Here is a 43308-nt window from a genome sequence, read left to right on the forward strand (position 1 = left end):
AATGCATATAGAATGGAGGCTCTTCAGGCAAAAGGTGGAGCTTTAGAGGGGCGTAAGTTTGAACAAATTTGGTCATCCAAACAAGAGAATGCATTTGGAGAAACAGGTGGAACCATCCGTAACCTTTCTATTACATATTTAAAAGAGGTAAAGAATGGTGTATACACGCCAAAAGTTATGCATAATTGGAAAATTACTGGTGTAGATACACATTCTGCAGAGCATAAGGCTGTAGTAGATCTTGTAAATAAAGGGATTTTAGAAATCCCCAAAACAGAAGATGGAAAATATACAAATATAGCGTCTATAAATACTAAAGATTCAATTACAAAAGAAGAGATTGTAGCACTCTCTCAAAAAGCTAATATTAATCCGAATCAGTTTAATCATGGAAAAACAAAAGGTGAATTTTACAAAAAACTTAATAGGGTTATTAAAAAAATATAAGAAAAATGGTTCAGGTGCAAAAAATCTATCAAACTTAGACATACTATTACTCTACAAAGGTTTGTGATCGGTATGGAAATAAAACATTTGTTTAAGTGGAAGCATTATAAGCCTGACATTATTTTGTTAACAGGGAGATGGTACAGTATAAGTTATATGAAACGTATGGAAATATAGAGAATCATCGATAAAAAAATTCCCCGTATCTGTTTAATGATCCGGGGAATTTTTTATTTGAATTATCATTGGTTAATTTCATACTGTGTATTTTTATAATCTATCATATAAAATACAGGTTTTTAATCACATTTTATAACACTGTTGGAATATGTGCGAATTGTCATCGGAAGCTGCATATTTTAAATCTACATGAAGATGTTGCAAAATTAGAGAAAAAGCTGGCGCGATATAAGTAAGAAGACGAGATATAGAGAGTATATGTACTAAATAAGATGTGAAAGAAGTGACGATTCATGAAGAAAAAAGTATCGGTTGTTGGAGCGGTCATTTTTAATGAGAAGAATGAAATACTATGTGCATTACGTTCTCCTGCAATGTCATTACCGAACTATTGGGAATTTCCAGGTGGAAAAATTAATGAAGGGGAAATGCCGCAAGATGCATTGATACGTGAGATCAAAGAAGAACTAGGATGTTTAATTACTGTTGGTGAAAAAATAGAAGAAGTGGATCATGAGTATGAGAATATTATAGTTCATCTTGCTACTTATAAGGCATACATAGAGTCCGGTATACCTAAAGCGCTTGAGCATGCCGAGTTGATATGGGTTCATTTTAATAATTTATTGGAGTTAAAGTGGGCCCCGGCGGATCTTCCAACCGTAGGAGTTTTATGTTTGAAGTTTAAAAATTAAGGTCTGAAATAAGAAATAATGAGACAGATTTTTATAAGTTATAAACTGTTTTAAAAGTAGTTGTATGACTCCGGTGGCTCGGGCTCATGATCTCTACCCTGTCAAGGGAACTTCCCAGTGGACTGTAGAGATTTGGGATCAGTAAAACTTATATGTATCAAGGCTCTCAAGTTATTATCCTCATAGAGAACCACTTCAGTTAGAGTTTCTTACGGAAAATACTAAAGGAGTTATATTCATTGATCAAGTACGTTTTGCTACGACCTCCACAGTTTTAACTTTTGAGTTAACGTTCTCAGGTGAAGCAGTCGTGCCTGTGCCACTCCAGGTGGAAACGATAGTTGACAACATCAGGTGGTATTAATAGGGAAAACTTGGGAATAAATAGAATAACTATTTATGAAAACTAAGAGGAGGAATATAAAATGTTTAAGTGGTTTAAGAAGTGGGTTAACGGGCACGATAATCTAGATCAGGCTGCTATTGAGTTTTATATCGGTGACGATAGAGTCGTTCTCATAGGTGCTGATGCAATGAACTTTGTAGCTAACTTTAATAAGAAATACCAAACTCTATATGTTGAAAATAAATTAACTGGAACGAATATACGATTTAGGGTGTCTCATGTGGGTACCTACAAGAGAACAACTTATAAAGTAGCAATTGGGAGGTAGGAAAATAATGGATATTATGGAGATAGTAATGAACAAGTGATTTGCTGGCTCGGTCGCCTTGTTAGTTGTAACTATAGGGAGTTGGTTCTTCCTGTGGAGCGATGTACCTAAAAAGAAGTGAGGCATCCAGCTCAGGGGGAACGATAAAGTTTTACTCGATTGGTTACAACTACAGAGGTAGGACTGTTAAAGAATCCTACTAACTAGCAAAACCCCACCTCGATGGACTCACTTTTCAGCAATAATCATACAGACTCATATCTATATAGCCTCTTTCCTCAGCAAACAAAAAAGGAGTAGCCGACTAGTTAGCTGTCTCCTCACGTTCTTTAATTGCTCTGTACAATGTAGCTCTGCTTATTTGTGTGACCTCAGCGATCTTGTTCATAGTCATCTTGTTAGGTTCTCTATTGTCGTACAGCTCAAGAGCGTGTACCAAGCTAGCATTCTTTGAAGGGTTCTGTTGCAAAGTTTTTAAAACTAAGCTAAACTTTTGCAAAACAGATTGAGGAGAATCATAAGTGGGATATTTTAAAGGAAAGCAATTTAAACAAGATATTATTTTGGTAGCCGTTGGCTACTATTGTCGTTTTTCTTTAAGCTATCGTGATGTCTCTGAAATTTTGAAAGAACGTGGTATTTCAGTTCATCCAACAACTATTATGCGCTGGGTTCATGAATATGGCCACCTGATTTATCAAATTTGGAAGAAGAAAAATAAAAGAGTACAACTATCTTGGAAATTGGATGGGACCTATATAAAAGTCAAAGGAGAATGGCGTTACCTGTATCGTGCAATTGATAAAGAAGGGTACACATTGGATATTCAACTTCGTAAAAAACGGGATCATCAGGCTGCATATGCCTTTATGAAAAGGTTAGTGAAAAAGTTTGGAGAACCAACGGTTCTAACAACAGACAAAGCGCCGGCATTACTTTGTGCATTCAAAAAATTAAAGGAACAAGGCTTTTATAAACATACAACTCATTGTACAATCAAGCATTTGAATAATCTTATAGAACAGGACCATAGACATGTAAAACGCCGCTTTGCCAAATCTGCAGGATTTCAAAGTCTTCGCTATGCTTCGCGCACCTTGAAAGGAATCGAAACGATTCATGCTATATATAAACGAAAACGAAGTTTGCAGCCAAACTTCGTTTTTTCAACGTACAATGAATTACAGCAATTACTCGCAATTGCATAAGATTCAGCTGTACTCACCCTAACTTTCTATCTATTAAAAAACTTCGCAACAGAACCGTTCAAGGTAATTTGTATTTAATTTGTGACAACTTTTATAAATTAATTTTAACTATCTTATGAATTAGGACAAATTATTATAAGTCATGGTTATTACTTAACATTTTGTTTTACTTGATCTTTTAATTCATTAAGGGTCTTACCGCTAATATTGTCAGTAATAGTTTCATGTATTTCATTTTTCAATACAATTGTTTTTCCTGCAATTTGTGCCTTGGAAGACATCTTACTTTCATTAATAGTTTCTATGTTTGTTTGAAGGTCAGCTTTGTTATTTTCATCAAAAGTAATTGCGAATGGTTCAATTGCTCCATAGTAGTTTCCAAATAATTGATCCTTCTTCAAAAACATCATATATTTTTTATTAACTTTAGGTTCGATATATAAAGGATCCTTATTTTGAACCTCTTTAGTATTTATCTTAGTAGCCTTTTTTGTAACTGTGCCATCTGGTGCAACAACTGCATTAGAATCTTCAAGCTTAACTGTTTCAGCAAAACGATGATTGATTTTTATTTGTTTATTTTCATTCACACCTTTAATTGTTTCGGAAATATTGAAATTATATAGATGTCCTTCAACATAGTTTTCTTTGTCCTCTTCCGATGGATTACGTGGATTACGTGCCATATTCCACTTAGAGTCAAGACCTCCATATTCACCAATTACAACTAGATCGGCTTCATTAATCATTTGATTTAAATCACTTGTAGCAGGGAAATCTTTACTGAGAATGACAGTTTCAGCATTCTTATCTTCGCCAGCAACATTGGAGAAGTGACTATTATATGCTGAATATCCTCCGAAACCAATCACTGCAGCTAAGGGAATTGCAATTACTAAATTTTTTGCTTTTTTATTTAACATTAAGAAATCATCTCCTTTTTCTGTTAATAGATTGCATTCACACCATTTTTATCGTCAGTTTGAGGGACATGCATAGTAGTACGATTACGATTGCTGTTCATAATTGAAGTGCCACTGTTGTGACCTATTCCTATTGCATGACCAAACTCATGTACTCCTGTACTTTTAGCAACATTAGATTTTGTAATATTTGTATTCCCTGCATTAATATCACCAGCGAATTTCGTTACTTTTTTAGTGGATGTATTATAAGTTGTGTTCATTCTTCCGTAATAAGTAGAGGAACTTTCAAACCAAGAGTTTAATTTGTTCACAGAAGAAGAAGAGACTGTAAAGTTAATACGAGAAGCAGTGTACCAGGCTGAATCTGCAGCTTGCCAACCGGATTTAATGATACTGGAGCCATCGTCTAATCTGTCTCCCCACTTATATGTCGCTGATTTTGAAGGTAGCTTCCATCCTTCTTTTACATAAGCTTCTGAAACTCCAACGCTGGAAAAGACAAGCACACTACCTAATAAAAATGCAGTAATCCCTTTTCTAAAATTCATATTATCCCTCCAAAGATTATTTTTAACAAGAGAATTATAGCATCATTATCTTGTTTTGAATTAATATTTTTTAAAAATTCGGAATATTTATATTGAGAAAATGGTATAAAATATCTTTTAAGGAGACGTTATTATAATGTATAAACATAAAGTAATAAAATGGAGTCTATGTTTATTAATATTTACTTTTTTAATTATTATTGGTAAAACAATTTGGTCAAATACAGACATAGCAGAAGTGTCTAATGTTTCATCGAATTCTGAAACTATAGTATTAAGTAAGACATTCAAAACTACAAATCATTTAAGTGAAATGGTAGAAGAAGCAGATGTAATTGTACTAGGTAAATATGACGGTTTACACTCTAAATGGAATATGGCAAACAATTCATCATATGAGATTCAAGATGAAGATGTCGAAGGCCATCTGTTTAATTTTCATGTTAAAGAAATTTTAAAAGGGGACTCTGTAGAGAATAAAATTTTAATAAATCATAGATACTCAGAAAGCCTCGTATTAGAGGAAAGTAATGAAGTTATTGATGACAATGGAATAATTCTGAAAGGTGCTACGAAAGTGTTTACAAAAAAAGTGAAAAACAAAGATCCATTGTATATAAAACCTAAATCTGGTGACACATATATAGTTTTTTTAAAAGAGAATAGTAAACTTGGACATTTTTATCCAGCTTTAGAACCTTTTATGATTCAGTTTGATTTAAGGGATATTGCACAACTAAAAAGCAATTTAATAGATTGGGATAAAAATAAATATAAATATAAATTTGAGGTAAAGGTTAATGAGAAAACTTTTTATATTGAAAATGAAATAGATTCAACCATCAAAGATAATATTAGTGGAAAAACATTAAAAGAAATTAAGAATTTTGTAAAGAAAACTTCAAAAATGAAATAACATTATGACATACTATATTTCTATATACAATTGAGGATATGATTCTAACACCTTTCTGGTGTATTTAAATGAGGAAAATATAAAGGTTTATAAATCTGTGTAGTTATAGCATTTTAAATAATGATATAAGATTTATACCTACAAGAACTTTGAATTTTCTGTTTACAGCATTAGGTCTTAATCCTATCACTAAAAGCGGACTAAGTCCTGAAAGGGGATGCTCCTAGCAAAAAAATCTATAATTTTAAAATGCTTTAAGCGTCAAGAAGGTTTAATTTAATTATGTAGTAGTGCAGCTTAAAAGATTGGGTAATGGTTATGATATAATAAAATTCAAATATAATAAGGGGGGATAAATTAAATGATTTTTCAAAGCATGATTACAGCTATTATAGAAAAATTACAAGAGACTGTGAATCCCTATTGGATAATTGTATTTGGATCCACAGCAGAGAACAGAGAACGGGAAGATAGTGATATTGATATAGCTTATTTAAGTGACATAAAATTAGGGAATTATGAACGTTTTTTATTAGCACAGGAGTTAGCTAACATTGTTCATAGAGATGTTGATTTAGTTGATTTATCCGAAGCTTCTACAGTTTTTCAAGCTCAGATTATACATACAGGAAAGACAATATTTTGTTCTGATGAAGAACGGAAAATCATTTTTGAAATGAAAACTTTAAAAATGTATACAAAATTGAATGAGGAACGCAAGATAGTGTTCGATGATATAAAGAAAAGAGGTTCTATATATGAAGAATGAGGTTATTTTAAATAAAATTTCTACAATAGAGCGCTGTATAAAAAGAATCCAAGATGTATATGGAAATGAACCTAAAAATTTGGAGGATTACACAAAGCAAGATTCAATAATATTGAATATACAAAGAGCTTGTGAAGCGAGTATTGATTTAGCAATGCATATTGTTGCTGGGAAAAAATTAGGACTACCCCAATCTAGTCGAGAGGCTTTTGATTTATTGGTTACAGCAGGATTACTTAGCGCAGAGCTAGCAAATAAGTTAAAGGCGATGGTGGGATTTCGAAATATTGCTGTTCATGATTATCAAAGTGTAAATTTAGATATTGTTCGTCAAATTATTGAAAAACATTTAACTGATTTTAAACTATTTACGAAAGAAGTTATGGGGATATTGGAATTTTAAATGAAAGAACAGAATAATAGAGCTAAGAAAGTGAGCAATCCTGAGAGCCACGAATTAGCTATTGATAGTAATGTTAAGAAAACGCCATATACAATTTTATACCTTACAATTTCAAAACCAAAAAGCAATGAAACTTATATGTAGAATAAAAAAGGGACCTATTTAGTAGGTCTCCTTTTTTATCTCGGAAGATATTAAATAAAAACCAGTCTCCATTCTTCACAGATAAAAACACTAAAACAATATGGTTTTAAAATATTAATAAAGTTCATTAAGGGTGGTTTTTGCTCATCCCCTCGAAAAGGGGGAATAAGAAAAAAGCAAGCTTCCCTTTTAAGAAGATTTGCTTTTTTCTAAGCTATATTCATATTCTTTGACTCTTCTACATTTGCTATGGTAAGCGCTTTTATAAATACAACATATTTATTGATTAACAAAAATATAAAACCCTTTTTCCCATCGATCTTTGAGCCATTGCAATTCTTCTTTCATATTGGGAACGTATTCGTTTGTTCGTTCCATCAATTTATAGGTTTCCACTAGTTCCAAACATCGACTTGGACTAGTAAGAGAATGTATAAAGAGCATATCACGTTTTGTTACCGATCCAAAAGAGATCCCTTCACGGCTCACCGATAATAACTCTTGAATTTCCTCTTGATTCATATTTGTTTTCTTTAGGTAATTATTCATATCGATGAATGTAGTTTAGCTCCATTTCATATTGTCATAATCATTTTCTTGTAGGAGCATTTCACGATAGGACTCCATATCATGTATGAGGAAGTTACGAATCGCGTCTATAGAAAATTGCATGTACCAAACTTCCTTTACTGTATAGGGTATGTGTGAGTTTTGAGGTTCCTTTAAAAAAAGTATTTTCCTAATATGTAGGGAAATACTTTTTTACTTTACCATATATTTAAGTTCTTAGCTGATTTTAAAACCTGGTAATTTTGAAGGGAGAATCTTCATCGCTTCTCCTGTTTTTGGATTATGACCGTTACGCTCTGCAAGTTCCTGGACTTCGGATGTCCTCAAAAACCAAGTAACTGTACTTTTTCTCCTTGTTGTAAACATTTTGCGATTTGGTACAATCCTATTTGTATCGCTGAAAAAGCATCTTTTGAGTTAAGTTTGTTTCTTGTTTAATGAGTTCCATTTTTTCATTCTTCATACATATATATTCAACAAGATTTCAGTAATCATTATAACGTGTTTGCTATATATAAAACTAGTTTCTTGCATTAGCATATTTATACTAGAGAAAGTTATGCTGTCTCCAAAAAAATCAGAGAATGATTTATATCTGATGTACTGACAGGCGTGTTGTTTTTTGGGTATATCTTCAATGTTCTTAATATAGCTACTTTACTTGTTTTATTAATAATTAGTATTTTGAAATTCAAGGATGATATTAATGTATATTTGCGTAAGTGAATAGTTTTCTGTTGAGTTTATAATAGGTGAAAAAAACGATCAATAGTTGGGGTACGGAAAGGATTCGAATTTACATTCTTTCTCAATACATATTATGGATAAATAAAGTAAAATATGGGTTGGGGTTATGTCTCATGTTGTGTTAATCCTAACAATAACTAAGGGTACATAATATGCTTTCATACCTTTGAATAATTTTGTTGTAGAAGGGATGGAGATTTAACTGGCTCAAATTGTTGGTATTAATAGATACCTTTGTACTGGGGCTTTAATCTATATGCGTGAGGGCCTTTCCCTAAGTCTTGTCAGGAAGTAAGGAACAGTATGCAAACACTTATACAATATGAATAGAGGAGAGGAATGCCATATGAAAATACGTAGTCAAATTACATGTGCAAGACTGGCCCTTTTAATAGCTGGAAGTTCCCTGTTATATACAACACCAACCTCAATTGTAAAAGCAGAGCCCACTCAAAATGTATCTAGTTCGTTACAAACAAATACTCAACGAGATCATACTTCCGTCAAGCAAGCAATGCGGGATACATTGCACCTTGGATACCCGGGGATACTTGCTAAAACTTCTGAGGGTGGAAAAACGTGGGGGTATGCCGCTGGAATAGCGGATCTGAGAACCAAGAAACCAATGAAAACAGATTTTCGCTTTCGCATTGGGAGTGTGACGAAGACGTTCACCGCAACAGTTGTACTTCAATTAGTTGGAGAGAATCGCCTGAAGCTAGACGACTACATCGAAAAATGGTTACCTGGTGTCATTCAAGGAAATGGATATGATGGTAACAAGATTACTATCCGGCACATATTGAACCATACAAGTGGTATCGCTGAATACTCAAGGTCAAAAGACGCTGATTTTACGGATACAAAAAAATCGTATACGGCTGAAGAGTTAGTGAAGATGGGGGTTTCTCTGCCCCCAGACTTTGCTCCAGGAAAGGGCTGGTCTTATTCAAACACAGGATACGTATTACTGGGTATCCTTATTGAAAAAGTAACTGGAAACAGCTATGCGGAAGAGGTTGAAAATCGAATTATTGAACCTCTTGAATTGTCGAATACATTCCTACCAGGCAACTCAAGTGTTATTCCAGGCACTAACCATGCCCGTGGATATGTCCAACCAGACGGAGCAAGTGAGCTAAAAGACGTTACTTATTATAACCCAAGTGCAGGTAGCTCTGCTGGAGATATGATTTCTACTGCTGACGACTTAAACAAATTCTTCTCTTACTTGCTCGGTGGCAAATTACTGAAAGAACAGCAACTAAAACAAATGCTTACTACAGTTCCTACAGGAAAAGAAGGAATCGATGGATATGGTCTTGGAATCTATGAAACTAAGCTTCCAAGCGGTGTCTCGATATGGGGACACTCAGGTGGCATTCTAGGGTTTACAACTCTAGTTGGAGGTAAACTTGGAGGCAAGCATACGTTGGTCGTCAATTGGAATAGTTTGGGTAGAACTGGCAGTCCTAATCCTTTTAAAAATATTTTACTTGCTGAATTTAGCAAGTAGGAAAAAAGGAAAAATTTATCATAGTTTTCATAGTTGAAAATATACTTTTCTGGTTCAAAAGCCCCAACTTATTTTCAAGAAAAATTTGGGGCTTTTTTTGTTTTGGTGGCGTTTATTCTCCTTAAGTTGATGGATGTGGAGTAGCACCACATTACTATCAAGCTAAGGTTTTAATATATCTCCTAAATGAAAATTTTCTTTTTCTACAGGTAGTTACTTTGAGAAGGTAGCTTATTTTTTCGTTTTGAGGGTGTTTATTTTTCTTAAGCTAATGGATATGAAGTATCCGCCCTAAGTTAAATAAATTTTGACTTAACAACAAGTGATTTTAACAACGTTAGGAGTGTTCCATGTTGCACAATGTCATTTGTGTTGTATTGCAAGAAGAAAAATTACATTAGAAAAGAGCCAGAATTCATCCTGTTAAGGCTAAATCGACTCTTAATATTTAAAAGGATGGAAAAAAGAAACACAGAAGTAAAAAACCTCTGTGTTTCTTTTTGATTAATATATTTACTGAACTTTCCGGTACAGATGCTCCTTCTATCCTATTATAAAAGCGATTTTGAAAGTAAGTAATTTGTAAGAAATGGGTAAGAAAAAAGAAATTTTCATTGTGTATGATAAAAATATAAAGAGTCGTGAAAGGCGAACAGATATGACTTATATATGAAAAACAGACCAGTAACAAGACTGTTTCAAGGAAAAGAAGTAATTTATGTGGTTAACATATATGTGGAAAAAGAGGGAGTTACCCAGGACAGAATGGCGTTTGTAAAAATAATAATTATGAAGATGATTACGAATTCAATGTTGACTTTTTTTCATTGGTGGAGATGGTAGCTGTGTGGTTAATACGAAATAGCAAGAAACCACCTATACAATATGAATAGAGGAGAGAAATGCCCTATGAAAACACGTAGTCAAATTACATGTGCAAGTCTTGCCCTTTTAATAGCTGGAAGTTCCCTGTTATACACAACGCCAACTTTAATTGTAAAAGCAGAACCTACTCAAAGTGTATCTAGTTCGGTACAAACAAATACTCAACGAGATCGTAATTCTGTCAAGCAAGCAGTGCGGGATACATTGCAACTTGGATTCCCAGGGATACTTGCTAAAACTTCTGAGGGTGGAAAAACACGGAGTTATGCCGCTGGGGTAGCGAATCTGAGCAGCAAGAAACCCATGAAAACAGATTTTCGCTTTCGCATTGGTAGCGTGACGAAGACGTTCACGGCAACAGTTGTACTTCAATTAGCCGAAGAGAACCGCTTGAATCTAGACGACTCTATTGAAAAATGGTTGCCTGGTGTCATTCAAGGGAACGGGTATGATGATAAACAGATTACTATCCGGCAATTATTGAACCACACAAGTGGTATCGCTGAATACACAAGGTCAAAAAGTTTTGATCTTATGGATACTAAAAAATCGTATAGGGCTGAAGAATTAGTAAAGATGGGGATTTCGATGCCCCCAGATTTTGCTCCAGGAAAGAGCTGGTCTTATTCAAATACAGGATACGTATTACTTGGGATCCTTATTGAAACAGTAACCGGGAACAGCTATGCGGAAGAGATTGAAAATCGAATTATTGAACCGCTTGAATTATCGAATACATTCTTACCTGGCAATTCAAGCGTGATTCCAGGAACCAAGCATGCCCGTGGATATATCCAACTAGACGGAGCAAGTGAGCCAAAAGATGTTACTTATTATAACCCCAGTATGGGGGGCTCGGCTGGAGATATGATTTCTACTGCTGATGATTTAAACAAATTCTTCTCTTACTTACTTGGGGGTAAATTACTAAAAGAACAGCAACTAAAACAGATGCTTACAACAGTTCCAACAGGAGAAGCTGCACTTGGCAGATATGGTCTTGGAATCTATGAAACTAAGCTTCCAAACGGTGTCTCAATATGGGGACACGGAGGTAGCATTCCAGGGTTTGTTACTTTTGCTGGAGGCACACTTGGAGGCAAGCATACATTAGCTGTCAATTTGAACAGCCTTAATGCTGAGAGTCCTGATCCTTTTAAAAATATTTTACTTGCTGAATTTAGCAAGTAGGCCAAAAGGAAGAACGGATAAATTTTATCATATTTTCATAGTTAAACAAATAAATGATGAAATTGATTACTTATCTAAGGAGGCAATTCCCTCATGAAAAATAAACTAACTGGTGTATTAGCCGCTACATTAGCGCTAACTATGATTCTACCAACAGGGGCGAAAGCATTTTCTGACGGTAAGACTACAGTTGTATCTAACGCAGAAGTAGCTAGCCAAGAACTGAAGAAGATTGCAGCAGAAAAGGCTGCGCTACTCACGAAGTCCCATGGGACGACTAGCGTGCAGTATGCGCTAATTGATAATGGCAAGCTTACTTTGTCGGGGCAGGCTGGAAAGAACGATATCGAAGGGGAACAGCCGCTAACCAAAGATACTCTATACGGGATTGGTTCAGTCAGTAAAATGTATGCAACAGCGGCTGTAATGAAATTGGTCGACGAAGGAAAAGTCGATTTGGATGCTCCTGTGGTCAACTATGTTCCTGATTTTAAGATGAAAGATGGGCGGTACAAACGCATTACCCCGCGTATGTTGTTGAATCACTCCTCCGGCTTGCAAGGTTCCACGTTAAGTAATGCATTTTTATTTAACGATAATGATACCTATTCCCATGATTTCTTGTTGCAGCAATTGTCCAACCAGAGCCTGAAAGCAGACCCTGGCGCGTTCTCGGTATACTGCAACGATGGCTTTACGCTGGCCGAAATTTTGGTGGAAAGAGTCAGCGGTATGAGCTTTACCGAATTTCTACATCAACGGTTTACAGAACCCTTAAAGATGAATCATACAAAAACGCCACAGGACAAATGGAGAGACGAAAAGCGGGCTGGACTTTATTTTCCGGCGTACCAAGGGCAGCTTCCAATTGAATCGGTGAATGTGATTGGTACGGGAGGGGTCTCTTCCACAGCAGAAGATATGGTACGATTCTCACAATTATTTATGGGACAGGGAAAAGGGATCCTCTCTGATAAGGTAGTCAAGGCGATGGAGCAAGAGGAATATAAAAAAGGAATGTGGCCGGGGGATGGAGATAATAGTTTTAACTATGGTCTTGGCTGGGATAGCGTGAAACTATACCCATTCAGTGAATATGGGATAAAAGGCTTGGCTAAGGGCGGCGACACGGCACTGCAACATGCTATACTGGTCGTGCTACCAGAACAGAAAATAGCAGCGGCTGTGTTGTCATCCGGTGGACGAAGCTCTACAAATCAACTGCTGGTAACAGAATTGCTGCTCGCCGTGCTTAAAGAGAAGGGTACAATTAAGAACATCAAGCCGAACAAATCTTTTGGCAAGCCGGTCAAGGTCAAGATGCCTCAAGACGTGGCAAAGAAAGCGGGCTTTTATGGCAATAGCGAAACTCATTTCAAAATTGAAATTACGAAGAATGGAGAACTGTTCTTACCATCTAATCGAGAAGAAAAATATGTATATACTGCGGATGGAAGCTTTATTAATGAGAAGGGAACTTCTAAGCTCAACTTTGTCACCGAGAAGAATGGAAGAACTTATTTGAGGGAGAGCACATATAAATCGACACCAGAATTATGGCAAAGTGCGATGACTCACTATTTAGCCGAGAAACTAGAAGACAATGTGCTATCAAAGAAAACCGCTGCCGTATGGGCGAAGCGGGAAGGTGTCAAGTTCTATCTCGTGAATGAGAAATTTAGTTCTATTGAATATCTCGTACAACCGAAACTTATTACCACACAAATTACCCGTAAGGAAGGCCTGGCGGGCTATTGGGAGGGCAGAAAAATTACAGGTCCGAACACCGCGACGCATCAGCTCCAGATCCCCGTGATGAATGGCCGTGATACGACGGAAACGCATTTCTATACAGAAGGCGGCAATGAATATATGGAAATGGCCGGGTTGTTATACGTAAGTGGAACCAACGTAAAACCACTTGATGCTAGCCAATCAACCAAAGTTACGCTGCAAGCAAATGGGCATGCGAAATGGTTTACGATCCCGCAAGCGGCAGCAGGAAAAATGATGACCGTGACATTGCCATCGAAGGGTGCGTTCGCGGTGTATGATGAGAATGGAGTATGTGTCAACTTTACCATCGTGAGCGGCAATAACAAAGTAAAACTGCCGAAGAATGGAACGGTTGTAATTGCTGGGGCACCGAACTCAGAATTTGCAATTACGTTGAACTAGCTACAATTCTAGATGGGCTTCAACAAAACCAGTACGACATAGGAACGGTGTTTTGCTGGTTTTGTTTGTATTTACGTATTATCTTTAAGAAGAGAATTTCAACGAATAATATCACGCTCAAACTCTGCAAAAACAGCTATCGTACTAATTCAGGGCAATCATCATTTGCTCCATTAATCTTCTTGATGTAAATACGTTCGCAGCCGGTATTATGATGTACAAGCCCTATACGATACAGGAATTATCCGAGGTGTTTAAGCTACTAAGTTTACGCCATATGACACACTCACACGTCAACAGGCTGCACTTATGTTAGAACGAACTCTAGAATATCTAGGTGTAGAAAAAGAGTCAAATATAGGGTCCTACCACATCGCCATCAAGCTAAGAAAAGCAAATACCCCAAAACAAAAAAATGTACATTTTTTTGTTTTGGGGCCTTATAAAATTCTTAAATTGATGGCCATACCCTCCAAGGTGCCATTTATTTCACTTATACTTTGCTAAAAATTCTGTTATACGACGATATACATATATTTCATTTTCTTTTTTTGAAAATCCATGTCCTTCATCGTCTAGTACTAGGTATTCTACATCTACTTCTTTTTCTTGCAGCGCTCGAAAAATTTGATCCGATTCTGTCTTTACAACTCGTGGATCATTTGCCCCCTGAATTATAAGGAGTGGTTTATTCATTTGATTTAAATATGTAATTGGTGAATCATTTATAAGCTTATCTTTATCATTCTTAATATCACCTATTAAATTAACTGCAAGCGGTTTCCAATTTTCAGGCATAGATTCGATAAAACTAAATAAATTGCTAGGCCCAAAAATATCAATGGCTGCACGGAAATACTCTGAATGACGCCCATAGAGCAATAAGGCCATATACCCTCCATAACTACCACCCATAACAAATAATTTATCAGGAGTTGATATACCCTGTTCAAATAACCATTCTATTCCTGCTACACAATCTAAGCGTGGGGCTTCTCCCCAATCACCTTCAATCATTTTTGTAAATGTTGAACCATATCTTGTACTTCCTCTAAAGTTTGGTGCAAAAATATTATATCCCTGCCTTAATAAATATTGAAATAATGCCCCGAAATCTTTCGTCTCAGCACTTTGTGGACCACCATGAGGCCAGAATATTGTATATCCGTTTTGCACTTCTCCTTTCGCCCGGAATAATAATGCTTCTATGTTTAATCCATCAAAGGAGGCATATGTTATAACATCCGGTTCAACAAAAGAAGATTCAGATAAACCAATAACATAGTTTTTTGTTAATGCTGACCATTCTGTATCTCCATTTTTCTTGTAATAGATGTTTGCTGTTTTCGTCGCACTTTCACCTAATAGATATAAATTTTCAGATTTGGTAATTTCTATTTGACGTATCGTATCTACCGGAGAATTTAATAGAATTAATTCCTTTGTATCCCATACAAATTTATATAACCTATCTGTAACACCTTTCGACGAAACAATGTAGCCATTTTTTGTTTCAGTATGCCATTTTATATCGGATATATCTTCCTTCTCTATTTTACAGATTGGTTTGAATTCCTGTTTATTTAAATCAAAAGAAGCTACATAAGAAAACTCTTCTTCATAATTCGTAACAAAAATCACTGTATTTTCATCAATATAACAAATGGACTCTATGGTATGTTCTTTCTCACTGGAAGGTACTATACAAATGAGTTCTTCTCCCTTTTTCACATATCCTACATTATATGTATTACTATATGACTTTAAAACAATGTAACTTGATTCATTCGGACTCACTGCCCCCACATATGTAGGTGTCTCCACACCAGTTAACAGAAGCGTATCTTCTTTTGTACGTATATTATAACAACGTGAGTTGAAGAACCTTGGGTTATCTTTACTTGTGACATAGTATAATCGTTCCCCATCCTCTGTTAAATGCACATAATAATCCTTTTCTGTCTCTCCTGCTGGAATCAATTCAAGCAATCCGCCACCCTCTGGTTTTAATGCATAAATATGATAATTTTCATCGCCATCTTTATCAAATCCAGCTAAAATAAATCTATTTAAAGAATCCACTTTAATAAAATTACTTGCTTGATTACAATATGTTAACGGATACGGGGATAAGTTTGGTAAATCCATCGCCCATAAATTAGAATGCCCATTTAAGTTTGTACTAAAAATTAACCTTCCTTCATCTTCACTGACTGTAAACTTACCCATACTATATGATCTAAAAAATTGTTCGGCATCTTCTCTAGGAAATTGAATCATCTTTCTTCCTCCATTCTATTTAATATCTAAAAATTCAGAACACCACATATATAAAGATTCTATATTTCCCTACTTATCCCTTTTTTGTTTTATTTAGATTTACTTCTACCTTCTAATTCCCTTATTAACATTACAAGTAGAGAGGTGAAAATTTCGTTCTGGAGGTACTTTAAAATCTTAGCTTGATGGACATAGGGTAGCACCACATCGCTATCAACCTAAGCTTCTTAATTACCCCCATAATGAAAATTCTATATCTTTGCCAATTGTATTTCTCTACACCTGGAGGACAAGTTTTATTATCATTATGACAAGTTAACTTGTCGTAATGATAATAAAACTGTACAATAAATATATAATTAATAAGGGGTGGTTACAAATCATGCAAAAAGAAGAGATATTAAGAAAATACAAAAAAATGGGGAGAGATGAACGTAAAGAACTTATAGAATTAGATTCATCTAGTTACGGTTTAATAGCTGTACTTGTTTTAGTCCTATTTTTTGGTTCTTGGAAATTGATGCATGGTATTAAAAGTTACGAATTAATTTCAATTTTTTCTGGTTATATAGCTAGTACAAGTTTTTATAAGTTTAAAAAGTTGAAAGAACAAAAATTTCTTATTGCAAGCATTTTAGCAATAATGAGTACAATTGCAAGTGCCATAGTTTTCTTTCTGGAGGGATGATAATTGAAAGATGAATTAGTACTGCAAAATCGTTTGAAAGTAGCAAGAGCTGAGAAAAAAATATCACAGGGAGAATTAGCTGAAATGGTAGGAGTATCTAGGCAAACAATTAGTTCTATTGAAACAGGACAATTTTGTCCAACTGCAAAGTTAGCATTAGTACTCTGTATAGCGCTAGATAAAAAATTTGAAGAATTATTTTATTTTATTTTTGATTAATTGGTGGAGATCAAAACAAATCTCTTTCAATCTAGTTTTTTATTATCCATAAAACAAAAAATACGCTATCCTTGCTGTATCATCATAGGAAAGGGTGGCGTTTTTATATGTCTATTTCTGTATCTGATGAATTACAACTATTTGCTCAAGAAATTCAAAACCTCTTATCTCAAGATTTCTTAAGAAATCTTGCTAGAGATGTTGGCTTTGTACAACGAACCAGTAAGTACCAAGCAAAAGATTTAGTAGCTCTATGTGTATGGATGAGTCAAAATGTTGCTAAAACCTCTTTAACTCAGTTATGTAGCTGTTTAGAAGTATCAACAGAGGTTCTCATCAGTCCTGAAGGACTGAATCAACGATTTAATGCCACAGCCGTGCGATTTCTACACCAAGTGTTAGCTGAACTTCTCAGCCAAAAGTTATCTTCAACCAAGCTGCTCTCTTCTCCTTACACTTCTAATTTCAAGCGTATTCGTATCCTAGATTCAACTGCATTTCAACTTCCCGATGTATTTTCATCTGTTTATCCAGGTGCAGGAGGGTGCAGTCATACAGCGGGGGTGAAGATTCAGCTTGAGTATGACCTATTAAGTGGACAGTTCCTACATATTCATACAGGTCCAGGTAAACAACATGATCGAACCTATGGTTCTCTGTGTGTCCCAACTGTGACAGCGAATGACTTATGTATCCGTGATTTAGGTTATTTTCACTTGAAAGATCTTCAGCATATACAAAATGAAAAGGCTTACTATATCTCTCGTATTAAATCAAATACACGTATTTATCAAAAAAATCCCAGCCCTAATTATTTTCAAGATGGAAGAATCAAGAAAGGTACAGAGTATATCCAGATAGATATGGAGGTTTTAATGAACTCACTTCAACCGGGACAAACATGCGAAATACCTGACGCTTATGTAGGAATGATTGATAAAGTACCAACTCGTGTGATTGTTCATCGGCTAACAAAAGAACAACAACAAAAACGATTACAAGATCAAACTGTGAGAGAAAAAAAGAAAGGAATGAAGTATTCTTCTCGTAGTAAACGACTCAGTGGTATCAATGTATATATGACAAACACGCCGACAGATATTGTCCCGATGGGACAAGTACATGATTGGTACTCTTTGCGTTGGCAAATTGAAATTTTATTTAAAACGTGGAAATCATTCTTTCAAATTCATCAGTGTAAAAAGATAAAATCAGAAAGATGGGAGTGCCATTTGTATGGACAATTGATTGCCATTCTACTCTGTTCTTCTATCATGTTTCAAATGCGACAATTACTTCTTATAAAAAAGAAACGAGAACTGAGTGAGTATAAGGCCATATATATGATTAAAGATTATTTTCTACTTCTTTTCCAAGCTATACAGAAAGACACCCAAGAGCTATCAAAGATTCTACTTCGCCTGTTCAATCTCCTACATCAAAACGGGCGAAAATCTCACAGATATGAGAAGAAAACAGTCTTCGATATTTTAGGTGTCGTTTACAATTGTACCATGTCTGATAATCAAGCGGCTTAATTCAAAAAATGAAACCCGTTAGGGTTTATTTCGTATGCGAATCTTTCAATCACCTACACTTTCCCTTTAGAAAAAAGAAATAACCTCTACTATAATTGACGTTGTATAAGCTTAGCTTGATAGCGATGGGGTCCTACCACATCGCTATCAAGCTAAAATTTTATAGTACCCCCAGAACGAAATTTTGTACTAAATTGTAACAAAATTTCGTTCTGGGGTATTTGCATTTCTTAGCTTGATGGAGATGTGAAAAGGTATAGTTTTCGTACTTTCATATACAATCATGTCACTTAAGTAATGTGAGCGTCGCTGCTATTACATTGTCGACAAATGAACGTTGGGGGCGAGATTTCATCATAACCGTTAGACCGATTAACGCTACAATCAGTGCCTGTGCCAAAGACTTTGCATCCGTGTTGACTTCCAGCTCACCTGATTCGATTCCTCGTTCGATCGTCTCCTGAAAAATGACAGCGAGGTACATTTGATGTTCTCTGGTCAAAATTTCAAATCTCTCATCATGAGGTGCTAATTCAACCATTGTATTGATACAAAAACAACCTTTACTAAGATCCCCCGCATATTCTTCATTGACGACATCGGCAAAGAAAATAGAAAATGACTCTTTTACAGAGGAGTGACTTTGAAGCCTATTTCGTATATCAGATGCCCGAGACATTGTATATCTACGAAGTGCGGCTTCAAACAATTCTTTCTTATCTCCAAAAGCCGAATAAATACTAGGGCGTTGAATGCCCATTCTAGAAGTAAGATCACTTAATGAGGTAGCCTCATATCCCTTCTCCCAAAATAACTGCATTGCTGCATCTAAAACTTGATCCTCATCAAATTCACGAGTTCTTGCCATTAAGAATTCTCCTTCTCAAACTTTGATTTTATTAATTGTTTTAGGATAGGTGTGTAGGTAATTACAATTATTTTTCATTACCAAACAGTATGTAATTATTATATAATTAGCCATTATTTATGTCAAATCAAGCTCCATTCATTTAATGTAACATAAACTTTAGTGCAAAAATCGTTGACATCAAGAATGAGACTAAGTTATATTTACCAGTAATCATATTGTACTGAACGGTATGTTATGATTGAAGATCTAATGTGATTGGAGGTTAAGGTATGTTTAAAACAGAGACAGATATAGAAGATGATCCACTCTACACTAAGATAAGTCATAAATCTTCCATAACAAAACCTAATTTGAATCAACAGCCATCCATGTCTCACGCTTTGGCATTATTGTTTGCGACTGCCTGTGGAATGTCTGTTGCCAATATTTACTTTGCACAGCCGTTGCTTGATCAACTATCTAATGAGTTTAGTATTAACCATTCCATTATTGGTGTTGTTATTACCGTTACACAAATTTTTTATGGAGTGGGCTTACTGCTACTCGTACCGCTTGGAGATTTGCTAAACCAGCGATGTCTAATTGTCGGTCAGATGCTATTATCTACAACAGCTCTGGTTATAGTTGGTACTGCTTCCTCCAGCATGGTACTTTTCGCAGGTATGGCTTTGGTGGGTCTGCTTGCAGTTGTGACACAGACTCTCGTGGCGTTTGCAGCGACCATCGCTTCCCCTACAGAAAGAGGACGTGTCGTTGGAATTGTAACAAGTGGGATAGTTATTGGCATACTTCTCGCACGCACTTTTGCTGGTATATTAACAGATGTTGCGGGATGGCGTTCTGTATATCTATTTTCTGCTGCGCTCATGCTTTTGATGGTTTTTATGTTTATAAAGATGTTGCCCAATGTTAAGCGCGAGGTAAAATCGCTATCCTACCCTGAGTTGATTAGATCGGTGCTTACTTTATTTATTCAAGAACGAACATTACGTGTTCGCTCCGTTCTAGCCATGCTGATTTTTGCTGATTTCAGCATTTTGTGGACTTCACTAGTACTGCCACTTAGTACACCGCCAATTGCTCTATCTCATAGTGCAATTGGCGCATTCGGTCTTGTAGGTGTGGCTGGAGCCTTAGCTGCGGCACGGGCAGGGAAATGGGCTGATCAAGGTTACGGACAACGAACGACAGGTATTGCTTTAGCTCTATTATTGATTTCATGGTTGTTCATCAGTTATATAGAGCAGTCATTAATCGCATTAGTGATAGGGATAGTTCTACTTGATTTGGCCGTACAGGCAATACATGTCACGAATCAAACCATGATCCTTCCATTGCATACAGAAGCACGGAGTCGACTTACTGCTGGATATATGGTGTTTTATTCTATCGGCAGTGCTGGTGGTTCAATTGCTTCGACTCAAATATACGCACACTTTGGCTGGGGAGGGGTTTCCTTACTCGGAGCCTCTGTCAGTGCTTTCGCTCTTCTTTTTTGGGCTATGACCAGACGAGTTAAGATTTCATGAAATAAACGTGTGTTAGCCAATATGAGAAACACGTTACTACTATAAAGGAAATGATTAATTTTTTTGACTTAAAATCTAATTGGACTAGGAGAGATGACAAATGGAAATAGGGATTACGTCTTTTGTAGAAACGAAACCAGATGTACATAGTGGTGAAGTGATAAGTCACGCACAGCGATTGCGTGAAGTTGTTGAAGAAATCGTTCTTGCTGATCAAGTAGGACTTGATGTGTTTGGTGTTGGTGAGCACCATAGGAAGGATTATGCAGCATCCTCTCCAGCGATGGTTCTATCAGCGGCGGCACCACAAACGAAAAAGATACGGCTTGCGAGTGCAGTAACCGTGCTTTCTTCAGCTGATCCTGTGCGTGTTTTTCAGGATTTCTCTACACTGGATGGCATTTCAAATGGACGTGCAGAGATTATGGCGGGGCGTGGTTCCTTTATCGAATCTTTTCCACTGTTTGGTTATGAATTGAAGGACTATGATGAACTGTTTGAAGAACATTTGGACCTACTGCTCAAAATACGTCAGTCCGAAAAAGTGACTTGGGAAGGCAGACATCGACCGGCAATCAATAATTTAGGTGTGTATCCAAGACCTGTTCAACAACCTTTACCGATATGGGTTGGTAGCGGTGGGAATCAGGAATCTGCTATCCGTGCCGGCTTTCTGGGATTACCACTTATGCTGGCGATTATTGGTGGTAGCCCAATGCACTTTGCACGAATTGTACAACTATATAAGAAAGCGGCGGCTCACGCTGGTCATGATGTATCAAAACTTCAGGTGGGGTCTCATTCGATTGGATTTGTTGGAGAGAATACGGAATTGGCAGCAAATACATTTTTCCCTTCCACTCAGGCAGGCATGAATAAACTTGGTAAAGAGCGGGGTTGGCCTTATTATGATCGTTCCAGCTTTGATGCTGCACGAAGTTTTGAAGGGGCATTGTATGTTGGTGATCCAGATACAGTCGCCGAAAAAATCATCCATCTTCGTAAGCATGTAGGGATTACACGCTTTATGATGTATGTACCATTAAGTACCATGCCACATGATCAAGTCATGCGTGCCATAGAATTGCTTGGAACAGAAGTTGCCCCTCGTGTAAGAGAGGAAATTGCCAAATGGGAAGCTGAAGGAGAACAGGAGACACATCTATTCCGTTAATTATTCCATAAGGATTGCATCAAGTCTCATTATTTAACTGGAGGAATTTATATGAAAATTGACAGTCGAGTATTACCAGAATTAAAACAGGCTTTCTCACAATTTCCAGGCTTTCAATTAGAGGGGGATTTAGAGGCGAGTCGAAGTCTCTTGTCGAATCCACATTTGGAAAAATCAGAGCTTGTACACATGACCAAGCGAATGATTCCTGGCGCTGCTGGCGAGATGTTAGTTAAAATTTACGAACCCGTTGAGAACAATCTTGATAAACTTCCAGCTATGCTGTGGATTCACGGTGGTGGATACGTAATGGGCCACCCTGATATGGACGATGTTTTGTGTGAACGCTTTGTTCAGACTGCTGAATGCGTTGTTGTGTCTGTCGATTATCGACTTGCGCCCGAACATCCTTATCCAGCGGCTATTGAAGATTGTTATGCAGGATTGGTTTGGATGACAAATGAGGCAGACTCGCTTGGAATTGATGTGAATCGAGTTGCGATCGCCGGTGCAAGTGGAGGCGGTGGACTAACAGCAGCGCTTGCGTTAATGGCTCGTGATAAAGGAGGTCCATCTATTATTTTTCAGATGCCGCTGTATCCGATGCTTGATAGCCACAACATAACACCATCAAGCTATGAGATTATAGAAGACAACGCAACATGGAATAGATCAAACAATTTAACGGCTTGGAATATGTACTTGGGAAAGAAGAACGATACTAACGAACCATCTCCCTATGCCGTACCTTCGAGAGCAGACAACTTAGTAGGACTACCGCCAACTTATACATGTGTAGGTCAACTCGATTTATTCCGAGATGAAATCATTGATTATGTAACACGACTTGCACAAGCAGGAGTAGATGTTGAATTTCATCTCTATCCCGGCTGCTTCCATTGCTTTGAAGTACTTGTGCCTGAAGCCGAAGTGAGTCAGCGTGCCAGTCAGAATTATTTTGATGCGATGGCACGGGCGCTTCATCCATAACTTATCTTAGTTCAGTCATCGGGGTGTTCAACTGAAGGCATGAGTGATAGCTCTAAATTTATTCAATGAAGAATTATTGAAACATATTTCTCCATTTATATTTAAAAAAAGAAAATAAAAAGGAGAACAGCTGCGTAGACTGCTCTCCTAAGGAGCGGAAGTGCTGAACATTTTCAATGACAATTATTCAAGCATTCCGTTAATAGTATGTGCATATATTTGCAGTTCATACAAGAAGGTAGCTAAAAAATAGCTACCTTGCCTCAGGGGAAATTCAAGAAAATTAGAGATTCATTATGGATACAGATTGGCTGTTACCAATCTATTCGTATTATCGGAAAGGATTCTATAAATTATTCATAAGTTAAAATCTTACTTCATTATAGGGTCAGTGGCTGGCAAAATAAAAAGAGCACTTTTGTAAAGTGCTCTTTTTAAGATGTGCATTAGGAATTGAAAGAGGCACCATTGACAATTTAAAAGGAGATATTTCTATACAAACATATGGAGGTGCAATGGAAAGGAGACGATAAAAAGAAAAAGAGCAGTTAGAATAAACTAACTGCTCAGCTCCAGGAGAATTGAAGACTTGGTTATTTATAGTTTTGACGGAACTTCGGGGTATTATTCAATAGTAGATGTAAAGAAAACATTATTAGAAAAGATCAAAAGGTATACGTACCTTTTGAAGTGTTAGAATACTCCTGAAGAAATAAATAATTCTAATTATAAAGGCAGTTAATATTAATTCGTTTTTGGCATAGGTTTTGATCATTATAAATCCAATTTTTCTAGTTTTGGGACGTTTCATTTACAGAAGATAGATAATAACATAATTTTCTCAATAAGGAATTTACTATTTTTAATATATTTTTTTGACAATTAATGGTATATCTGTATTAAGGGGACCTTTTCGGTTGATTAGGGAGAAAGATTATAAAAATGATATGGGAGGAACAAAAAATGTCATTGAAAAAGAAATTAGGTGTTGGAGTGGTTTCAGCCGCTCTGGGTTTATCTTTAATTGGTGGGGGAACATATGCATATTTTAGCAATCAAGTGGTGACAAATAATTCATTTGCTGCAGGTACATTGGATTTAGCTATGCAGCCAACTACTTCACTTAACTTAGAAAATTTAAAACCTGGGGACAAAATATTAAAGAAATTCAATTTAAAAAATAGTGGTACATTAGATATTAAAGATATCATGATGAAAATAGACTATACTGTAAACGATTTAAAGCAAAATAACACTACAGAAGATTTAGGTAAACATATTAAAGTACAATTTCTTTGGGATTGGGATCCTGCAAAAAGCCCTGTATACGAGACAACTCTTGCAGAACTAAAATCACAAAGCCCAGAGATTGCCTCCAAAAAAGTATTTCATTCTAAGTGGACTGAAACAGGAGGATTAAAACCTGGGAAAATGGATTGGTTTTGGATAAAGTTTATATTTGAAGACAACGGAACAGATCAAAACGTGTTCCAAGGGGATAGTATTACGCTAAAAATGGAGTTCCAAGCCAATCAAAAAGATGGACAAGAAAGATAAATGTAAGAGCATAATACTGGTAAAAAGTAAAACTGAGCTTATGCCTTTTAATAATTTAAAAGAATGATTACTACATATCTATACCAAAAGCCATTGATATCAGCATTTGCACATGATATTAATGGCTTTTGTAAGTTTAACATTTTGAATGTTTTGTAAAACTAACATTTAATTTATAAATAGAAGAAAAAAATAGCCAAAAGTCGTAGAGCGTTTAAGAGAGTAAATAACGACTCTCTTTTTTTTGCTTTTGTATTTTTATAGGTATCCATATACATTGAATAAGGAAATCCCCACGCTGCAATCAAGCTAAGAAAAGCATAAATCCTCAAATAGTAAAAGTAATGCTTTGAAAAAAACTATGTACTAGAACTGGTACTCTGTCGGTAAGTCATGAAAGAGGTACTTATATTATTTGTATTGTAAATTATCTTGAATTTTTTGTTCCATATTTACTAGTGATGTTTTTAGGGAATTACTAAGCTTTTTAACAAATTTAAGAACAAGAAGCCAGTTTTTAATAATAGAATTCTAAAAGCGTTAGGGTAGAAATTTATTGTTTTTGTTAAAAAAGAATTGACTTCCACTATAGTTGTAACTAATATGGTTACGTAAGGTTGTAATTGAATTGGTTACAACTAATATCTGCTTAAAACAAAAATATGATTTATATATTTAATTAAGGATGATGGTCCACACGTTGCCCCCCGGTGTAGAAAGTTACTAATGCATTCAAATTAATGCATAATCCCAACTTTAGTATTTTCTGATACGGGGCAATAATGTGCAACGTAATCTTTTGTTAAAAACCTTGGTTAATCTTTCTTTGGAAATATTAGTTTTTGGGGAATATAGTAAGGTATCCCAAAAAGAACAAGGTATAAAAAGATGTACTTATATAAACCAAAAAGTTAGCTGAGCTAGATAATAAAAATAAAGGTAGGAGATTTAAATGGAGACAAAACAAGATAACCTTATTTACGTATGGGACGCATATTGCGGATGGTGCTATGGCTTTTCAGAAAGTATTAAAGGATTTTACAAAAACCACACTGAAGTGCCGATAACAGTTTTATGTGGAGGATTATTTTTAGATGATTTACCAATAAAAAATTTCTCATATATAGAAGAGGGGAATAAAAGAATTAATCAACTTACAGGTGCAGAATTTGGTCCTTCATATCAAAAATTGGTGGAAGAAGGGACTTTTAAAATGAATTCGAAAGATGCTGCAATTGGCTTTTCAGCTTTACGCTCATCAGCACCAGACCGTTTGTTAGAATTCACTTCGGCTATGCAAAAAGCGTTTTATTATGAGGGCCAAAGTCTGAGTGATCCTGAAACATATCGTAAGATTGCAATCGAGCATGGTTTGGACCCTGAACAAGTACTAGAACGTTTAAACGCTCAAGAAACAATAATAGATGTCCAAAACGATTTCAATAAAGTGCGACAGCTTGGTGTTAATAGTTATCCTTCATTACTTTTACAAAAGGATAATCAAATAATTCCTATTGGTGGCGGGGTAATGACGCCGGATAAAATCGAAGCACGTTTTAAAAATTTATATTAAAAAATTTTAAGTTAAAGTATATAGCATTTAACGTTTTAAAAAAGGCTAGAAGTGGATGGACTTAAACCTTTTTATAACAGTCATAGTTTCAACTTATTTTTAAAAAGAGTCCAATTTTAATTTTTCTATTGACTATAGTAGCAAACATGTTAGCTTACGCCAACCGACATTCATCTCTCGCCTATTTGCTGGTGCTATCACACTTTCAGGTAAATTGAAGAGGGAGCTTCTGTCGGAACAAGATAAAAATATGTTAACTAGTAAATAACTTTAACAAAAGGAGAATAACATTCTATGTTTAAAACAATCGATACAAATCAAAAAGATGTGAAATTGACGGTGTTTAGTTCGGACGAAAAAAGTTTTATGGTCACTGCAACCTTAGTTGAGAAAGCGGGACATGCATTTTTAATAAACTCAAAATTTACTCAATCTGATTCGAAAGAAATTGTTGAGTATCTGAAAAAAAACGACTTATCTTTAGATAAAATCTTTATTATTCATGGGGATCCTGATTACTACTTTGGATTAGAAAGTATTAAGGCTGCTTACCCAGAAGCTATAGCGTATGCTACAGAGTCTACTGTTGAACATATTGTTCATTCTGTCTTAGGTAAATTAAAAGTTTGGAAAGGTGCCCTAGGAGAAAACGCACCAAGCAACGTAGTATTACCTCAAGTGTTTAAAGAAAAAACGATTGATTTTCAGGGGTTAACATTTGAACTAGTAGGCTTAGATCATTACAGAACTAGCTTATTTAATAAAGAGCTAAAAGTATTAATTGGTGGTATTGATGTATTTAATGAAATACATGTATTCTTAGCGGATACTAGCTCAAAAGCAGCAATGGAGGCATGGATTGAGAACTTGAAAGTGTTACAGGCTTTAAATGCTGACGTAATTGTACCGAGCCATGGATCAATTGAAAAATCATTAGATAATCAAGCGATTACTGCAACTATGGATTATTTAAGAACTGCAATTCAAGCTTCTGAGGAAAGTAAAACTTCAAAAGATTTTGTAGCAAAACTTGATGCAGCATATCCAGGCTATGCAAATAAAGGTGTATTAGAATTAAGTGCAAAAGTTGTAACAAAAGAAATGCCATGGGGTTAATGCTATGAATAAATATCAAAAACTATTACATGAAACGTATGTGTTAACTGGCGAGGGGAAAATGGATGCTTTCAAAACGTATTTAAGTGAAAATGTATCTTGGACAGAAGCTGCTGGGTTTCAATATGCAGGTACTTATATAGGTCCAGATGAAGTAGTGAAAAACGTACATGAACGCCTTGGCATGGAATGGGATAACTATAGCGCTAAAGATGAAATTTATGCATTTAATAATAATACTGTTATCGTTTATGGAAAATACAATGGAACATATAAAGTAACAGGGAAATCATTTGTAGCAGATTTTTGTCATCTTTATGAGTTTGATGAGAACGATAAGGTTAAGAATTTTATTCAAATTGTGGACAGTGCAACTGTTAATGAGGTATTAAGTTAGGGTTACTAGTTTCTAACATGCCTCGTACAAGGAGTATTGTTAGGATAAATGGGTTTTCCTAACAATATCTCTTACATCACATTCTGGGAAAGATTTTTCCTTTATTAAGCGTGTTAACGAAGATGAATTATAAAATTAGAAGAAGTAGGTATATATGAAAGTAGAGAAAAATTTAATAGTAATAATTATTTCTGTGTTTATTTTAGGAATTGTGTCGACTTTGATATTTCAAGCTTCAACTGGTAATACCAAAGGCCATTCAATAAAGAGTGAGAATGCTGCATCGGTATCGAAAGATAATGTGACAGAAAAAGAAAAGAATAAAAAGATGGTAGCTGATTTCTATAATGAAGTTTTTAACAAACATAATATCGATATTATCCCTAAATATGTAAGTGAAGATTATAAGCAACATAATCCTTTTGTTGCTGATGGACGAAAAGCCTTCATGGATTTCTTTAAGGAGGACTTTGTAAAAAATCCAAATTCCTATGCAGAGATTAAACGTGTAGTAGCTGAAGGAGATACAGTTGCCCTTCATGTACATTCTCGTACTAATTCTCAAGATAAGGGAGTTGCTATAGTCGATATTTTTCGTATAAAGGATGGAAAGATTGTTGAACATTGGGATGTAATTCAAGAGATTCCAAATGAGGCAGCTAATAATAATACGATGTTTTAGGTAGAAGATATCTCTAATAATTGTTTAATTGTTAGAGATATATAGAATCTTGAAATTTAGACAAGTTATGTTTTAAGATGAGTAAAAATAAAGGGATGTCATAGATATGTTACTAGGACATCCCTTTTTGTTTTAACAAGATTTAATAAAATATGATGTATAGGGTACTTATTGTATGTATTTTTTATCATTTTAGCCAAGAAGACTCCTTCCTCAAGGAGCGTGAAGGGTCACAACCCAGTGAGTATGTGGGAGATGAATTGGCTAAAATGATAAAAAACGATTGTCATTAAATCACTTCATGATTAATGACAATCGTTTATATCTTGAAAAGCTATTCAGTTATTTGAAATATAGTTTCATCAGGTTTAGAGAATCCATACAATTTCCTTGCGAACTTTAAAATACCTTCTTCGCTCTCTGTTAAAGTTTTAATATCGTTTTCATAATAACGTCCTATGATTTCTAATTCAGACAATCTTTTCTTTTCTTTATTTAGTGTAATTTGTTTTTCTTGAATCATTTGTTCTTGCTTATAAATGGAGATTTGAATGGAAATAACCATAGGTAGCATAAAAGCAAGTGCTAATAAAAGGCGACGTCTTAGCTTTTTATTCGTTTGTGGATTCTTGTTAGGATTAATTTGTATTTTTGAGATTGATTGTTGTGGTAGTGAATTTGGGATACTCCCCATTTTAATGCCTCCATTACCTATGTATAGAATTTAAACTGCTTAAAAGTATTATATATGCTAAATAGATAATTTTGAACTTATTTGTGTAAAGAGAAGTTTTATGAAATTTAAATAAAATCCTTATTTAGTTGCAATCCAGCTTAATAAGCCAATCCTATTTGATATATACATTAGATTCCTCCCTTGAAAAAGTATAGTTCTATTATAGATGGTTCTATTATAGATGGTTACATTATTGAAAGTGAAAAATTGTAAGTTGAGAGTCGATAATTCTGTTCAATAATATAGGGTTTTCTGGACAAATATGCTTAGCGGAAAGACGTATAAAAAATGGATGGAGCAAAACTTAACAAAATAGTTATTTGAAAATAAATAACGGCAAAAACGTCAGGCAACCAATTAAGTTGCCTGACGTTTTTGCACGGTAAAGGATAGATTCCTCTACAAAAGGGAGAAATAAAGAAAAATGTTTTTAAATGAAATTCATAAAAGATTGATAGGCACTACCGAGGGAAAATACCGTAGCTACCGCATGGGCAGTCCATTTAGGCGTATTTAATTTTAATATGGTGTTGTATAAGATTACGTATACGATACAAATGATCAATACAAATGCAATTAATTGAAGTGCTAACAAAAATAGTGGTTGTTCTAAAGCACTAAATTCAAGTTGTTCCATTAATTTATCACACCCTTTATTTAATATGTTAATATAATCAAATTGGAAGTGAAGGTTTTTTCTATAAAGTTTCAAATCTGTAGATATTTGACGGGCGATAAGTGAATGTTAACCAAAACCCTACTGTATAAAAAAAGAGAAGCGCTTAATCGGGACGCTCCTCTTAATGCCAATATACAATAACTATTCCATTATAATGTATAAGCGTAAAATATTTAACAATTAGCTATGTGGTAAAAATTTCATTTTGTGTTAGTTTAAAAACAAAAAAGAGCACTTAATAAAGTGCTCTCGTGACGAGATTCATTTTGTAAAGACTATTTTATAAAGAAAGGAACACTGAATATGATATGTGCGTGCAGTTAATTGTGTTCGTTTTTTACAAAAAAAGAGCAGTTAGTAAAAGCTAACTGCTCCAATCATGGAATATGGTTCGAATTGGGTTGTCTGTATTATTGACGGAATATTGAGTTTTATTCAGGGGTACCTAAAGGTTTTCTTTTTAACTTAATCCACATCCCACAAACAAAATAATGGCTAAAAATACAGATAATGAAAATGTCAGAAAGACTGTTATTATACTCCTGAGCATTGCTTTCAAGTTGCTTACTTTAGTTGTGTTCTGCCATTATGCTGAGATTTGTAATTCTATTAAAAATAGTAACAGCTTGTCCAAACTTATCTAATCTATCTTACATAGTATGTAGTAATAAATTTAAAGGAGGAATCTAGTATGTCTTATTACTACGATGATTATTGTAAGGATTCCAAAAAGAAATATCATGATTGTCATAAAAGCAGTAAGAGTTATGACAAATGTGATAAAAAACATGAGGAAAAGCCTTGGTTTAATGTAAAAGTGAATTGTTGTTCTGATGATAACGGATATAATCTTGTAAGAGCATCTGCTTTTAGAGCTGTGAGTACAGTTAATCAGAACTTGCCAGCAAATACATTTGTTAAAGTTTTATTCCAAAATGAACAATTTGATTTAGCAAATGAATATAACCCTGCAACATCCATTTTTATACCAAAGACAAGAGGTGTTTACTCTGTTATTGGAACAATTGCGTTCATTCCCAATAAACTTTGCTAATGTTGTAGCTGTTTCATCGATAATTCAATTGAATGCAGGGGATATAGTTGAGGTTTTTGCACAAAGTAGCGTAGCTGGAGTTATTTCAAATGTAGAAAATAGTACGCATTTTGAAGCTGCAAGATTCCCGTCTCCACAAGTATAAGTAGTATGAAATCTTGTCAGTAATTTTATCTAAGTAAAGGCCCTAATTTATATTTGACCTGCATAAATGCAGGTCTTTTTTTTCGATAAAAAAAGGGATGTTTCCAGGGATTTCTCAAAACAGAATCGATATTACACTATATCTATACAGTTCTTTGAAAGAAAAGTAGTGTGGGGATAATGTATCTATGCGTTGATAAACAGTCAACATAGCCCCTTTTATTAAAACGTTACCGGAGAACTGGCATGGACGGTAAGAATCCGCAAAAAGGACGAAAAGACTAATTACATTTATATATTTAGCCATGGTGCGTGAGTGTCGTGGCTTTTGTGTTATTTGTTGAGATCGGCAATGTTGCTGGGTTGATTGGTGACATGAAATTATCATATCATTATTTATAACGAGAAAATATGGAGAGCGTTCTCATTTTGAACAGAAAAAAAGAACCTGTAGTGGTTCCTTTTCACATTGCTATCTTATACTTATTGATTTTTCGCTTAACATCCATAAAAGCTAGTAATGCTGCAATCGCACAAAGGCCTTTAAACCAAAGAAACTCGGAAGAAAATAGTCCGCCAAAGAAAGCGACCGAGTGTACAAAACAAGTAATACCAAATAACCAAAGCATGAACTTTAATTCTTTTGAGGAATATTTATAGTTTTTAAATCTTTCCCACATATGTATCAACTCCTATTGTTATGAGGTTCTGTAGTTTTTCTTTTTAAAATCGCGCATGTTGAGAATAAAGAATAGAAGGAATATAACAGCTGCGATACCATTAATCCAGTAGTATGTGCGCCCTGTTGTGAATCCGTTATAGAAGGAATAGGCATTCCAAATTATAAGAAGTACTGAACAGACAGTAGAGATTATTAATGAACCAAAACTTCTCATGATTTTCACCTCGATTCAAAATGCTAGAACTTATTTATAATTTTACATTTAAATAAATAGATTTACAAGAAGAGGAATAAAAGAAAGAACCCGCTGGAGTTCGGGCCCTTTCAGAAGTGATGATGTATTCTCGGTTTGGGAACTGAGAAAATACAAAATTATAATACATCGAGATTTAGAGAATTTCAATATTTATAGAAAAAAGGAATCCCGAAAGACCCCTTTTTCTAATTCCGATATATCTTAATCGCATATAAGTAAAGACAGGAAATATTATATAACAATAAAATAATATAAACAATAAATATTTAGGGATTACCGCGAAGTGGTGAATATGGCTAGACGACAAAGCCTAAATTGTGAAGAGGATAATTTGTTACTACATTTGAAAAATTACAAAAATACCATTTCTTTCAGATTTCAAGAAGGTTTTACAAAAAAATACATAGAAGTATAAATATATGGTAATGAAATGAGTCGAATTTTCATCATGACTGATATCCATAATATGTTCATTTCAATTAACATGAAATACACATAGAGGAGAGCGATTATGAAAAGAAAAATCGGTACAGCAGTCGTAGGTTTATCTGTTTTAGGATTTGGACTTTTTGGTTTTACTCATGGAAATGGTGGAGGAATTGTTCAAGCTGCTTCAGAAGGGGATGGAGGAGGAGCGCCTGCATATGCACATGGAAATCATGGCGGAGCACCAACTTATACTCATGGAGAGGGATGGTCTCCGAGTTATGCACATGGACATTTCCCTGCACCGAAGTTAGGATCGGATGGGCATATAGGAGGGGCACCAGCTAATACAGAGCTTGGTGGGGGAATTTAACTAATACTAATATGAAAGTTATAAATTTATATAGAAGAAAAAAGACTTTGTAATTTACGAGGTCTATTTTCAATGTAAAAAGCTATTCGAAGAAGAAATGAATGAGTTACTTCTTAGGAATGGGTGGCAAATTTTTATTTTGTTTTGCTAACTTGATTTTGATGTGACGTAGCCGTAAGTGTTTAAAAATTTAAAAAATCCCCTCAATCATGTTAAAGGGACTTTACTCACGCAAATGATCTGTAAATCAATTCATTTTTGATATACAGATCATTTGTATGATAATATTTATAAAGAATTGCTAAATAATGAAATTACATAAATGCTTTTAAAAGTTCTTGAATTAGTGGGATTGCTCCACCAATAAATTTTAAAACTGCCATTGCGATTTCCATATTATTCTCTCCTCTGTTTTTGTATTAAGATGTGTGAATCTTTATAACCTTATTATAGTAAGCGCTTACATTTATAACAATACATTTTTGTATGCAATATTGCATATTTATACGTTTGGACAAAAATTAGGTCCTATTAGTCATTCTTTAATGGTACCATAGCGAGGTGTGAGTCTTTAAGGGCTTTCCCTAATAGGAGGAAATATGGAAAGAGTACAAGTGATTTACAGTAATCTGAAAATTAAAAGTTTGGCTAGACAGGTATTAGCTGTAGGAGGAATATTAGGGTTCTGCTACTTGGTGTTATATGTTTTTAGTTTCTTAATTGCTATGTAAATATTATCTAACTAAACTAGTAGAGTCTTGCCCAGATAGGTAAGACTCTTTTGCTGTTATCTGTGATGAGCAAAATACATACAAAACCTCTCAAGTTTGTCAGGTGCTATGTATAGTGCTTTATTTCTCTATGTTTTAGAACTCTAGCTCTTATTATTGAAAGTCAATAAACGTCTATTAAAAATTTTCCATTTATATTGAAAACACAATTGTATTGATAAAAAATGTGTTTTTATTAGATACATCTTAAAAAGACAAGCATCAGTTATATTACGTTTTGATGAATTTTTTTTATCTTTGAAAAAGATTTAAATCTTACAAATAAATTTAATCCCTTTCTGTATACCATAATTCCTATATTACCATATGAATATAATATACTGAAGATGATTTAAAAGCAAGAATATTAGTAGGGGTCCGCCACATGCCCATCAACTTAAAATTTAAAAGTAGCCCCTAAAAGAAGAATTTTTTTAAAATTGATTGATAGTAAACAAGAAAGGTTGGCAAATCCCTAACTAAAGAAATTTCTTCAGGTAAGCTAATCAGTAATATATCAAAACATTCTTTACAAAATTTAGAGATATATTTCGTAGGTGTTTATCCTTCTATTAGTAGATTAGAAATGCTGATATAATTCTACCAGTTGATTTATCAAGACACATCTGGATTTGCAGTCTGTTCATTGATTTTCCGATATTTGTATTTCTAGTTCCTTTTAAAAATTGAGCGTTTTGATAAGCTTCATTATAAAATTTGTATAGATAGGCAAAACTCCTTTTTCCAGGACATATACCTAAATCAAGACCAAGAGGAAGCAGGGACAATAAAAAGGGAGAGGGAGCACATGAGTTGACAATATTCACATTGTAATGAAAAAGACCTCTATTTTACTGTAAAGTAATAGAAGTCCTTTATTCGAATGTTTCTTTTTGTTCAATTTTATAATTGTATTTTAGTAACTTTTTTTGTCTTTGGATTTACAGCAAACCATCCTAATGTAGCCGTATGGTCGGGATGATCTTCATACACTTGGATAACAAAATTACCATTCTCATCGTCGTTATTATATTGTACTACTATATCTGATGAGAAATTAAATTGTCGTCGTACAAGGTCTTCAGCTTCGTGTTCAGTTATTTCACCTGTATCTGCGACTGTGTCTTGTTGTTTCTTAGTTTCTTCTTTTGTTTTTTGTTGTTCTTGTTCCGCTTTTTTCTTTTCTTGCGCAGCTTGTTCTTTTTCTGCTTTCTCTTTTCTTACCTTTTCCTGTTCATCTTCATGTTGTTTCTTCGCTGTAATCGCTTCATTCATTAATGTTGTTGCTTCACTTACAAGTTGTGGTGATTCTTTTCTATCAGCTATTGTTTTGAAAGCTTGATAGGCTTCATCATATTTTTGTTGGTTTAATAAATCTTTCCCCGATTGAATTTCTTTCTTTGTTGATTCTTTTTGTTCTTGAGAACTCTTAGCAGTTTTGATGATTTTATCCGCTTGTTCTTTTGCAGATTTGACTATTTTATCATCCGTTTTTTCTTTCGTAACTTTTTCAGCATTTGCAATTGCCACTTCGTATTTTTCTTCTTTTAATGCAGTAGCGCTGTCTTTCATATCATTTGCTAATCGAATGTATTTCTGAATTGCGTCTGTTGATTTATCTTTTGCAGCATTTTCGAAAGAGTTAATAGCATCTGCATATTCACCTTTTTCTATTGCCTTTTTACCTGAATCAACTTGCTCATCATACACTTTTGAGCTGCACCCACTTGCTACAATTAACAAACCTAAAACTGTTGCCATAACTTTTTTCATAACAATTCCTCCCTTTATAATCTGTATTTTAATTTATTTGGATATACATATCAATGGTGGGAACTCCATTTATTCGAGTTATTAAACTGTGAATGTGTTGGAGTATCAGGTCTCTTATAGGTAATGTCGCATATCAATCAATCTAAGATACTGAAGTAGCTCCGAAATGTGTAATTAGTTGTGATTTTCGTTTTGAGGAAGAATGTATTGTTAACTTGATAGCGATGGGATACCACACAAGTTTTAATGTCCTCCATTTTTATGTGTAATTGTATTAAAAATCTAATTTTTTGAAATTGAGGTGAAAATCGTGAGAAGTTTTGTTATGTTAGGAATCTCTACCATCCTTTCAACGGGCCTATTATATTTTAATGTTGATTATTTTTACATTAAATTTAGCTCTGGAAATATATATTACTGGGTAAAATCAGCTTTTTTTGAATGGGAAATTGCATAAATATATGTATAAAGGATGGTAATGATGAAGCAGTGTGAAGTGGTTAAGAAGATTGGTGATTGATATTTCAGTTGTTAAGTTATATGTTGGTAATGAGGAATCTCGTACGTATGGTAATATACATATGAATAAAACTCTACTAGCAGGAAAACACAATGCTATCGATATTCTTCAAGAATATGGTGTTGTTGATGAAAAAAAGCATTCGCCAGTGAATCCGTTCGAAAATTGGTACGATTCAGCGGAAGAAGCGCTAAGAGAAATTTAAAGATACATAGATGCAAACAACAATTGAAAACAACAGTACTCTTTAAGAGTTTCGGGGTTTTTCTACATAAAAGCTGTACTATATACTTTAGAGACGTTATTTTTAAACTTCCTTGTAATGAGGAGTGGTATAATTTGGTAGAGGATATATTGCTATATAATTTTATACAGATGAAATATGTGTAATTAGATTCTTTGAACGTAATTAAAACTATATGTTTTTGATTGCTTCTATTTATAAAGAGAGGTTAGTTAACGTGTCAAATCGATTCATTGAATTACAAAAATATAATATAAGTTTCAAATTTAACAATTTAAATGGTCTCAATAATACAGGTAATGGGCATTTGAAAATTCAAATTGTAGGTCAATTGGATTCTTTTACTATAAAGACGCTATATAAAAATTATGATATTATTGCGAGAAATTTAAAGGTTTATCCAACGGTTAAAATATATCCGAGGGGTTATGCATTAGAAGGTGGTTTTGGAGGCTTTTATCATGCTAACAAGAATCATGTCGATATAGTCGATCACTATTATTTAATCTCGATTCTTTCTCATGAGATGAGGCATGCCTATCAGTATATATATTTTCCGGATTTATACTTTAATACAAATTACAGCTCCGCGCGAGAATATTTAAATTGTGACGTTGAGAGGGATGCAAGAGAATATTCAATCGATTATTGTTTGGCTAGAGGATATCGTGAAGAGGCAGAGCATTGTAAAGTAAGTGAGGAACAGTATGAATTAGTTATACAAAATAAGTTATCACCAAGTGAAATGGGGTTAAGCGATGGGTATTTTAAAAGAAATCCTTCAAAGGCTACTGTCGTTTCAAGAGATTATCATTTGGGTCAAAAATCGGTAACGAAAACAAAGGGTGGTGTAAGTCTAACGGTTATAGATGGTGGAGCTAGTGAAAAGTCTGGAGGGGCAATATATATGTGGGCAGTACTTCTTATCCTTGCTACATTAGTTTATTTAAAGTGGGGATAAAGTTTGTGATTGTGTGAAGTGATAAAAAAAAGACTGCGCGAAGACGGCAAGCTGCAAAAAGGAAAGAGAGTCTAAAATGTACCTTAAAGAATAGATACTCGAAAAAATTCTATTCTTTAAGGTGCATTTTATTATTAATAGACACTTAAATATTTTGTGTTTTTGAATGGCGTGAAGAAAAAGTAAACCCTTGGGAAAATCCATTTGTTTGTTGGATGTTATTATTACCAGCATGTAATTTGAATCATAAGTCCGCCACAATTTGAAACATAATATTTCCATAAAGCTTAGTTTTTAGAGAACATTCTTGTTACATTTGAAGCATAACATTGCCATAAATCTTTTATTAACCTATAAGCTCGCCTCAAGGATTAAGATATTAGAAGTCCATCTCCAACCTTTAAAATCAAAAAAGACCAAATTCTGATAAAGAACTTGATCCTATCATTTATTTTTATTAACCAAATTAACTGAATTTTAGTTGGGTATTTTTTATTTTAGGGAATTTTTATTTTGTTAGCTTGATAGCAATGTGGCACCTTACAGGGAAGTGGTAAAATATATGGGGAACAACGTAAAAGAGGTGAAGGGTTGATGGAAGAAATACGAGATATAAAGGTAGCGAGAAAAAGTACTTTAAGGCGGGTTCTGTTTGTGATTGTGTGCCTAATTATTTGGGTGTTTATTAGGATGTTTCTTATTGATAATGAGGAGAAATGGGTTTTACAGCATTATGAAGAACATACGCGTGTGTTCTATGAAGTAAAGAGTTATGAAAATCTTGAGGTATTACATAATGTAAATCCGGTAACTGTGATGCCAGACATTCAAATGATATGGGAGAACTATAACAACCTTCAATCTGTGTATCGTATGAAAATAGAGTATCTCGACAAGGAAGGGCAAGTGCGTACGATTGAGCAGGCAATTCCTGTCGCGTACACCGACTTGGTCGATAAACCTATGTTACAGATAACACTGGTGAAAGATTATAAGAATTTAAGGTACATAGATAAAGAGATAAATCCAGGTCTTTATGTGCCGACTAATATGGACGCTGAAATAAGACAACAAAAAAGTTATTCAAATTAAATAAATAACTGAATAATAATTAGGGGTCATCATCATACATACCCATCATTTTAAGAAATTAGTTATTCCCTATAATGTTTTTCTAAAAACAAAAAGAACCATAACCTTGCCCAAACGGCAAAGTTATGGTTCAAATCACACAGCACATGAAGATGAACATTTAACTCAAACGTTGGAGGAGATTGCGATGAATCAAGATTGAATTTTACAAAAGGCAATAAATAAATGGGAAAATATGAGCCACGATTCTTCTTTCTGAACAGCATATGAAGCTCTAGAGAAATTACTTCTAGATGAACAGGCTAAGCGGGCGCATGCAGAACAAGAGGACATGGAAAAAGGTATTGAGCAAGGTAAGATGCAAATGATTCGAGGAATGCATGAAATTGTTGTACCACTTGAAACTATTGCAAAAGCAAGTAAGTTGAGTGTGGAGGAAATAGAACGTATCTTGAAATTAAAGTAAATATATATGAACCTACAGTACTCATGAATAAAAGAAGGTAGATGCTCATTATCATGGTACGTTTAATCGAAAAGCATTGCTGAAGATTTTGGCAGTGCTTTTTCTTAATCAATTTTTTGATATTTTTCATTCTGCTCACAATTATATAGATAATTGAAAAAAGAATGTGTAATGAATTACCTATCCAATTATTATGTATATCACAATTGAAGGGGTATTTTTTTATTTATTCCATAATCGAAAAGTAAATGCATCGGATAATTATCATAATGGGAGTATACATATGTATCAAATGAAGCTTCTATTTAATCATTTAGGATTTAATATTTTCTTAGTTTTGGTAACAGAAATTTATATACTTAAAGTAAAGGGCTTAATTTCAATTAAGGGGGAGGATAATTTGGAGGTGTATAACTCAGCTGCTCCTGCACAATCAAATAATGAAGAATTACCATTCGATATTTCCTGGATGACCGATTGGATTGTAGACTGGTTTGGTTCTTTGTTTAATGGCGGCAGTGATGTAATAAAAGATGGGGGAGATAAAATAGATGGTGCAGTCCATGCGAGTGTGCCTGCATTCTTTGATGTTATTTTTCTTATTCTTTCTGTAGTAATCTTAATATCATTATTAGTTTTTGGATCTTCTTTATGGTTTAAACATATAAAGTGGAAAAAAAGATCTATATATTTTGGAGTAGGATCCTTCATTCTCATACTACTAATAAGGATTTTACCGGTGTTAATGTTGACAACACGTTCTTTTGATTTTCAAACTTTTATGAGTAATATGGTGGGTTTAATCACCTCTATAATTTTAGGGACAGCTGTATTAATGTTTTTAATATCTCTAGCACTAGGTATGCTTTATAAGAAATTTGAACATCCGAAATATGGGAAATGGAGTTCGAGTTTGAGATATAGTTCAATTTTTATATTTGTAATGACATTGATAGTACCTGCCTTGTTGCGCCATTTATAATCTATGTTTATCTAGGGGAAGGAGGGAATAGTGCAGGTAATTTCTATTATTTTTCGGTGTAATTATACTAGCACTCGTTCTCCTCTAATTTTCTGAATTAAGTCTTAGACATTAAAAAGAATTTTGTTGTACGAAGTTTTGGCAAAGGGGGGAGAGGTACTAGTGACTACTTTTGTTGTCATGGTGAGTATATTCTTAATTCTGTTCGTAATTGGTCCTAAAGCGACTAAGAAAAAAGAAGAAAGAGATAAAATTGAAAAAGAACATAAAGAGAAAATGGAGGCTTTAGAGGAAGAAAAAATTGACTTGGACATTAATGGGACTAAAGTACGGTTACACAAGAAGCCTAAGCTAAAGAACAGTATATATAAAATAAAGAGTGACCGATAAGTTCTTAATAGGATCATCAGTTTCAAACATAGTTATTAAGTTTTAGTAGAATCAAAAAGGAAGATTTTTTGTGAGGTAAGTTAAATACTTATGGACAACTAGCCTTTTTAACTATAAGGGCAAAATGGGTTAATGGACAACAAGTTATTTAGACTCTATGGAAGCAGCAATTGATGACCTTATAAGAGAAGGCATATCTGGTTTTATATTATTGGATAATCCTAATGAAGAAGGAGGTATTCAAGAAGTAGAATACATTAAAATCATTAGAGATGAATAAGGAAAGGCTATTGTTTCTGAAGTGATAAGTAATAAAAAGCTGAAAAACTATATTTTGATAAGGTTTTTGTGGCACGGAAAGAGATTTTTGAGAAATTATTGTAGTTTTGATAAACCTTTGTCCAAAAACCTTTTTATGTATAATAAAGTTATTTTAAATAACTGCAATAATCTCCTATCATATTTTCGTGACAGGTAATTATTGCTTTTTTATGTTGATTTATACTTTACGTATTGCTTCTGTTAGTAAGTAATTTTATCTTTATAAAATATATTTATCGCATTATATAAATAATAAACTAAGTTAAATATTGGTATTTGTTCTCATTGAATATACCAGAAAACATTGGTAAAAAACAGTCTTTTTATTACATTCAATTGACTTTAATATTTAAAGGGTCATATGAACTTTAAGTTTGTGTTGATTAATCCTCTTCATTACAAGGGGACGTTTTTTGAAGGGATCGTTAAAAAGGATTGGTGTTTATAAAGAAAATATTATTATTTGTATGCGCTTTAGTGTTGTTTATCATGTTTGGATGTACTAAAAAAGTATCTAATAATTATGTTATCTCAGAGGAAAGTTGCCAGAAAAACTGGGCAGTTTGTACGTTATTTCCTGAACATGTAATCAAAATTGCGGGTTCTAAAACTGTGAAAGTAGCTGTTTTAGATAGTGGGATTAATCAGGACATAAAGGGACTTAAAGGCCAGGTAAAGAAAAGTTATAATGCGCTAAATAATACTTTTGAGACAGAGGCTATATTAGATCATGGAACTATGATTGCAAGTATCATTGCTTCTACAAAAAGTAGAAATAATGTGGTAGGAATTAATCCTGCTGTTGAATTGTATGATGTTCAAGTTTTAAATGAAAAGGGTAGTGGAAAAATAGCGGATATAATATCAGGGATAAACTGGAGTGTTGAACAAGGTGTTGATATTATCAATTTAAGTTTTGGCTTTTCTAAAGATGACCCTAAGTTAAGGGAAGCGATAAGAAATGCATCAAATAAAGGGATAATAATTATTGCTGCTACAGGAAATACCATTGGCTTATCTACTGATTACCCTGCTAAATACCCTGAAGTATTATCTATTTCTGCTATTGATAAGGATATGAAATTATATGCTTATGCCGGCCAAGGCAAGGTGGATTTTGTGGCACCAGGCGTAGATGTACCTGTATTAAACATACATGGAGAGGTTGAAATGCAAAGCGGGACTTCTTATGCAACAGCTTATACAACAGGGATTGTTTCTATATTGCTTCAAAATGGGAGTAAAGACATAGAAAAGGATCTACGCTTTGGAGCAATAAAATTAGGTGCGAAAGAAAAATTTGGGATGGGATTAGTACAAATAAAAGAATAAGGTGGAGAATTTAATGAAAAAATATTTTATCTTCAGTATAATTACAGCGCTTTTCATTACATATGTTCCTACAGGGTTTGTATATGCAGCGCAAGAAAATGATTCTGCATTAAAAGAAATTGTAAATGTTACCGAAAACACTGAAACTAGTAAAATAGATACCGAAGTTAAAGTTGATGTAAAGGAAGATTTAGGGATAGAATCATCCGAACAAATTGAAATAACTGAAAATGTTGTTGATAATGTAGACACTTTTGAATCAGTATTAGATACTAATCAAGTACAAATGCAAAGTACATTGGAATATAATATTGAAACAAGTGAAATGAGTGCTAAAGCATTACTAAATGATGAGAATGGAAATGAAATAGAGAAGAATTTTTCAATTCTTGTGACTGATGTAGAAGGTGAAGATTTAAAAGCCATTTTTGTGGATCAAGAAACTGGTGAGCAATATTCTATTGATACACAAGAAATAACGGCATCTGCTCTTCCTTTGGTTCCTGTTCTTGTTGCATTCATAGTTAAAAGTGGTCTAAAAGCAGCTATAAAAAAATATGGACCAACTGCTATTAGAACTCTAATGAAAAACTCTGAACCTCTTGCTAAAGTAGTTGCAAGCAGATTGGGATACGCAGAAACAAAATTTTACTCTCATGGTGCAAGAGTATATTTTAACAAAAAAGGAAAACCTAAATATATAACTAGAGACAAAGATGGCCACAATGGTGGAGCTTTTAAAGGTGCTGATTCAGTAAAAGCTCTTGGAAATAAGAAAACTAGATCTGGAACTTATGATTTAGAATTAAGAAGAATCGGAGATTAATAACTAATTATGGATAAATTCAAAGTAGATTTTACAAATACTGAAGAAACTCCCTTTTTTCAAGTAACTTCGAATCATAGAATTAGATTCGATATGGATTTATTTGTGAATAATAACACTCGATTATTAAAAAATATCTTGGATAATTTATTCAATCAAAACGAAAAAATAAATTCTTCCTTTATCTGTGGATATATTATAAATGGTAAAAGAATTCATGAAAAAACAGGCTTAGGTAAATTTACTAAAATTAGAAATTGGAAAGAAACATTAATAAAAAACGATAATTTTACAAGTTCAACAATTTTTGCATCTATAAAAAATTTAAATTATCAGGATGTATATAAATACTGTCAAAATGTATCACAAGGGCATCCATCAGCATATATCTCATTTTATAATGACAATTATTTATTATATATAAATCAGGATGTACTTGATATAATTTCATTTAATGAGAAGTTAATAGAACAATTAAAAACTAAATATGCAGTGGAATATGATAAATATTATGAGTAATTGATATATTTTAAAGGAATATATTAAGAGATTATAGAGAATTCCCAAAAGACCAACCCCTTATTTATTAAGGGGTGGTCTTATCCCTGTCAAGTAGACAGTATTAAAAAGACTAAGCAGCCATCGAGATTCGATATTCTACCGGAGCTCG

40 protein-coding genes and 6 pseudogenes are annotated in these 43308 nt (G+C 34.1%); 34 read left to right on the plus strand and 12 right to left on the minus strand.

The features are described 5' to 3' along the window. From JDS82_RS27415 to JDS82_RS27430, 4 genes and pseudogenes are all read left to right on the plus strand, one after another. Positions 1 to 447 (plus strand): annotated as a pseudogene (locus JDS82_RS27415) (bifunctional metallophosphatase/5'-nucleotidase); the annotation flags it as partial. 473 nt (positions 448 to 920) lie between these two features. After that, positions 921 to 1322, plus strand: a complete 402-nt coding sequence (locus JDS82_RS27420; RefSeq protein WP_098323691.1) for a (deoxy)nucleoside triphosphate pyrophosphohydrolase — start codon at positions 921 to 923, stop codon at positions 1320 to 1322. Positions 1323 to 1747: 425 nt separating this feature from the next. Further along, positions 1748 to 1996, plus strand: coding sequence for a hypothetical protein (locus JDS82_RS27425; RefSeq protein WP_000477563.1), 249 nt, complete (start codon positions 1748 to 1750; stop codon positions 1994 to 1996). Between the two features lie 521 nt (positions 1997 to 2517). Further along, the gene (locus JDS82_RS27430) at positions 2518 to 3204 is read left to right on the plus strand and encodes an IS6 family transposase (protein WP_098323520.1); all 687 of its coding nucleotides are present in this window, start codon (positions 2518 to 2520) and stop codon (positions 3202 to 3204) included. A 149-nt stretch (positions 3205 to 3353) separates the two neighbouring features. Here JDS82_RS27430 and JDS82_RS27435 read toward each other — a convergent pair whose 3' ends face one another. Both JDS82_RS27435 and JDS82_RS27440 read right to left on the minus strand, forming a co-directional pair. Continuing rightward, positions 3354 to 4127, minus strand: coding sequence for a cardiolipin synthase (locus JDS82_RS27435; RefSeq protein WP_199714243.1), 774 nt, complete (start codon positions 4125 to 4127; stop codon positions 3354 to 3356). Between the two features lie 23 nt (positions 4128 to 4150). Beyond that, positions 4151 to 4678, minus strand: coding sequence for a matrixin family metalloprotease (locus JDS82_RS27440; protein WP_001011320.1), 528 nt, complete (start codon positions 4676 to 4678; stop codon positions 4151 to 4153). 136 nt (positions 4679 to 4814) lie between these two features. Between JDS82_RS27440 and JDS82_RS27445 the strand changes: the two genes are divergently transcribed. The 3 genes from JDS82_RS27445 (at position 4815) to hepT (ending at position 6766) form a co-directional block, all read left to right on the plus strand. Beyond that, positions 4815 to 5594: a hypothetical protein gene (locus JDS82_RS27445; RefSeq protein WP_199714244.1), complete on the plus strand. Its 780-nt coding sequence runs from the start codon at positions 4815 to 4817 to the stop codon at positions 5592 to 5594. Between the two features lie 361 nt (positions 5595 to 5955). After that, entirely contained in the window at positions 5956 to 6363 is a 408-nt protein-coding gene (mntA, locus tag JDS82_RS27450; RefSeq protein ID WP_199714245.1) for a type VII toxin-antitoxin system MntA family adenylyltransferase antitoxin, read from the plus strand. Next, positions 6353 to 6766 carry a type VII toxin-antitoxin system HepT family RNase toxin gene (hepT, locus tag JDS82_RS27455; RefSeq protein ID WP_098323516.1) on the plus strand — a complete coding sequence of 138 codons (414 nt, stop codon included), beginning with the start codon at positions 6353 to 6355 and terminating at the stop codon, positions 6764 to 6766. The genes mntA and hepT overlap by 11 nt, the downstream gene beginning before the upstream one ends. 423 nt (positions 6767 to 7189) lie before the next feature. Here the strand turns inward: hepT and JDS82_RS27460 are convergent. Continuing rightward, positions 7190 to 7582 (minus strand): annotated as a pseudogene (locus tag JDS82_RS27460) (hypothetical protein). Between the two features lie 114 nt (positions 7583 to 7696). Further along, the gene (locus tag JDS82_RS27465; RefSeq protein ID WP_002060360.1) at positions 7697 to 7846 is read right to left on the minus strand and encodes an HU family DNA-binding protein; all 150 of its coding nucleotides are present in this window, start codon (positions 7844 to 7846) and stop codon (positions 7697 to 7699) included. 727 nt (positions 7847 to 8573) lie between these two features. On the opposite strand from JDS82_RS27465, the gene JDS82_RS27470 reads away from it, so the two are divergent. The 3 genes from JDS82_RS27470 to JDS82_RS27480 all read left to right on the plus strand — a co-directional run bounded on the left by JDS82_RS27470 (position 8574) and on the right by JDS82_RS27480 (position 13997). Next, on the plus strand, positions 8574 to 9743 hold the full coding sequence (locus JDS82_RS27470; RefSeq protein ID WP_199714246.1) for a serine hydrolase domain-containing protein: 1170 nt from the start codon (positions 8574 to 8576) through the stop codon (positions 9741 to 9743). 909 nt (positions 9744 to 10652) lie between these two features. Continuing rightward, on the plus strand, positions 10653 to 11819 hold the full coding sequence (locus JDS82_RS27475; protein WP_199714247.1) for a serine hydrolase domain-containing protein: 1167 nt from the start codon (positions 10653 to 10655) through the stop codon (positions 11817 to 11819). A 93-nt stretch (positions 11820 to 11912) separates the two neighbouring features. After that, the gene (locus JDS82_RS27480) at positions 11913 to 13997 is read left to right on the plus strand and encodes a serine hydrolase domain-containing protein (RefSeq protein WP_199714248.1); all 2085 of its coding nucleotides are present in this window, start codon (positions 11913 to 11915) and stop codon (positions 13995 to 13997) included. Between the two features lie 489 nt (positions 13998 to 14486). Here JDS82_RS27480 and JDS82_RS27485 read toward each other — a convergent pair whose 3' ends face one another. After that, the gene (locus JDS82_RS27485; protein ID WP_199714249.1) at positions 14487 to 16277 is read right to left on the minus strand and encodes a S9 family peptidase; all 1791 of its coding nucleotides are present in this window, start codon (positions 16275 to 16277) and stop codon (positions 14487 to 14489) included. 382 nt (positions 16278 to 16659) lie between these two features. Here JDS82_RS27485 and JDS82_RS27490 point away from each other — a divergent pair, with 382 nt between their 5' ends. The 3 genes from JDS82_RS27490 (at position 16660) to JDS82_RS27500 (ending at position 18722) form a co-directional block, all read left to right on the plus strand. Continuing rightward, positions 16660 to 16965: a DUF6442 family protein gene (locus JDS82_RS27490; protein WP_060489046.1), complete on the plus strand. Its 306-nt coding sequence runs from the start codon at positions 16660 to 16662 to the stop codon at positions 16963 to 16965. A 3-nt stretch (positions 16966 to 16968) separates the two neighbouring features. Then, the gene (locus JDS82_RS27495; RefSeq protein WP_199714250.1) at positions 16969 to 17184 is read left to right on the plus strand and encodes a helix-turn-helix transcriptional regulator; all 216 of its coding nucleotides are present in this window, start codon (positions 16969 to 16971) and stop codon (positions 17182 to 17184) included. A 107-nt stretch (positions 17185 to 17291) separates the two neighbouring features. Continuing rightward, positions 17292 to 18722, plus strand: coding sequence for an IS4 family transposase (locus JDS82_RS27500; RefSeq protein WP_199714251.1), 1431 nt, complete (start codon positions 17292 to 17294; stop codon positions 18720 to 18722). Positions 18723 to 19008: 286 nt separating this feature from the next. On the opposite strand, the gene JDS82_RS27505 is transcribed toward JDS82_RS27500, so the two are convergent. Beyond that, positions 19009 to 19590, minus strand: coding sequence for a TetR/AcrR family transcriptional regulator (locus JDS82_RS27505; protein ID WP_064470988.1), 582 nt, complete (start codon positions 19588 to 19590; stop codon positions 19009 to 19011). 272 nt (positions 19591 to 19862) lie between these two features. On the opposite strand from JDS82_RS27505, the gene JDS82_RS27510 reads away from it, so the two are divergent. From JDS82_RS27510 to JDS82_RS27545, 8 genes are all read left to right on the plus strand, one after another. Continuing rightward, a complete protein-coding gene (locus JDS82_RS27510) occupies positions 19863 to 21122 on the plus strand; it encodes an MFS transporter (RefSeq protein ID WP_064470987.1) in 1260 nt (419 codons plus the stop codon). Between the two features lie 100 nt (positions 21123 to 21222). Further along, entirely contained in the window at positions 21223 to 22296 is a 1074-nt protein-coding gene (locus tag JDS82_RS27515) for an LLM class flavin-dependent oxidoreductase (protein ID WP_199714252.1), read from the plus strand. 51 nt (positions 22297 to 22347) lie between these two features. After that, the gene (locus JDS82_RS27520; RefSeq protein ID WP_064472547.1) at positions 22348 to 23286 is read left to right on the plus strand and encodes an alpha/beta hydrolase; all 939 of its coding nucleotides are present in this window, start codon (positions 22348 to 22350) and stop codon (positions 23284 to 23286) included. A 963-nt stretch (positions 23287 to 24249) separates the two neighbouring features. Next, a complete protein-coding gene (locus tag JDS82_RS27525) occupies positions 24250 to 24843 on the plus strand; it encodes a TasA family protein (protein ID WP_199714253.1) in 594 nt (197 codons plus the stop codon). Positions 24844 to 25795: 952 nt separating this feature from the next. Beyond that, a complete protein-coding gene (locus JDS82_RS27530; RefSeq protein WP_199714254.1) occupies positions 25796 to 26416 on the plus strand; it encodes a DsbA family protein in 621 nt (206 codons plus the stop codon). Positions 26417 to 26710: 294 nt separating this feature from the next. Further along, on the plus strand, positions 26711 to 27532 hold the full coding sequence (locus tag JDS82_RS27535; protein ID WP_064472550.1) for an MBL fold metallo-hydrolase: 822 nt from the start codon (positions 26711 to 26713) through the stop codon (positions 27530 to 27532). A 4-nt stretch (positions 27533 to 27536) separates the two neighbouring features. Next, positions 27537 to 27929 carry a nuclear transport factor 2 family protein gene (locus JDS82_RS27540; protein ID WP_199714255.1) on the plus strand — a complete coding sequence of 131 codons (393 nt, stop codon included), beginning with the start codon at positions 27537 to 27539 and terminating at the stop codon, positions 27927 to 27929. 154 nt (positions 27930 to 28083) lie between these two features. Next, positions 28084 to 28611 carry a nuclear transport factor 2 family protein gene (locus tag JDS82_RS27545; RefSeq protein WP_199714256.1) on the plus strand — a complete coding sequence of 176 codons (528 nt, stop codon included), beginning with the start codon at positions 28084 to 28086 and terminating at the stop codon, positions 28609 to 28611. A 334-nt stretch (positions 28612 to 28945) separates the two neighbouring features. On the opposite strand, the gene JDS82_RS27550 is transcribed toward JDS82_RS27545, so the two are convergent. Then, the gene (locus tag JDS82_RS27550) at positions 28946 to 29305 is read right to left on the minus strand and encodes an FtsB family cell division protein (RefSeq protein WP_199714257.1); all 360 of its coding nucleotides are present in this window, start codon (positions 29303 to 29305) and stop codon (positions 28946 to 28948) included. Positions 29306 to 29777: 472 nt separating this feature from the next. Beyond that, the gene (locus JDS82_RS27555; RefSeq protein WP_199714258.1) at positions 29778 to 29984 is read right to left on the minus strand and encodes a hypothetical protein; all 207 of its coding nucleotides are present in this window, start codon (positions 29982 to 29984) and stop codon (positions 29778 to 29780) included. Between the two features lie 733 nt (positions 29985 to 30717). Between JDS82_RS27555 and JDS82_RS27560 the strand changes: the two are divergent. Next, positions 30718 to 31225, plus strand: a pseudogene (locus JDS82_RS27560) (ABC transporter permease). 463 nt (positions 31226 to 31688) lie between these two features. On the opposite strand, the gene JDS82_RS27565 reads toward JDS82_RS27560, so the two are convergent. Together JDS82_RS27565 and JDS82_RS29945 are read right to left on the minus strand one after the other, a co-directional pair. After that, the gene (locus JDS82_RS27565; RefSeq protein ID WP_071716451.1) at positions 31689 to 31904 is read right to left on the minus strand and encodes a hypothetical protein; all 216 of its coding nucleotides are present in this window, start codon (positions 31902 to 31904) and stop codon (positions 31689 to 31691) included. A gap of 18 nt (positions 31905 to 31922) precedes the next feature. Next, positions 31923 to 32120, minus strand: coding sequence for a hypothetical protein (locus JDS82_RS29945; protein ID WP_074651290.1), 198 nt, complete (start codon positions 32118 to 32120; stop codon positions 31923 to 31925). Positions 32121 to 32673: 553 nt separating this feature from the next. On the opposite strand from JDS82_RS29945, the gene JDS82_RS27570 reads away from it, so the two are divergent. Continuing rightward, complete coding sequence (locus tag JDS82_RS27570; protein ID WP_199714259.1) at positions 32674 to 32961, plus strand: hypothetical protein; 288 nt, start codon at positions 32674 to 32676, stop codon at positions 32959 to 32961. A 314-nt stretch (positions 32962 to 33275) separates the two neighbouring features. On the opposite strand, the pseudogene JDS82_RS29950 reads toward JDS82_RS27570, so the two are convergent. Together JDS82_RS29950 and JDS82_RS27575 are read right to left on the minus strand one after the other, a co-directional pair. Then, positions 33276 to 33461: pseudogene (locus tag JDS82_RS29950) on the minus strand (hypothetical protein). A 1173-nt stretch (positions 33462 to 34634) separates the two neighbouring features. Next, a complete protein-coding gene (locus JDS82_RS27575; protein WP_098058666.1) occupies positions 34635 to 35504 on the minus strand; it encodes a hypothetical protein in 870 nt (289 codons plus the stop codon). Positions 35505 to 35995: 491 nt separating this feature from the next. Between JDS82_RS27575 and JDS82_RS27580 the strand changes: the two genes are divergently transcribed. The 11 genes and pseudogenes from JDS82_RS27580 (at position 35996) to JDS82_RS27625 (ending at position 43157) form a co-directional block, all read left to right on the plus strand. Next, entirely contained in the window at positions 35996 to 36229 is a 234-nt protein-coding gene (locus JDS82_RS27580; RefSeq protein ID WP_242474943.1) for a hypothetical protein, read from the plus strand. A 256-nt stretch (positions 36230 to 36485) separates the two neighbouring features. Further along, positions 36486 to 37229, plus strand: coding sequence for a hypothetical protein (locus JDS82_RS27585; protein ID WP_098058668.1), 744 nt, complete (start codon positions 36486 to 36488; stop codon positions 37227 to 37229). A gap of 158 nt (positions 37230 to 37387) precedes the next feature. Then, a pseudogene (locus JDS82_RS30455) lies at positions 37388 to 37492 on the plus strand (Rpn family recombination-promoting nuclease/putative transposase); the annotation flags it as partial. 391 nt (positions 37493 to 37883) lie between these two features. Next, on the plus strand, positions 37884 to 38321 hold the full coding sequence (locus tag JDS82_RS27590) for a hypothetical protein (protein ID WP_199714260.1): 438 nt from the start codon (positions 37884 to 37886) through the stop codon (positions 38319 to 38321). A 142-nt stretch (positions 38322 to 38463) separates the two neighbouring features. Beyond that, a pseudogene (locus tag JDS82_RS27595) lies at positions 38464 to 38787 on the plus strand (nuclease/transposase family protein); the annotation flags it as partial. A gap of 382 nt (positions 38788 to 39169) precedes the next feature. Further along, positions 39170 to 39769: a hypothetical protein gene (locus JDS82_RS27600; RefSeq protein ID WP_179866405.1), complete on the plus strand. Its 600-nt coding sequence runs from the start codon at positions 39170 to 39172 to the stop codon at positions 39767 to 39769. Between the two features lie 162 nt (positions 39770 to 39931). Further along, positions 39932 to 40159, plus strand: a complete 228-nt coding sequence (locus JDS82_RS27605) for a hypothetical protein (protein ID WP_061682414.1) — start codon at positions 39932 to 39934, stop codon at positions 40157 to 40159. A 157-nt stretch (positions 40160 to 40316) separates the two neighbouring features. Then, complete coding sequence (locus tag JDS82_RS30115) at positions 40317 to 40439, plus strand: hypothetical protein (RefSeq protein WP_257142614.1); 123 nt, start codon at positions 40317 to 40319, stop codon at positions 40437 to 40439. Between the two features lie 530 nt (positions 40440 to 40969). Next, entirely contained in the window at positions 40970 to 41812 is an 843-nt protein-coding gene (locus tag JDS82_RS27615) for a S8 family serine peptidase (protein WP_206773541.1), read from the plus strand. Between the two features lie 13 nt (positions 41813 to 41825). After that, entirely contained in the window at positions 41826 to 42638 is an 813-nt protein-coding gene (locus JDS82_RS27620; protein WP_199714262.1) for an SAR2788 family putative toxin, read from the plus strand. 9 nt (positions 42639 to 42647) lie between these two features. After that, positions 42648 to 43157 (plus strand): hypothetical protein, encoded by a 510-nt coding sequence (locus JDS82_RS27625; RefSeq protein ID WP_184121835.1) that lies wholly within the window; start codon positions 42648 to 42650, stop codon positions 43155 to 43157. Positions 43158 to 43308 lie beyond the last annotated feature (151 nt).

Origin of the sequence: Bacillus cereus group sp. N14, from assembly GCF_016483555.1 — a bacterium.
GTDB classification, from domain to species: domain Bacteria; phylum Bacillota; class Bacilli; order Bacillales; family Bacillaceae_G; genus Bacillus_A; species Bacillus_A wiedmannii.

Excerpts from the sequence above, each read along its gene's own strand:
- JDS82_RS27475 (WP_199714247.1), top strand. The coding sequence starts at position 10,653 with ATGAAAACACGTAGTCAAATTACATGTGCAAGTCTTGCCCTTTTAATA.
- JDS82_RS27570 (WP_199714259.1), top strand. The coding sequence starts at position 32,674 with ATGAAAAGAAAAATCGGTACAGCAGTCGTAGGTTTATCTGTTTTAGGA.
- JDS82_RS27420 (WP_098323691.1), top strand. The coding sequence starts at position 921 with ATGAAGAAAAAAGTATCGGTTGTTGGAGCGGTCATTTTTAATGAGAAG.
- JDS82_RS27555 (WP_199714258.1), bottom strand. The coding sequence starts at position 29,984 with ATGGAACAACTTGAATTTAGTGCTTTAGAACAACCACTATTTTTGTTA.
- JDS82_RS30115 (WP_257142614.1), top strand. The coding sequence starts at position 40,317 with ATGGAAGCAGCAATTGATGACCTTATAAGAGAAGGCATATCTGGTTTT.
- JDS82_RS27465 (WP_002060360.1), bottom strand. The coding sequence starts at position 7,846 with ATGTTTACAACAAGGAGAAAAAGTACAGTTACTTGGTTTTTGAGGACA.
- JDS82_RS27625 (WP_184121835.1), top strand. The coding sequence starts at position 42,648 with ATGGATAAATTCAAAGTAGATTTTACAAATACTGAAGAAACTCCCTTT.
- JDS82_RS27615 (WP_206773541.1), top strand. The coding sequence starts at position 40,970 with ATGTTTGGATGTACTAAAAAAGTATCTAATAATTATGTTATCTCAGAG.
- JDS82_RS27505 (WP_064470988.1), bottom strand. The coding sequence starts at position 19,590 with ATGGCAAGAACTCGTGAATTTGATGAGGATCAAGTTTTAGATGCAGCA.
- JDS82_RS27545 (WP_199714256.1), top strand. The coding sequence starts at position 28,084 with ATGAAAGTAGAGAAAAATTTAATAGTAATAATTATTTCTGTGTTTATT.
- JDS82_RS27565 (WP_071716451.1), bottom strand. The coding sequence starts at position 31,904 with ATGTGGGAAAGATTTAAAAACTATAAATATTCCTCAAAAGAATTAAAG.
- JDS82_RS27490 (WP_060489046.1), top strand. The coding sequence starts at position 16,660 with ATGCAAAAAGAAGAGATATTAAGAAAATACAAAAAAATGGGGAGAGAT.
- JDS82_RS27550 (WP_199714257.1), bottom strand. The coding sequence starts at position 29,305 with ATGGGGAGTATCCCAAATTCACTACCACAACAATCAATCTCAAAAATA.
- JDS82_RS27480 (WP_199714248.1), top strand. The coding sequence starts at position 11,913 with ATGAAAAATAAACTAACTGGTGTATTAGCCGCTACATTAGCGCTAACT.
- JDS82_RS27620 (WP_199714262.1), top strand. The coding sequence starts at position 41,826 with ATGAAAAAATATTTTATCTTCAGTATAATTACAGCGCTTTTCATTACA.
- JDS82_RS27535 (WP_064472550.1), top strand. The coding sequence starts at position 26,711 with ATGTTTAAAACAATCGATACAAATCAAAAAGATGTGAAATTGACGGTG.
- JDS82_RS27445 (WP_199714244.1), top strand. The coding sequence starts at position 4,815 with ATGTATAAACATAAAGTAATAAAATGGAGTCTATGTTTATTAATATTT.
- JDS82_RS27530 (WP_199714254.1), top strand. The coding sequence starts at position 25,796 with ATGGAGACAAAACAAGATAACCTTATTTACGTATGGGACGCATATTGC.
- JDS82_RS29945 (WP_074651290.1), bottom strand. The coding sequence starts at position 32,120 with ATGAGAAGTTTTGGTTCATTAATAATCTCTACTGTCTGTTCAGTACTT.
- JDS82_RS27515 (WP_199714252.1), top strand. The coding sequence starts at position 21,223 with ATGGAAATAGGGATTACGTCTTTTGTAGAAACGAAACCAGATGTACAT.
- JDS82_RS27510 (WP_064470987.1), top strand. The coding sequence starts at position 19,863 with ATGTTTAAAACAGAGACAGATATAGAAGATGATCCACTCTACACTAAG.
- mntA (WP_199714245.1), top strand. The coding sequence starts at position 5,956 with ATGATTTTTCAAAGCATGATTACAGCTATTATAGAAAAATTACAAGAG.
- JDS82_RS27520 (WP_064472547.1), top strand. The coding sequence starts at position 22,348 with ATGAAAATTGACAGTCGAGTATTACCAGAATTAAAACAGGCTTTCTCA.
- JDS82_RS27575 (WP_098058666.1), bottom strand. The coding sequence starts at position 35,504 with ATGAAAAAAGTTATGGCAACAGTTTTAGGTTTGTTAATTGTAGCAAGT.
- JDS82_RS27500 (WP_199714251.1), top strand. The coding sequence starts at position 17,292 with ATGTCTATTTCTGTATCTGATGAATTACAACTATTTGCTCAAGAAATT.
- JDS82_RS27525 (WP_199714253.1), top strand. The coding sequence starts at position 24,250 with ATGTCATTGAAAAAGAAATTAGGTGTTGGAGTGGTTTCAGCCGCTCTG.
- hepT (WP_098323516.1), top strand. The coding sequence starts at position 6,353 with ATGAAGAATGAGGTTATTTTAAATAAAATTTCTACAATAGAGCGCTGT.
- JDS82_RS27540 (WP_199714255.1), top strand. The coding sequence starts at position 27,537 with ATGAATAAATATCAAAAACTATTACATGAAACGTATGTGTTAACTGGC.
- JDS82_RS27425 (WP_000477563.1), top strand. The coding sequence starts at position 1,748 with ATGTTTAAGTGGTTTAAGAAGTGGGTTAACGGGCACGATAATCTAGAT.
- JDS82_RS27485 (WP_199714249.1), bottom strand. The coding sequence starts at position 16,277 with ATGATTCAATTTCCTAGAGAAGATGCCGAACAATTTTTTAGATCATAT.
- JDS82_RS27470 (WP_199714246.1), top strand. The coding sequence starts at position 8,574 with ATGAAAATACGTAGTCAAATTACATGTGCAAGACTGGCCCTTTTAATA.
- JDS82_RS27435 (WP_199714243.1), bottom strand. The coding sequence starts at position 4,127 with ATGTTAAATAAAAAAGCAAAAAATTTAGTAATTGCAATTCCCTTAGCT.
- JDS82_RS27440 (WP_001011320.1), bottom strand. The coding sequence starts at position 4,678 with ATGAATTTTAGAAAAGGGATTACTGCATTTTTATTAGGTAGTGTGCTT.